Consider the following 55,231-nt stretch of genomic DNA (forward strand, 5'->3'; position numbering starts at 1 on the left):
CCACCCGCTACGACAAGACCCGTGAGTCCTACCAGGCCACCGTCACCATCGCCTCACTCCTGCTCTGGATCTGACCCTTTGAAGACGATCTCTAGGGGTTCCCTGGGAGCACAAGGGCAGAGGATTGACACCTACGACGCGGACCTCGACCACATCAAGAAGCGACGCCTGACGAGGTCGACTCGTGCCTCGTCGCCGACGACGACGGCAGCATCGGTACGCCGTACAAGAAGGGCTCCGCGAAGGAGAACCCGCCGTGCGGCATCAAGTACCTGCGGGCGACGGGCGGCGACCCGTTCCGGATCAAGGCCTCTATCACGTGGGAGATCACCTGGAAGGGCAACGACGGCGCCGGGGGCGACCTGCCCGACGGCACGTTCGAAGGCACCCAGGACGTCGACGTCCAGGAGATCCAGTCCATCAACCGGTAGGCGTGCGCCGGTCCGGGGGGCCGTACGGTCGAAGAATCGGGCCCGCGTGGTGCGCTTCATGCGCGCCTGCGCCGGTGCGACGGCGCCCGTCCTACCCTGACGGAATGTCAGACAACCAGCCGGTCGGACTGCTCGGCTTCGACAACGTCCTGTTCCCCGTCGGCGATCTCGGCGAGGCCGTCGGGTTCTACGAGCGGGCCGGCTTCCCGGTCGCGGCCCGGCTCGACGAACTCGGGCTCGCCATCCTGAAGGTCGGCAAGGAGACGCCGGGCCTGCTCCTGCGCGTGGAGGACGGCATCGTGCCGCGTACGCCGCCGTGGCCATCCCCCCGCGTCTGGCTGGAGGTCCCCGACGCCCGTGCGAAGGGCCAGGCCCTGGTGGCGGCGGGCATCACCCTGCTGAGCGAGCCGTTCTCCGTGGCCACCGGCTGGACCGTGGAGATCACCGACGCATGGGGCAACGTCGTCGGCTTCACGGACTACCTGAAGCGGCCGGAGCTGGCCCGCACGCCCTGAGAGCGTCAGCCCAACTGGCTGCGGATCATCGGATCCGTTATCTCCTTGTCGTTGGCCAGCATCATCGCCTTGCTCAGGACGACCGCCAGCGTCCGGTCACCCTCGAAGGGCAGATAGCCGGTGGAGGCGGCTCCCTCCACCGACGACCCGCCCGACGCCCACGCTGGCCACGCCCACGAACAGGTCGACGTCGCGCAGCACCTCGCTCAGGACCAGCGCCGGTATCTCGTCGAGGGGCAGCGCGTCGACCGGCTCGCGGCCGTCGTAGAGCCGCACGCGGTACTCCCCGCCTGCCGCGTGCGCCGTGTTCTGCGGGGCGTCGATCGGGTAGAAGCGCACCTGGTCGGTGCGGATCCGCAGATAGCTGCCCGCGTCGGTGAGCTCCTCCTCCCAGCGCTCGCCGCCGACGCCCTCGACCCAGTACTCGGCACGCAGCCCCCAGTGCGGCAACTCGCGGACCGCCGGCGGGTACTCGTCGTCCACGCTCAGGCGCAACTGGTTGCTCCAGCCACGCACCGTGGCGAGGGAGTTGAACTGGTGCTGGCGCAGGATGTGCGCGGCGAACCGGTTCGAGTACGTGCCCGTCCCGCGCTCGGCGTCGGTGAGGAGGTACACCTCCCGGTGGGCCTGCTTGAAGGGCTGCGTGACGCCATGTCGCTCCAGCCACTCCTGCCAGGCGACGACCTCGTCCGGTTCCCTGCCGACCGGATGCCAGAGTTCGACCGCGCAGTCGTCCGGGACCTCGCCACCGGCGGACGTCACCGGCTCGTCCGCGAGGGTGCGCAGCGCCCCGTCCGCGTATCCGCAGGGGGTCCCGTCGACGGTCCACAGGAGGCGGCGGGCGAGCGTGCCGACCAGGGGATGGTCGAGACAGCGCGCACGCCAGGCGGCGTACGTCCACGTCCGGCCGGCCAGGAACTGCCGGTCGAGCCGCTCGGCCTGCGCCGAGAGCATCTTGTCGATGTCCTTGGCGGCCGCCTTCAGCTCCTTCAGCTCGTCGGGGTGGTCCCGTCTGACGGCGGCGGGCGGCGTCTTGACGGGCTTGCCCGCGGCATTCCGCCAGTGGACCGCGGCCTTCGTGCCGCTGACCCGCAACTCGGCCTCGCACTCCCCGAAGCGGTGGACGCGGTGCCCGACCTCCGTGAGTCCGTACCCGGGGACGACCAGTTCCTCGACCTCCTCCCGGCTCAGCCCGAGAGCCGCGGCCCGCTCCTCCAGGCCGGTGTTGATCAGTTTGAGGGTGGTCCTGTACGTGACGCGGGAGGCGAGGCGGGCCAGCTCGGCCAGTGCCGCTCCGCCTTCGGACCGGATGAGCGCGGTGACGCCGGCGTTGGCCACCTTCGGGTTGCGCGGGCCGATACCCGGGATCTTGCGCAGGGAGACGTCGACGAGCCTGCCGAGCGCGCGGGCGGCGTCCGGGTGCGCGGGCAGCAGGGCGACCAGCCAGGCCAGGCCGCGCAGGACATCGGTGTTGCACGGGTCGTACTCGGCGTTCGGTGCCCTGGTGTGGGCGGAGGCGTTGAACGGCAGGGTGCGGGGGTGGCCCACCAGGCCGATCCAGGCGAGGAGGGTTTCGCGGGCCTCGTCGGCGTCCAGCCGCCCGAGGACCGCCCGAGCGTTCTTCTCCCACGCGGCGGTGGGCTTGGCCGACGTGGCGGTGGTGGCCCGCCGCAGGAGTTCGAGCCACGTGCCGCCCCGCTCGGCGGCGTCCGCGAGGGCCCGGTCGGCCCAGGCCTCACCCGGGTTGACGACGGGATCGGGCAGCCTCTTGACGAAATCGGTCAGCGCCGTCCCCCGGTAGTACTCGACCACCGCGGTGCGGCGCAGGGCGGCGACGGCCGTGGCGGGGATCGGGTGGCCGACGGCGAGTTCGGCGTCCACGAGCGCCATGGCCTCGCGGTGCCCCCATACGCAGTACGCCGTGCCGAGCTTGTGGAGGCGTCTGACGCGCGCGGCGGAGAGCAGGTCACCGGGCAGGTCGTCGGCGATGACGCCGAGCAGCGTCAGGAGGGGGGCGATGGGCTGGTGGCTGTCGGGCGGGTCGGCCTGTTCGTCGAGGGCGTGGGCGAGCTGGGTGCGCTCCTCCGGGGGCAACGCACGGAGGATCTTGAGCACTTGCTCCCCGTCACCGTCCCAGCGGTTGGCGTTGACGGTCGCCGTCTTGAGGAGCACGTCGGCGAGGCCGGCCATGTCGCCCACGGCGGCCAGGCGCGTGACGGCCTCGACATGCTGGGGGTAATGCCCGCTCATCAGCCACCCACCAGCGGCACGAGCTTGAGGAACGAGACCCGGGCGCCGGACGCCACGTCGACCTCCGCGTCCAACTCCTTCACCTGCCGGTCCCCGACGATCACCAGGAACCCGTTTCGCCCGAACGCCACGACCGCCTGCTCGAACTGCCGCTCGGCGTCGACCTCACGCGGCCCGCGCGACGCGCCCCCGTCCGACGAGCTTTCCGTGTCCACCGGCTGGACGAGACCACGGAAGTCCCCGGTCGCCGCACGAGCGTTGTACTCGGCGACCTCGTGAAAGACCCGGCGCCGGATCAACTCCCGCACGGTCAGCCGCTCTTCCACGACCTCCAGACCCCAGGCAGCACGGCGCTCCCCCGCTGTCGTCTCGTCGACGAACGTCACCATTCCCATGCCTGAACGCTAGCGGCAGCCACTGACAACGGGCCGGGCCACCGGACCGCTCACGCCCGCCGCGCCGCCAGTTCCACGACCGTGATGTCCGAGGGCGCCCCGACCCGCACCGGCGGCCCCCACGCGCCGGCGCCGCGCGTGACGTAGAGCTGGGTGTCGCCGTACCACTCCAGGCCCGCGAGCGTCGGGTTGGCCAGGTCGGCGACGAGGTTGCCCGGCCACAGCTGGCCGCCGTGCGTATGGCCGGACAGTTGCAGGTCGACGCCGTGTTCGACGGCGTCGTGGATGACGACCGGCTGATGCGCGAGGAGAACGGAGGCGCGCGAGCGGTCCCGGTCGCCGAGGGCCTTGGCGAAGTCGGGGCCCTTCCCCTCGCTCTGGCCCGCCACGTCGTCGACGCCCGCGAGGTCGAAGCCGGGGAGTTCGGTGCGGGCGTTCCGCAGCGGGTGCAGGCCGAGTTCGCGTACGTGGTCGACCCACTGCTCGGCCCCGGAGAAGTACTCGTGGTTGCCGGTGACGAAGTACGCGCCGTGCCGTGCCCGCAGCCCGGCGAGCGGCGCGGCGGCCGGGGCGAGGTGCTCGACGCTGCCGTCCACCAGGTCGCCCACCACGGCGATCAGGTCGGGCTGCGTGGCGTTGACGGTGTCGACCACGCGCCGGGTGAAGTCGCGCCCGAGGATTGGCCCGAGGTGGATGTCGCTGACCACCGCGATCCTGAAGCCGTGCGCCGCGCGCGGGAGTTTCGCCAGGGGCACGGTGACCCGCTTCACCTTGGGGCCGCGCAGCACGCCGTACGTCCCGTAGCCGACGGTCCCCGCCGCGACGGCGGCGGCGGTCCCCCCGATGATCCGGGAGACGAAGAGACGGCGCGAAGGGGTGGCGGAAAGGGCAGTCGAGGGGGCGGGGGCGGGGGCCACGGGGGCAGACTCCGTGACCCCCGCGGCGGCGGCAACGGCGGCGCTTCCGGCGTCCGCGGAGGCAGCCGCGACAGTCGGACCCGCCTCTCCGAAGGCGGCCCTTTCGGGATCGCCCTCTTCGGAGAGCACCGTTTGCGACCCCACGGACCTGTGTTCCGCCCACCGCCGCACCACCGGCCGCAGCAACTCCCCCACGAGCAGCGCGAGCAGCAGGTAGAGCGCGATCGCCATCCACATGAACCCTGGCCAGGCAAGGATTCGCTGCAACAGGAAGGGCGCCCCGGTCCGCTCGGCCACGAGCGCCGCGAGCATCGTCAGCGGCGCCGCGACGAAGACCGCCGTCCCCGCGCGCCGGGCCGGTCCGGGCCCGGCCGTGGTGTCCCGCACCAGACGCCGCCAGACGTACCAGTGGAGACCCGCCAAGGCCGCGAGGACGGCCAGGCCCGCGAGGACCATGAGGACGACCACGGTTATGACGTTCTGCGCAGAGCCCGGACGCCACGGAACCCGATGGCCCCTACCACCGTCCCCAAGACAAAGGAGACAACGGCAAGCGTCAGGTGCACCCAGAAGTACCCGGTCGGGTTGTCCGCGTCGTCGAAGGCCAGCCCACTGCCGTCCTTCCACAGGTTCTTGACGAAAGTGATCCAGATGAACCAGCTCCACACCCCGAAGGCGAGCAGGAACCAGGAGACAGGGCGGCTGAGCTTCATACGTTCAGTATCGCGAGCTTCCCTGCCGGGCCGCCGCCGGGGTGGGGACGAGGGGACACAGTGGACCTCGACGGCGACGCCCGCAGTCCCGCCCTGTACGTTCTCGTCCGTGCCTGCCGTAAAAAAGACCGCCATGTTGGTCGCTTCCGCCGCATTGCTGACCTTGTCGACCGCAGCGCCCGCGCTGGCGGACGGGAAGCCCGGAGACGACGACGGCCAACCGAAGCCACCCGCCAAGATGTCCACCGTCGGCGGTGCCCTGCTCGGCACGGCGGGCACCCAGGTGAAGCTCAAGGCAGGTGCGCCGGTCCTGCCGAAGGAGCTGACCGGGCGCTCCTGGATCGTGTCGGACGCCGAGTCCGGCGAGGTCCTCGCCTCGCACAACGCGCACTGGCGGCTGCCTCCGGCCAGCACCCTGAAGATGCTCTTCGCGGACACGGTCCTGCCGAAGTTCCCCAAGACGCAGCAGCACAAGGTCGTGCCCTCCGACCTGGAGGGCGTCGGCGCGGGCAGCAGCATGGTCGGCATCAAGGAGAACGAGTCGTACAGCGTCCACGACCTGTGGCTCGGCGTCTTCCTGAGGTCCGGCAACGACGCGGTGCACGTCCTGTCCGCGATGAACGACGGCGTCCCGCAGACCGTCAAGGACATGCAGAAGCACGCCGAGGACCTGCAGGCCCTCGACACGCATGTGATCTCCCCCGACGGCTACGACGCCAAGGGGCAGGTGTCCTCCGCGTACGATCTCTCGCTGTTCGCGCGCTCCGGGCTGCAGAAGAAGGACTTCCGCGAGTACTGCTCGACGGCCACTGCCCAGTTCCCCGGTGAGACCAAGAAGATCGAGAAGGGCAAGGACAAGGGCAAGACGAAGCGCGAGCCCTTCGAGATCCAGAACACCAACAAGCTGCTCACCGGCGCCGAAGGTGTCACCCCCTACAAGGGGATCGCGGGTGTCAAGAACGGCTACACCTCGCACGCGGGCAACACGTTCACCGGTGTCGCCGAGCGCAACGGCAAGGTCCTCCTCGTCACCGTCATGAACCCCTCGTCCTCCGAGGCCCACGCGGTCTACAAGGAGACCGCGCGCCTCTTCGACTGGGGCTTCGCGGCCGCGGGCAAGGTCGACCCGGTGGGCGAGCTCGTCGCCCCGAAGGGTGCCTCCACGGGCGGGGCGGGCAAGGGCGCCCCGGGCGGTGGCGGCGCGGGCACGGACGCGACGGAGAAGGCGGCGCACGTCTCCGACGACGGCGGCAACGGCATGGGCACCGCGCTCGCGATCGCGGCCGGTGTGCTCGCGGTGCTCGGCGCGGGTGCCTTCGTGATCAGGCGCCGGCTGCCGCTGCCGGGCCAGTCCGGCCGACGCGACCGCCAGAGCTGACGCGAAAGCGGCCTTCAGGACTCACGGCGGACGGCCTCTTCGGAGGACGTGGTCGCGGAGGCGCCCTCTACGGGGTGGCTGTTTGTGGAGGCGGTCTCTTCGGAGACCGCCTCTTCGCCTTCTCGCTCCGCCGTAGGCGACTCCTGCTCCTCCATACGTGAGGCCCTGTTCGTCGCGGTCCAGGCGGCGCAGAACAGCAGCAGCTTCGCGGTGAAGTTGATCCACAGGAGCAGCGCGACGGGCACTCCGAAGGCGCCGTACATGTTCTTCGAGGCGACCCCCTTCATGTAGCCGCCGAGCAGCAGCTTGAGCAGTTCGAACCCGGCCGCCCCGATCAGCGCCGCGGTCATGAGCCGGCGCCGGTGCGGCTGGACGCCGGGCAGCAGCGTCAGGACGTAGAGCAGCAGCAGGAAGTCCGCGAGGACGGCGATGGCGAAGGCGATGACTTGGAGCAGTACGGCGCCCCAGCCCTGCTCGTCGACGCCGAGGAGGTCGGCGGTCCAGCCGACGGCGGTCGAGGCGAGGGCGGACGCGGCGAACGAGGCGAGGCCCGCGCCGCCGAGCCCGATGAGCACTCCGGCGTCCTTGGCCTTGCGCAGGACGGGGTTCTCCTCGTCGTCCTCCAGCTCCCAGACGGCCCGCAGGCACTCCCTCATCGAGCCGACCCAGCCGATGCCGGTGAAGAGCAGCAGAGCGCCCGCGATGAGGCCCACGGTGCCCGCGTTCTCGACCAGCGCGTCCAGGTTCAGCTGGTCGGAGATGCCGGGCACCTGCTCGGAGATCTTGTTCTCCAGGGTGCCCTGCTGCTTCTTCGAGAGCGTCGCGGCGGCGATCGCCGCGGCGACGGTGAGGAGCGGGAAGAGCGCCAGGAAGCTGATGAACGTCATGGCGGCCGCGAGGCGCGTCCAGTGGACGTGGTCCAGCCGTTCATAGGCCTGCCACGCGTGCGTGCGCATGCCCTTCTCGACGAGCGGCCCGATTCCGGGCAGTTTCTTCAGCCAGTCCATGACGCCTCCGTGCCTGGTGTCCTGTCCGATGTCCTGCCCGTTCCGCGGAAGACCAAGGTCCGGGTACCCCAGAACCGCAGGACAGTGGCGAGTGCCATACCGATTCCGGCTCCCGAGACGGTGTCCGCGCGCTGAGAGGTGAGGCCGAGCCCGTAGTGCGACACGGCGATGCACAGCAGCTGGACGAGGGCGCCGGCGACGTTGACGGCGAAGAACACCGCGTACTGGCGCAGCCGCGGGACTCCCGAGGTCCTGCTCCTGTAGGTGCCGAGCGCGTTGCCCGTGTACGCGACCGAGCAGCCCGCCACGAAGGAGAGGGCTTTGGCGGTGAGCGGGTCGAGGCCCACGGGTCCGCGCAGCCAGATGAAGAGGCCGAGGTCGGCGGCGTACGCGCAGATCCCGGTGACGGCGAAGCCGAGCAGTTCGGGGCCGAGCGGGCGCAGCCGTGCGCGCAGGGTGGGCCAACTCACCAGTCCACGACCGCGAGTCCGTACATCGCGAGCCACACCAGGCCGATCACGGCGAGCGCGCGGTCCCGCAGGACGACGTCCTCGGGCTCGCCCGCGGTGCCCCGGTCGGCGAATACGGCGTAGCGCAGGATGGCGAGGATGAAGGCCGTCATGGACAGCTGGCGCCAGGGCAGCAGGCCGTTGGCCGTGCCACCCGCCTCCATGGCCCACAGGCAGTACGCGAGAACGGCGACGCCCGCGGCCAGCTGCCACACGAAGCGCAGGTACCCGGTGGTGTATTCGGTGAGCAACGCGCGCGTGGCGCCCGGTTTCTCCGTGCTTCCGGACATCTGGACGGCCTCCGAGTAGCGCTTGGCGGAGACCATGAAGAGCGCGCCGAAGCCCGTGGTGATCAGGAACCAGCGGGAGAGCGGGATGTCGAGGGCGAGCCCGCCGATCATGGCGCGCATCAGGAAGCCGGTCGTGACGATGGTGAGGTCGACGACCAGGACGTGCTTGAGGCTGATGCAGTAGGCGAGTTGCATGCCGACGTACGCGGCCAGGAGCGCCGCTGTGAGGGGCGTGCACAGGAGCGCGGCGGCCACGGGCGCCAGGACCGCGAGGAGCCCCCCGGCGGCGTACGCGACGGGCACCGGCACCTGCCCGGCGGCGACCGGCCTGCGGCACTTGGTGGGGTGCGCGCGGTCGGCGTCGGCGTCACGGGCGTCGTTGATCAGGTAGACGGCGGACGCGGCGGCCGTGAACAGCGCGAAGACGGTGGCGACTTGGATGAGCGCGTGCCGTGAGAAGAGCTCGCCCGCGGCGGCGGGGGCCGCGATGACCAGGACGTTCTTCACCCACTGGCGGGGGCGTGCGGTCTTCAGCAGGCCGAGCGGCAGGCTGACGGGTCCCGGCCGCGTCTGCTGGGGCGGACGGGGCCGCTCCAGAACTGTGGCGATACGTTCAGGCATCGCGGTGGCCTCCGTTCATCCAGGCGGCGCCCACGCGCGCGGTGAACGCGCCGAGCGCGGCGCCCGCGGCGATGTCCGAGGGGTAGTGGACGCCGACGACCATCCGGGAGACGCACATCGCGGCGGCCAGTGGCGGGACGAGGTGGGCGCAGAGGGGGCGCAGCGCGCCGTACGCGACGGTGGCCGCCGCCGCCGACGTGGCGTGCGAGCTGGGGAAGGAGTGCCTGCCCACGACGCGTACGAGGGGCTCGACGCCGCCCGGGCCGCCGGGGCGCGGACGGCGGACGATCCGCTTGAGGCCCATGCTGGCGAGGTGGGCGGTGGCGGTGAGCGCTGTGCCGCGCAGCCAGGCGCCGCGGCGCTCGCGGTCGACGGCGGCGCCCGCCAGGCCCGCGACGAGCCACAGAGCGCCGTGCTCGCCGGTACGGGAGAGTGCGCGGGCGGCGGACGCCACGCGCGGGTCGGTGCCGCAGTCGCGCAGGGCCGACAGCAACCTGTGGTCCATGTCGTGCATGTCGCCTCTTTTTCGAAGATATTCGAAGACATCCGAAGACATCCGAGAGCTGGGCATCTCGACTCTTCTAGGCAACCTCGTATTACTTACGTCAATCTACGGTGACACTCGCTTAATCACCCATTTCGGTGAGAGCGGGAACGATTTATAGCTAACCGCCCACTTGTGGGCGATACCGTCGTCTTCATGTCTGCCGACTCCCCCGCCGATTCCCTCACCTCCGCCGCTCCCCCGGCCCCGGTCCCGTCCGTCTCCGTCTCCGGCTGGGGCCGCACCGCGCCGACCACCGCCCAACTGGTGAGACCCCGCACCCCGGAGGAGGCCGCGGCAGCGGTACGCGACTGCGGGGAGCGCGGCGGCATCGCCCGCGGCCTGGGCCGGGCCTACGGGGACGCCGCGCAGAACGCGGGCGGCGCCGTCTTCGACATGACGGGCCTCGACCGGGTGCGCGTCATCGACACCACACACACGTCGGACACCGGGGCACCGGCGGCCACCGTCGTCTGCGACGCGGGCGTCTCCCTGCACCACCTGATGGAAGTCCTGCTGCCGCTCGGCTGGTTCGTGCCGGTCACACCGGGGACCCGCTACGTGACGGTCGGCGGGGCCATCGGCGCCGACATCCACGGCAAGAACCACCACGTCTCCGGATCCTTTTCCCGCCACGTCCTCTCGATGGACCTGCTGACCGCCGACGGCACGGTCCGTACCATCGAGCCCGGCAGCGCCCTCTTCGACGCGACGACGGGCGGCATGGGGCTGACCGGGGTGATCCTGTCGGCGACGGTCCAACTGCTGCCGGTCGAGACCTCCTTGATGAGCGTCGACACGGAACGCGCCACGGACCTCGACGACCTGATGGCCCGCCTCGCCACCACCGACCACCGCTACCGCTACTCGGTCGCCTGGGTCGACCTGCTCGCCCGCGGCGCCACCATGGGCCGCTCCGTCCTGACCCGCGGCGACCACGCCCCACTGGAAGCCCTTCCGGAGCGGGCACGCGCGCGTAGAGCCCCTCTCGCGTTCCGCCCGGGACAGTTCCCCGCGGCCCCGTCGTTCCTCCCGGAGGGGCTGCTCGGCAAGGCCTCGGTGGGCCTCTTCAACGAACTCTGGTACCGCAAGGCGCCCCGCTCCCGCACCGGCGAACTCCAGAAGATCTCCACGTTCTTCCACCCCCTGGACGGCGTCCCGCACTGGAACCGCATCTACGGCCGCAGCGGCTTCGTGCAGTACCAATTCGTCGTCGGATACGGCAAGGAGGAGGCCCTGCGCCGCATCGTGCAGCGCATCTCCGAGCGCGGCTGCCCCTCCTTCCTCGCCGTACTGAAGCGCTTCGGAGAGGGTGATCCGGGCTGGCTCTCCTTCCCGATGCCCGGCTGGACGCTCGCGCTCGACATCCCGGCGAACCTCCCCGGGCTCGGCGCCTTCCTCGACGACCTCGACGAGGAAGTGGCCGCCGCCGACGGGCGCGTCTACCTCGCCAAGGACTCGCGCCTGCGGCCGGAGATGCTCGCCGCGATGTATCCGCGGCTCGCCGACTTCCGCGCCCTACGGGCCGACCTGGACCCGCGCGGCGTGTTCCGCTCGGACCTCTCCCGCCGCCTCGACCTCTAGGGTCCTTCTGACGGATCTCCGCGGGGTCGAGCCCCACACAAGGCAAAGCCACCCAAGACCGGCCTGATCCGAAAGACAGGCCCTAGGAGACCGGTACTCATGAAAGACGCCTTCGGCACCCCCCAGTCCCTGCTCGTCCTCGGCGGCACCTCGGAGATCGGCCTCGCCACCGCCCGGCGCCTCATCGCCCGCCGCACCCGCACGGTGTGGCTGGCCGGCCGTCCCTCACCCGGCCTGGAGGAGGCCGCGGCGGACCTGCGCGACATGGGCGCCGAGGTGCACACCGTCGCCTTCGACGCGCTCGACTCCGAGTCCCACGAAGTGTCCCTCGGCAAGATCTTCACCGAGGGCGACATCGACATGGTGCTGCTCGCCTTCGGCATCCTCGGCGACCAGGCACGCGACGAGGACGAGCCCCTCGCGGCGGTGCGCGTCGCCCAGACGAACTACACCGGGGCGGTCTCGGCCGGCCTGGTCTGCGCACGGGCGCTGCAGTCCCAGGGGCACGGCTCCCTGGTGGTGCTCTCGTCCGTCGCGGGTGAACGCGCGCGCCGCTCGAACTTCATCTACGGCTCCAGCAAGGCGGGCCTCGACGCCTTCACCCAGGGACTCGGCGACGCGCTGCACGGCACCGGTGTGCACGTGATGGTCGTCCGCCCCGGCTTCGTGCGCTCGAAGATGACGGCGGGGCTGGAGGAGGTGCCCATGGCGACCACCCCGGAAGCGGTGGCCGAGGCCATCGAGACCGGCCTGCGACGGCGGTCGGAGACGGTGTGGGTACCAGGAGCGCTGCGACTGGTGATGTCGGCGCTGCGGCACCTGCCGAGGCCGGTGTTCCGGCGGCTGCCGCTCTAGGCGGGCTCTCCTGGTGGGGCCTCGGGGTCAGCGCGTGGGCAGCGTGCCCCGGGTCACCGGGGCCGAGGCCTGAGGGGGCACTACGGAGCCGCCGAAAGCGAAGTCCCGCAGCTTGCGCCAGACCCCGTCGGGGCCCTGTTCGTAGAGGGCGAAGCCGGTGCAGGACCACTCGGCCTCGTACTCGGAGAGCTCCTCGTACGCCCGGTCCATGGCCTCTTCGGAGATGCCGTGCGCGACCGTCACATGCGGGTGGTACGGGAACTGCAGTTCGCGCTCCACCGGACCCGACGCGTCCCGCACCCGCTCCTGCAGCCAGGAGCAGGCCGACCCGCCCTCCACCACCCGGACGAAGACCACAGGGGACAGCGGCCGGAAAGTGCCCGTCCCGGAGAGGCGCATCGGGAAGGGGCGCCCGGCCGCCGCGACCGCGCCGAGATGCGCCTCGACCGCAGGCAGCGCCGAGGCGTCCACCTCGGTGGGCGGCAGCAGGGTCACATGGGTGGGGATGCCGTGCGCCGCGGGGTCCCCGAAGCCCGCGCGCCGCTCCTGGAGCAGGCTGCCGTGTGGCTCCGGGACCGCGATCGAGACGCCGATCGTTACGGTCCCCACGTCGTACTCCTGTCGTCGTGTCGCTGGGCAGGGGTCGCTGCCGGTGGGCAGCACAGTGCTGTTGTCGTCGGTCCGGAGACTCAGTGCTTGGCGGGCAGGAAACCCACCTTGTCGTACGCCTGCGCGAGGGTCTCGGCAGCGACGGCACGAGCCTTCTCCGCGCCCTTGGCCAGGATCGAGTCGAGCGTCTCCGGGTCGTCCAGGTACTGCTGGGTGCGGTCCCGGAAGGGAGTCACGAACTCGACCATGACCTCGGCGAGGTCGGTCTTCAGCGCACCGTAGCCCTTGCCGGTGTACTTCTGCTCCAGTTCGGCGATACCGGTGCCGGTGAGGGTGGAGTAGATGCTGAGGAGGTTGCTGACGCCCGGCTTCTCCGCCACGTCGTAGCGGATCACCGTGTCGGTGTCGGTGACGGCGCTCTTGACCTTCTTGGCGGTGGCCTTGGGCTCGTCGAGGAGGTTGATCAGGCCCTTCGGCGTGGACGCCGACTTGCTCATCTTGATCGACGGGTCCTGAAGGTCGTAGATCTTCGCCGTCTCCTTGAGGATGTACGCCGACGGCACGGTGAACGTCTCGCCGAACCGGCCGTTGAAGCGCTCGGCCAGGTCACGGGTGAGCTCGATGTGCTGACGCTGGTCCTCGCCGACCGGGACCTCGTTCGCCTGGTACAGCAGAATGTCGGCGACCTGCAGGACCGGGTACGTGAAGAGGCCGACGGACGCGCGGTCGGCGCCCTGCTTGGCGGACTTGTCCTTGAACTGCGTCATGCGCGACGCCTCGCCGAAACCGGTGAGGCAGTTCATCACCCAGGCGAGCTGGGCGTGCTCGGGGACATGGCTCTGGACGAAGAGCGTGCAGCGCTCCGGGTCGATGCCTGCGGCGAGCAGCTGGGCGGCGGCGAGCCGGGTGTTGGCGCGCAGCGCGGCGGGGTCCTGCGGAAGGGTGATCGCGTGCAGGTCCACCACCATGTAGAAGGCGTCGTGGGACTCCTGCAGCGCCACCCACTGGCGGACCGCGCCGAGGTAGTTACCGAGGTGGAACGAGCCGGCGGTGGGCTGGATTCCGGAGAGCACACGAGGTCGTTCAGAGGCCATGGTCCCCATTCTCTCAGGTGACTCTCATAGCTCGGAAACAGGTGTGTGACGGGTGGGAACCGAATGGGCGCGGCCGGTGTATCAAAAGTGTGAGGGCACAGGGGGAGGTCCTGGAGGGGGGCCGCGTCGTCGACGAGTGGGCGGTGATCGCCCGCGTGCGCGCCGGAGAAGTGGAGGCGTACGCGGAATTGGTGCGCGCGTTCACCGGCATCGCACTCAGGGCGGCAGCGGCACTCGGCGCGGGATCGGACGCGGAGGACGTGGTGCAGCAGGCCTTCTTCAAGGCGTACTGCTCACTCGGACGGTTCAGGGACGGCTCGGCGTTCAAGCCGTGGCTGCTCGCGATCGTCGCCAATGAGACGAGGAACACAGTGCGTTCGGCGGGCCGACAGCGGTCGGTCGTGGGCCGGGAGGCGGCGCACATCGAAGCGGAGCCGCTGATACCGGAGTCGGCGGATCCGGCGGTGGCGGCTCTGGCGGACGAGCGCAGGACGGCGCTGCTCACCGCCCTGGACCAGCTCGGCGATGATCACCGCCTGGTCGTCACCTACCGCTACCTGCTGGAGATGGACGAGGCGGAGACGGCCCAGGCGCTCGGCTGGCCGCGCGGCACGGTGAAGTCCCGGCTGAACCGCGCCCTGCGCAAGCTGGAGCGGCTGCTTCCGGCGGAGGGAGGTGAGGGAGGTGAGTGAGCGGCACGGCGACGGCGACGCGGCGCAGGAGGCGGCGCGGCTCCGCGAGGAGCTGCGGGCGCTCGGCCGGTCGATGGATGCGGGGAGCGCGGGGGGCCCGGATGGAGGCTCCATGGCCGAGCGGGTCATCGCGCGGATACTCGCGGAAGGGGCGCCGGTGCCGGTGGCTGAGCCGCCCGGTCCCGGCGAGCGGTTCCGTCGGCTGGGGCGTGGCCTGCGGCTGCGGTGGCGGGCGGCGACGGCGGCGCTGTGCGGGCTGCTCGCCGTCCTCCTGCTCACGCCTCCGGTGCGGGCGGCGGTCTTCGAGTGGTTCGACTTCGGAGGGGTCGAGGTGCGGTATGACCCGTCGGCGACCCCGTCGGCCGGGCTTGCCGTGCCCGGGTGCGGTGCCCCTGTGCCGGCGGCCGAGGCCCGGGGCCTTGCCGGGTTCCCGCCCAGGGTGCCGAGATCGCTCGGCGCGCCGGACACGCTGTCCGTGACGCGCGAGCCGGGCTCCCGAGTCCTGGTCAGCCTCTGCTGGCACCGGGACGGCCGGACCGTGCGTCTCGACGAGTACGCGGCCCGGCTCGACCCCGCCTTCGCCAAGACGGTGCCGGTGCCACCCGAGCGGGTGGAGATCGGCCCGGACACGGGACTGTGGTTCGCCCGGCCGCACCGGCTCACCTTGTGGCTGGTAAAGGACGACGACGACCGCTGGCGGCGATCCGAGCGCGCGTCGGGGCCGACGCTGCTGTGGACGCGGGGGCAGAAGCTGACCCTGCGGCTGGAGGGCGTGCCGTCGAAGGAGCGGGCACTGGAGATCGCGAGGTCGATTTCCTGAGGGGCAGCCGGTTCGGATGCGGATCGGGTCGACCGGATCGGGAACCCGAACGGCTCGGGCGGTGTACCAGAAGTGAATCGGCGCGGAAGACCGCGGCGGCGGACGGCTGGGGGACGGTATGCGGACGGCAAGGGGACTGTGCGGGGACTGGACGACAAGGGGAGGGTGCGGGGCGACGACCGCACCTCGTCGGCCCACCGCCCCGCCGACGAGGTGGCGGAGCGGCGGACGGGACCGCGGTCAGGCGGTCGGCAGGCCCGGGGCCGGGTGGGCGGCCATCAGGTCGGCGACCTCGGACTTGATCTTCGTCAGCGCGTCCTCGTCCCCGGTGCGCGCCGCGGCGACTCCGCGGTCGATCCAGTCGGCGACGGTCGCCATGTGTTCCGTGCCGAGGCCCCGGGAGGTCAGGGAGGGGGTTCCGATACGGACGCCCGAGGGGTCGAAGGGCTTCCTCGGGTCGAACGGCACGGTGTTGTAGTTGACGACGATCCCGGCCCGGTCGAGGGCCTTCGCGGCGATCTTCCCCGGGACGTCCTTGGGGGTGAGGTCCATCAGGATCAGGTGGTTGTCGGTGCCGCCGGAGACCAGGTCGAAGCCACGGGCGAGGAGGGCGTCGGCGAGGGCCTTGGCGTTGTCGACGACCGCGTGGGCGTAAGCGCGGAAGGAGGGCCTGGACGCCTCGTGGAGGGCGACCGCGATGGCCGCGGTGGTCTGGTTGTGCGGGCCGCCCTGCAGGCCCGGGAAGACCGCCTTGTCGATGGCCTTGGCGTGCTCCTCGCGGGACATGAGCATCGCGCCGCGCGGGCCCCGCAGGGTCTTGTGGGTGGTCGTGGAGATCACGTCGGCGTGTGGCACCGGTGAGGGGTGGGCACCGCCCGCGATCAGGCCGGCGATGTGCGCGATGTCGGCGACGAGGACGGACCCGGCCTCGCGGGCGATCTCCGCGAAGGCGGCGAAGTCGATGGTGCGGGGCAGTGCGGTGCCGCCGCAGAAGATCAGCTTGGGACGTTCCTTGAGGGCGAGGTCGCGCACCTCGTCGAGGTCGATGCGGCCGTTGGTTGCGGGGTCCGTGGTCCGGCGCACGCCGTACTGCACACCGCGGAACCACTTGCCGGTGGCGGAGACGCCCCAGCCGTGGGTGAGGTGGCCGCCCATCGGCAGCGACATGCCCATCACGGTGTCGCCCGGTTCGGCGAAGGCGAGGTAGACGGCGAGGTTGGCCGGGGAGCCGGAGTAGGGCTGGACGTTGGCGTGCTCGACGCCGAAGACGGCCTTGGCGCGGGCGATGGCAAGGCGCTCGACGGGGTCGATGTTCTGCTGGCCCTCGTAGTAGCGGCGGCCGGGGTAGCCCTCGCTGTACTTGTTCTGCAGGACGGTTCCGGAGGCTTCGAGGACCGCGGTGGAGACGTAGTTCTCGCTGGGGATCAGCCGCAGGGTCTCGGCCTGCAGCTGTTCCTCGGCACCGATGAGGGCGGCGAGTTCGGGGTCCTCGGCGGCGAGTCCGGGGTGGTGCTGAGGGGAAGAGGAAGGGAGAGTCATGGCGTCCTCCGGGGCGAGCGGTAAGTGTCCGGTCGTGGTCCCGGGGTGCCCAGGCGGGCGGCACCTCGAAGGTTGGGCCTCGCACGGCTTCATCGGGGTTCGTTCCCCGTGCGCCAGTCACCGTGCTGTCAGAGCCACCCTAACGGGCACGCCGGTTCGGCAGGTTTCTTCGTCCGCGATGCGAGCGACGATGGAGACTGGGCGCCACACCCGCCCCACGCCGCAGGACGAACGGAGACCCCGTGTCGAGTACGTCAGCATCCTCCACGCCATCGTCGTCATCCTCGTCGCCGTCATCACCGTCATCGCCGGCCGGCACCGGCGCGACCAGCGAGCGGCTCATCACCTCGGCCGAGGCGCACAGCGCACACAACTACCATCCGCTGCCCATCGTGGTCGCCTCGGCCGAGGGCGCGTGGATGACCGACGTCGAAGGCCGCCGCTACCTCGACATGCTCGCCGGGTACTCGGCGCTCAACTTCGGGCACGGCAACCGCCGGCTGATCGACGCCGCGAAGGCACAGCTGGACCGGGTGACGCTGACCTCGCGGGCCTTCCACCACGACCGGTTTGCCGAGTTCTGCACGCGCCTGGCCGCCCTCTGCGGCAAGGAGATGGTGCTGCCCATGAACACCGGCGCGGAGGCCGTCGAGACGGCCGTGAAGACCGCGCGGAAGTGGGGCTATCAGGTCAAGGGGGTGCCGGACGGGCAGGCGAAGATCGTCGTCGCGGCCGGCAACTTCCACGGCAGGACCACGACCATCATCAGCTTCTCGACGGACGACGAGGCGCGGGCGGAGTTCGGGCCGTACACACCGGGCTTCGAGATCGTGCCGTACGGAGATCTTCAGGCGCTGCGGGCCGCGGTCACCGAGGACACCGTGGCCGTGCTGATCGAGCCGATCCAGGGCGAGGCCGGAGTCCTGGTGCCGCCGCCCGGATATCTGCCGGGGGTCAGAGAGCTGACGCGGGAGCGCCGAGTCCTCTTCATCGCGGACGAGATCCAGTCGGGGCTCGGCAGAACGGGACGCACGTTCGCGTGTGAGCACGAGGGCGTGGTGCCGGATGTGTATCTGCTGGGCAAGGCGCTCGGCGGAGGCGTCGTCCCGGTGTCGGCGGTGGTCGCCGATGCGGATGTGCTCGGAGTCTTCAAGCCGGGCGAGCACGGGTCGACGTTCGGCGGCAACCCCCTCGCCTGCGCGGTGGCGCTGGAGGTGGTCGACATGCTGTCGACGGGCGAGTTCCAGCAGCGGGCCACGGAGCTGGGTGAGCATCTGCACGCCGAGCTGGGCCTGCTGACCGGTACGGGGAAGGTGACGCAGGTGCGGGGGCGCGGGCTGTGGGCGGGCGTCGACATCGCTCCGTCGTACGGCACGGGTCGGGAGATCTCCGAGAAGTTGATGGAGAAGGGGGTGCTGGTGAAGGACACGCACGGGGCGACGATTCGCATCGCTCCCCCGCTGGTGATCAGTAAGGAGGACCTGGACTGGGGCCTGGATCAGTTGCGGGCGGTGTTGAGCTAGCGGGGCCGCGCAGCTCCGGCCCCGTTCCGGTCCCGGTCCCGGTGGTCGCAGCCGCTGTCGCTGTAGCTGCCGCAGCCGCTGTCGCTTCAAGGGGCGTATCGGCTTCCGCCTCCTCGTCGCGCCCCTGGTCGTATGCGGCCTGGAAGACGGTGGGGCCCAGGGCGGTGCGGGTGCGGTGTACGGCTCGGGTGATGTCGGTGCGTTCCGCGGGCGGCAGGGGTGTGCCCTCTGCCTCGCGGATCCGGGCGGCCGTGCCGAGGAGGGCGGCAGCGTGGCGGTGGTGGCCGGCCAGGGAGCGGGCGCCCGCGAGGCCTTCCAGGGCCAGGGCCACGGCACGCTCGTCCCCCGTGGTGCGGGCGACGGCCAGGCCCTCCCGGTGGAGCTCTTCGGCGCGCTCGGCGTCGCCGCGCTGCTCGGCGACGTAGCCGAGGTGGGCCAGGATCAGGGCCGTTCCGGAGGCGACGCCGAAGCGGCGGTTGAAGTCGAGCCACGGCAGCAGGAGTTGTTCGGCGGTATCCAGGTCGCCGCGGTGGCGGGCGCCGATGGCGAGGCCCGTCTCGGCGAACTGCTGGGCGGGGCGGTGGGACTGCTGGGCAGCGAGTTGGGCGGCGCGTTCGTGGAAGGCCGTGGCGGCGGGGTCGTCCCCGGTCAGGAGGGCTACCCGGCCGAGGCGGGAGAGGCGGAAGGAGAGGTCGGTCCAGAGTTCGAGTTCTTCGGCGCCGCGCATGCCGTCACGCTGGAGCCGCGCCGCCTCGTCGTAGTCGGCGGCGATCTCGGCGAGCACGCCGAGCTGCTCGGAGGACTGCAACTGGCCCCAGCGGTCGCCGAGTTCGGCGAAGAGGTCGGCGCTGCGGGTGGCGTCGCGGCGCAGGGCGGAGAGGTCACCGCGGTAGAGGGCCCGGGTGGCCCGGGTGGAGAGCGTGGCGGCCTCACCCCAGCGGTCGCCGGCCGCCCGGAACTCCGCGAGCAGCGCGTCGACCCGAGCGGCCTCGCGCGGCGTGTCGTCGAACCCGCAGCGGGCGAAGGCGAGCAGCCAGCGGGAACGGGCGTCGGCGGGGGTGGTGGTCCCGCGTTCGCACGTGTTGCCGTGGGCGCAGGCGGGTTCGCCGGTCAGCAGGGCGAAGGCGGCGTATGCCGAGGCGGCGGCGGTGCGGGCCGAGGCGAGGTCGGTGGGGTGCTCGCCGGATGCGGCTGCCGGGGGCAGGCTCAGCGCCTGGTACAGGAAGCGCATGGCTTCGCGGAGGCGGCCGCGGAGGAACCAGTACCAGGTCAGGGCATTGACCAGGCGGAGGGCCTTCGGGGCGTCGGAGGTGGTGATCGACCAGTTCAGGGCGGTACGGAGATTGGCCGTCTCGTGGTCGAGGCGGCGTAGCCAATTCCGTTGGTCGGGGCCGCGCAGGGCGGTGGCGGCACGTTCGGCGAGGGAGGCGAAGTGGAGGGCGTGGCGGTCGCGGGTCATGGTGGTCTCGGCTGCGTCGTCGAGGTGTTCGAGGCTGTACGCGGTGACGGATTCGAGCATGCGGTAGCGCGGCTCGGAGGCGTCGGTCGTGGTCGGAGCGAGGAGGGAGCGGTCCACCAGACGGGTCACCAGGTCGAGGACGTCGTCCTCCGGGGCGGGTTCCATCGCCGGGTGCGTCCGCGCCGACTCGGTTGCTTCTGGTGCGGGGTGCGGGGTGTGCGCCTCCGTTGTGTCCGTCGCCGGGTGCGTCTCGGTCAGGACGGCTTCCGCGCTGGTCAGGGTGAACCCGCCGTCGAACACGGCGAGTCGGCGCAGTGCTCGTTGCTCCGGTGCCGTCAGGAGTTCCCAGCTCCAGTCGATCATCGCGCGGAGCGTGCGCTGTCGGGCCGGGGCGTCGCGGCGTACCTGGTTCAGTAGGCGGAAGCGGTCGTGCAGGCGGTCGGCGAGGGCGTGCACGCCGAGGGCTCGTACGCGGGTGGCGGCGAGTTCGACGGCGAGCGGGATGCCGTCGAGGCGGCGGCAGATGAGGGCGACGGCCTCACGGTTCCCGTCGTCCAGGGTGAAACCGGGCGCGGCGGCAGCGGCGCGGACGGCGAACAGCCTCAGCGCGTCCTCCTCGCCGAGCGGGGCGACGGCCTCCAAGGTCTCGCCGGTCAGGGCGAGGGGTTCCTAGCTGGTGGCGAGGATGTGCAGGCCCGGGGCGCTGCGCAGGAGGTGGGCGGTGAGGTCGGCGACGGGGCCGAGGACGTGTTCGCAGTTGTCGAGGACGAGCAGGAGGCGGCGTCCGGCCAGGGCTCGGCCGAGTCGCTCGGCTGCGGCAGGGAGGTCTGAGGGGGAGGAGGAGAGGGTGAGGGTGAGGGTGAGGGAGGTGTTGGCGTCGTGGATGTTGCTCGTTTCGGGGCTTCCGTGGAGTAGTTGGAGCCCCTGGAGATCCTGGAGACCCTCGGGCCGCTCGGGCGTCTCGGGCCCTTCGGCTTCCCCGACTCCCCCGGCTCCCCCGGCTCTCGTGGCTCCCCCAGCTCTCGTGGCTCTCGTGGGCCCGTCAGTCCCGTCGGCCTCTGCCACCGGTTCCCCCGGTGCGTCGTCACGTATGCCCAGTGCCGCCGCCACCGTGGCCGCCACCTCGACCGATCCCCCGCCCCGGGTTCCGGCGAGTTCGGCCAGGCGGATGCCGTCGGGGAAGTCCGACGTCAGGCCCGACGCCGCCGCCAGGGCCAGGCGCGTCTTGCCCACGCCACCGGGGCCCGTAAGCGTGACCAGGCGTCCGGCGCCGACGAGGTCACGTATGCGGGTGATGGCCCGGTCGCGGCCGATGAGGTCCGTGACCTGCGCGGGGAGGTTGGTCGGCGGGTGCTCCACGGCCGCTGCCGCTTGCACGGTTCCAGCCGCTTGCACGGCTCCAGCCGCACGCACGGTTCCGGCCGTGTACGCGGTTCCGGCCGCGACCGAAGCCGCAGTCGCAGTCGCAGTCACTGCCGCAGACACGCCCGCAGACACCGCTCCATCCGCCGCTCCCCTCACATCCGCCACACCCACCACACCCGCCGCGCCCAAGTCCACCTCCTGTCGCAGCATCGCCTCGTGCAGTGCCACCAGTTCGGGGCTCGGGTCGATGCCCAGTTCCTCGGTGAGGTGCAGTCGCAGGTCGCGGTAGGAGTCCAGGGCCTCGGCCGCGCGGCCGGAGCCGTAGAGGGCGCGGAGATGGGCGGCCCGCAGGCGTTCGCGGAGCGGTTCGCGGGCTGCCAAGGGGGCCAGTTCGTCGGCCAGAAGGGCGTGTTCGCCGCGGGCCAGGCGCAGTTCGGCCAGCGTCTCCTGGGCGGTGAGGCGCTGCTCCTCCAGGTGCGTGATGGCCGCACGTGTGAAGTCGGCGTCGCGGAAGTCGGCGTAGGCGGGCCCACGCCACAGCGCCAGTGCGTCGGTCAGCAGGGACGCCTGGGCCGTCGGGTCCGTGTGTGCCGTGTACGCGCGGGAGGTCAGCGTCTCGAAACGGGTGGCGTCCACGTGCTCGGGCGGTATGCGCAGCTCGTACCCGGCGGGGCCGTACGCCACGAGACCGCGGCCACCCGGCTCCGCCGCCTCCAGCGCGCGGCGCAGCTGGGAGACCTTCGTCTGGAGGGAGTTGAGGGGAGAGGAGGGCGGACGCCCGCCCCACAGGTCGTCGACCAGCGTGTCCGCCGCGACCGGGCCGCCCATGCGTACGAGAAGCGCGGCCAGCAGTGCGCGCACCTTCGGCTCCGGGGCCGGCGCCGCCGCACCGTCCCGCGTGCGCACCGTCAGCGGGCCAAGCACCTCGAATCGCATGCGGCAACGTTAATCGGGGGGCCGCCACGGCCCGCACGGGGTGCCTGCGCCGCTGACGGAACGCCGTGCGTGGACCGTCAGCGTTCCGTGCGCGCCGTCCGGCACCTTGATCCCTGTGAACGCGGATCGGCCCCCGCCGAACGCGACATCGCGGTCACGGAGATGGGAGTACGGGCCCCCGGGCTCGCACCGGTCCCAGATCCGGGGACACATCCAGAACCAAATCCGTGACCAAATCCGTGACCAAATCCAAATCCAGAACCAGAACCAGAACCAGACTCAGGAGTCACCATGAACCTCTCCCGTGAAATCCGTCTCGCCGCCCGCCCCGTGGGTGAGTCCAGCGCCGCGGACTTCGAGCTGGCGACCGTCGAGCTTCCCGAGCGGCTCGACGAGGGGCAGATACTCGTGCGCAACACCTGGATGTCGGTCGACCCGTACATGCGGGGCCGCATGAACGACGCGCCGTCCTACATCGAACCGTTCCAGGTCGGCGCCCCGCTCGAGGGCAGCGCGGTCGGCGAGGTCGTCGCGTCGACGGCCCCCGGGGTTCCTGTCGGCGCGACCGTCTCGCACTTCCTGGGGTGGCGGGAACACTCCGTGCTCGACGCTGCCGCCGCGACGGTCATCGACACGACGCTCGCTCCGGCCGCCGCCTACCTCGGTCCGCTCGGCGCGACGGGCCTGACGGCGTACGCCGCGCTGACCCGTACCGCCCCGGTGCGCGAGGGCGATGTCGTCTTCGTGTCCGCCGCGGCCGGGGCGGTCGGCAGCGTCGCCGGGCAGATCGCCCGTGAGCTCGGCGCCTCCCGGGTGATCGGGTCGGCAGGCGGCCCGGCGAAGACGAAGAAGCTCCTCGACACCTTCGGGTACGACGCCGCCATCGACTACCGCGAGGGCGCCCTGTCCGAGCAGCTCGCGCAGGCGGCGCCCGACGGCGTGGACGTCTACCTCGACTCGGTCGGCGGCGACCATCTGCAGGCCGCGATAGGTGCGATCCGTCCGGGGGGGGCCGCATCGCCATGGTCGGCGCCATCAGCACGTACAACGCCACCACGCCGCCGCCCGGCCCCGACAACCTCTTCCGGGCCGCCCACCAGGAGGCGAGCCTGCGGGGCATGCTCGTCACCAGCCACCTCGACCTGTTCCCGGAGTGGATCGGCCGGGCGGCGCCGCTGCTCGCCGACGGCACCCTGCGTACCGAGCAGACCGTCGTCGACGGCATCGAGCGGGCGCCCGAGGCCTTCCTCGGGGTGCTGCGCGGGGCGAACACCGGCAAGATGCTGGTCCGGCTCGGCGCCGACACTCACGCCGGTACGGACGCCGGCACGGACGCCGGAGCCTGAGTGACGCGGGCGGCCGAACCGGCGCACTCGCAGGATCGCCGACGCGCTCACAGGATCACGTGGGGGACGAACCGCGCGTACTCATCCGTGATCAGCCCGGACGACTCCCTGATGCCGAGTCCTGCCGCCTCGTCCTCGACGACCCACGCGCCGAGGACGACCCGGTTGCCGTCGAAGTCCGGGAGGGGCGCCAGCTCCTGGTAGCAGCAGGGTTCGCCGGGAGGTACGGGCGCGGAGCCCGGCTCGTGCACCGTCACCCCGGCGCCCTCGCGTCCCAGCAGCGGCTTGGCGACGTATCCGCGTTCCGAGGCCAGCTCGCGCGGACCGTCCCGGTAGGCGGGAAGGAGGTTCGGATGGCCCGGGTAGAGCTCCCAGAGGATCGCCAGGAGCGCCTTGTTGGAGAGGAGCATCTTCCAGGCGGGCTCGATCCACAGCGTCGAACCGGTGCCGCCACCGTTGTCGAGGGTCTCCAGGACGTGCGGGGCGAAGCGGTCCGTGGTCAGCCACTCCCACGGGTAGAGCTTGAAGCAACCGCGCATGAAACGGAGCTTCTTGTCGACGAAGCGGCGCGAGAGGCGGTCCCAGCCGATGTCCTCCATGGAGATGGACTCGGCGGTCAGGCCCGCCTGTTCCGCCGTCTCCCGCAGGTACGCGACCGTCATCAGGTCCTCGCCTAGCTCGTCGGCGGCGGAGTGCGCGAAGTACAGCGGGCTGCCGGGCGGCAGCAGCGGAGCCTGCTTCTTCCAGGCGTCCACGAGCCGCTCGTGGAGGGAGTTCCACTGGTCGGCGCCGGGGAAGCGCTCCTCCATCCAGAACCACTGCGGGCTCGCGGCCTCGACCAGGGAGGTGGGGGTGTCGGCGTTGTACTCCAGCATCTTGGCCGGGCCGGTGCCGTCGTAGCGCAGGTCGAAACGGCCGTAGACGGACGGCAGTTCGGCCCTGCGGCGCCAGGCCTCGGTGACGGCGTCGGCCACTCGCGGGTCCGTGATGCCGAGGTCGGCGAGGCGGTCGTGCGCGACGATGTGCTCGGCGGCGGCCAGGCACATCGCGTGCAGCTCCTCCACGACCTCTTCGAGCGCCTCGACCTCGGGGAGCGAGAAGACGTAGTAGGCGCTCTCGTCCCAGTAGGGGCGCAGGGTGCCGTCGGGGTAGCGCGTGAGGGGGTAGATGAGCCCCTGCTCCTCGACAGTCCGCTGCCAGCCGGGGCGCGGTTCGATGGTGCGGCGTTCCATGGCGTACGTGTCCGTTCCGGTCGCGTGCCGTCCGCTCAGCCGCCGCCGCTGCCGCCGCCCGAGCAGCCGAAGCCGTCCCGGTCCACCGCCTCGCTGCGGCTGAAGGTGCCGTCGTCGGCGTAGCGGCCGTCGACGTCGGCGTCGTAGTACCAGGCGGCGTCGGTACGGCCCGACGTCTTGCCGGTGCCGGACGGGCTTTTGCGGGACTTGCCGGAGGAGGCGGAACCCGAGGTGCCGGGCTTGCACTTGCTGTCGCTGACCACGCGGTAGCCCTTGGCGAAGTCGTAGCTGTCGCGGTCCACGCAGCGGCGGTCCGGGTCGGAGCCGCAGGAGGTGAGGGCCGCGGCGAGGACCCCCATGCTGCCGAGCGCCACCGTGCTCGACCTCAGCCGCCGTTGTCGCTTCTCCGCCATGTGGCACGCTTCCCCGTTGTCGTACGCGGTCCTGTTGTCGTACGCGGTCCTGTTGTCGTACGTGATCCCGTTGTCGTACGTGATCCCGTTGCCGCAGGCGACCCCGATGTCGTACGCGATCGGCGTCCAGGGTAGGTAGGGGACGGCGACCCGTACCAGCCGTCTTTCCCGAATGTGCCTTGAATCCCCTCGCGTCTTCGCCTACTCGCCGTCCTTTACAGTCACTCCGTGTCTCTTGGGATGATTTGCGCGCTCGGCTCAGCGGTCTGCTTCGGCACGGCCTCCGTTTTCCAGGCGGTCGCCGCGCGCGCCACCGCGCCAGGCACCGGTTCCGGTGTCGACCCCGCGCTGCTGCTGCGCGCCCTGCGCCAGTGGCGCTACCTCGCGGGGCTCGGCCTCGACGGGGTCGGCTTCCTGCTGCAGATCGTGGCCCTGCGCTCCATTCCGATCTACGCGGTGGGCGCCGCGCTCGCCGCGAGTCTCGCCGTCACGGCGGTGGTCGCGGCCCGGATGCTGCGGGTGCGGCTCAGCGGCGTCGAATGGGGGGCGGTGGGTGTCGTCTGCGCGGGGCTCGCGATGCTCGGTCTCGCCTCCGGTGACGAGGGCGACCGTACGGGCTCGACGACTCTGCGGTACGTGATGCTCGGCGTCGCGGTCGCCGTTCTGCTCCTCGGCACGGTTGCCGGGCGGCTGCCCGGGCGGGGGCGGGCGTTGGCGCTCGGCCTGGGGGCGGGGTTCGGTTTCGGGGTCGTCGAGGTGACCGTACGCCTCATCGACGACCTGTCGCCCGGTGCGCTGCTCGCCAACCCGGCGACGTACGCCCTGCTGGTCGGGGGTGGCGCGGCCTTCCTGCTGCTCACCTCAGCGTTGCAGCGGGGGTCGGTGACGACGGCCACGGCGGGGCTGGTGATCGGCGAGACGATCGGTCCCGCGGTGGTGGGCGTGGTGTGGCTGGGTGACCGTACGCGCGGCGGGCTGGAGTGGCTGGCGGTTCTCGGGTTCGCGGTGGCTGTGGCGGGGGCGTTGGCGTTGGTGCGGTTTGGCGAGGCGCCGGGGGCGGAGGACGGGGCTCGGTAGTCCGTCCTGGGTGGGTTCGGGTCGGCGTCGTCCCTGGGGCACCTTCGGTGGGCGCCTCGGGGCTCCGCCCCGGACCCCGCTCCTCAAACGCCGGAGGGGCTGGAAATTCCCCGGAGAGGCTGAATCTTCCCCACCGGAGGGGCTGGAAATTCCCCCGAGGGGCTGGAATTTCCCCCTCACCCCAACACCCGGCACAACGCCCCCAACGCCCCCGCCCACGCCCGCTCCGTCGGTGTCCCGTACCCCACTACCAGCGCGTCCTGCCGTCGCACCGTTGCGAGAGGGTGGCGGAAGTTGGCCAGGCCCTGGACCGCGAGGTGTTCCCAGTTGGCTGCCTGGGTGATGGACTGTTCGGTGTCCGGCGGGAGTTCCAGGACCGCGTGCAGGCCCGCCGCGATGCCCGTGGCGCGGACCTCGGGGCAACGGGACGCGAGCGCCTCCACCAGCTGGTCGCGGCGGCGGCGGTAGCGCAGGCGGGCGGCGCGCACATGGCGGTCGTACGCCCCGGAGGTGATGAACTCCGCCAGGGTCAGCTGGTCCAGGACACCGCATGAGGCGCCCGCCGCGTTCTTCTCGGCGAGGACCTCGTCCCGCAAGCCGGACGGCACCACCATCCAGCCCAGGCGCAGGCCGGGGGCGAGGGACTTGCTGGCCGTGCCGAGGTACACGACGTGCTCGGGGTCGAGGCCCTGGAGTGCTCCGACGGGCTGGCGGTCGTAGCGGAACTCGCCGTCGTAGTCGTCCTCCAGGATCACCCCGCCCTCGCGGCGCGCCCAGTCGACGACGGCCGCCCGCCGGTCGGGGTGCAGCGGCACGCCCATCGGGAACTGGTGGGCCGGGGTAAGCAGCACCGCCTTCGCTGAGCCGGAACCGGAGCTTGAACTAGAGCTTGAACTGGAGCTGGAACCGGTGCTTGAACTGGAGCTTGAACCGGAACCGGCGCCCAGCCCCACCACATCGGTACCCGCGTCGTCGAAGTCCAGAGGCACCGTCCGCAGGCCCGCGCGATGCAGCAGGTTCCAGTGGATGTCCAGGCCGTACGACTCGACTGCCACCTCCCGAAGGCCGCGGGCCCGCAGCACACGGCCCATGATCGAGAGGCCGTGCACGAACCCGGCGGTGACGACCATCCGGTCGGGGTCCGCGTGGACGCCGCGGGCCCGCGCAAGGTAGCCGGCCAGGGCGGTGCGCAGCTCGATGCGGCCGCGCGGATCCGCGTAACCGAGCACGTCGTCAGGTGCCGCGGCGAGCGCGCGGCGGGCCGCCTTGAGCCACTGCGTGCGCGGGAAGGCCGACAGGTCCGGCGCGCCGGGGCCGAGGTCGAACAGCGGGGCCCCGCCCCTTCTGCGGGGCGGCGCGGGGCGCACGGGTGGCGTGACGACGCGCTCGGCGACGCGTGTGCCCGAGCCCTGGCGCGCGGTGAGCCAGCCCTCGGCGACCAGGTCGGCGTAGGCGTCGGCGACCGTGTTCCTGGCGATGCCGAGGTCGGCGGCGAGCGAACGGGACGACGGCAGGCGGGTGCCGGGGGCGAGACGCCCGCCGCGCACGGCCTCGCGCAGGGCGTCCGTCAGGCCCTTGCGGACACCGTGGCGGGACGCGCCGCCGCCGGTCTCCAGATGGAGGTCGACGCCCAGGACACCGCCCGGGATGCCGCCCGACGTGCTACCCGGAGTGCCGCCCGGTCCGGCCGCCGCGTCCTCCGCGGAAGTGGCCCACGTATCTCCCATGGAAATGGACCATACCCGTGGGCTACCGCGTCCGTAGTGTCGAAGCATGACCACGAACCCGACCACCCCCGACAGCACGGCCACCGCCCCCGAGGGGTACGTCCACGAGCACACCCCCCGCCTCGCCTGGGCCCAGCACGCCCCCGAGGTCTTCAAGGCCATGATCAAGCTGGACGCCGCCGCCCGTAAGGGCCTCGACCCGGTGATCTACGAGCTCGTCAAGATCCGGGCCTCGCAGCTCAACCGCTGCGCGCTCTGCCTCGACATGCACACCAAGGACGCCCTCGCGGCGGGTGAGAGCGTCGAGCGGATCATCCAGCTCAGCGCGTGGGAGGAGTCGCAGCACTTCTACACGGCCAAGGAGGTCGCCGCGATCGAGCTGACCGAGGCGATCACCGTACTGACCGACGGTTTCGTGCCGGACGAGGTGTACGCGAAGGCGGCCGCGCACTTCGACGAGGCCGAGCTGACCCAGCTGATCGCCGCGATCACCGTCATCAACGCGTGGAACCGCTTCGGCGTCAGCACCCGTCAGGTGCCGGGCCACTACAAGGCGGGCGGCACCAAGTGAGCGCACGCACCACGCACTTGGACAAGGGCGTCGCCGGTGCGATGAGCGCGCTGAGTGCCGCGGCCAAGCAGGGGCTCGGTGACCCCGCGCTCGCCGAGCTGGTGATGATGCGCGCCTCGCAGATCAACGCGTGCGCCTTCTGCCTCGACATGCATGTGGACATCGCCCTGAAGAACGGCGAGAGCCCCAAGCGGATCGCCCTCCTCAACGCCTGGGACGAGGCGGGTGGCTTCTTCAGCGAGCGCGAGCGCGCCGCCCTCGCGCTGACCGAGGCGATCACCGTACTCACCGAGGGTTTCGTGCCCGACGACGTCTACGCGCGGGCCGCGGCACACTTCGACGAGGGTGAACTCGCCCATCTCATCGGGGTGATCACCGTCATCAACAGCTGGAACCGGCTGATGGTCAGCCGCCGCATCGAGCCCGGAGGCCCGGCATGGTGAGCCACGTCGACACACTGCGCGCCCTGCACCACGGACGGGCGCCGGGCGACCCGCTGGTCCTGCCGGGGCCGTGGGACGCCGCGAGCGCCCGGGTGTTCGAGGATGCCGGGTACGAGGCGCTGGCCACGCCGAGCGCGGGCGTCGCGCTCTCCCTCGGGTACGAGGACGGGCAGGTGCCGCCGGACGAGATGTTCGCGGCGATCGCGCGGATCGTACGGGCCGTCTCCGTGCCCGTGACCGCCGACATCGAGGGCGGGTACGGGCTCGCGCCGAAGGAGCTGGTGGACCGGCTCCTCGATACGGGTGCGGTCGGCTGCAATCTGGAGGACTCCACCGGCGGCCACCACGGCGGTGCCGACTCCCTCAAGGACCCCGACGAGCAGGCCGCCTTCCTCGCCGAGGTGCGCGGGGCCGCGGGCGACCGGCTCTTCGTCAACGCCCGGGTGGATACGTTCGTCAGGGGCGTGACCGACCCGGCCGCGGCCATCGAGCGGGCCCGCAAGTACGTGGCCGCCGGCGCGGACTGCGTGTACCCGATCCTGGCGCCGGCCGAGGCGATTCCCGCGCTGCGGGCGGGGATCGAGGGGCCGCTCAACGTGGTGGCGAGACCGGGCGGACCTTCGCTCAGGGAGCTGGGCGAACTCGGCGCCACACGCATCACGTTCGGTCCTGGGCTGCTGCACAGGACGATGGCTGCCCTGCGCGACGTCGTCGACGGGCTCGCCTAGACGTGACGGTGCCGGGTGCCCGTTCCGAGGGGACGGGCACCCGGCACCGGATTCACCGACGCGGCCCTACTTGGGCAGCCACGCCTTCCACTTCGACTTGTTCTCGTCGATCCACTTCTTCGCCGCGTCGTCCGGCGACATCTTCTTGTCCGCGATCAGCAGGGAGACCTCGTTCTGGTCCTCCTCCGACCACTTGAAGTGCTTCAGGAACTCCGCGGCGTCGCCACCGTTCTTGGCGAAGTCCACGTTGAAGTACTTCTGCAGCGGCGTGTGCGGGTAGGCGCACTTGATCTTGGCGGGGTCGGCGTCGCAGCCCTCCTTGTACTCGGGCAGCTTCACCTCCGTCATCGGCACCTTCTCGAACAGCCACTGCGGCTTGTACCAGTAGGTGAGGAACGGTTTCCGCTGCTTGGCGAACTGCTCGATCTGGGTGATCTGCGCCGCCTCGGAACCCGCGAAGACGACCTGGTAGTCCAGGTCCAGGTTCTGCACCAGGGCCTTGTCGTTCGTCACGTACGACGGGGAGCCGTCCATGAGCTGGCCCTTGCTGCCGCTCTCGGACGTCTTGAACTGGTCCGCGTACTTGTTGAGGTTCTTCCAGTCCGTGACGTCCGGGTGCTTCTTGGCGAAGTACGTCGGGACGTACCAGCCGATGTGCCCGGTCACGCCGACGTCGCCGCCGGGGACGATCGTCTTCTTGTCCTTGACGTACCGCTGCTCCTGGTCCGGGTGGCCCCAGTCCTCCATGATCGCGTCGACGCGGCCCTGGCTGAGGGCGTCCCAGGCGGGCACCTCGTCGATCTGGACCTTGTCGACGCGGTAGCCCAGCTCGTTCTTGAGCAGGTACTCGGCGACGGCGACGTCCGCCTGCGCGCCGACCCAGGACTGGACCGAGAGGGTCACGGTCTTGGCGCCCTCGGCGTTCGCGTACGGGGACGCCTGCTTGCTCATGTCGGCGGCGCCGCAGCCGGTGAGGGCGAGGAGCGCCCCGCCTGCCGTGACGGCGCTCATGACACGCGTACGAACGCGCACGGTACGCACGCGCATGGGACGTACTCGCATGTCACGCTCCCTTCTTCGCGCGGCGGGCCGTGGGCTGCGTGACGCGGTCGAGCATCAGGCCGAGGCAGACGATCGCGGCACCGGCCACCAGGCCGGTCGCCAGGTCGCCCTGCGCGATGCCGAACACGACGTCGTAGCCGAGCGCGCCACCGCCGACCAGTCCGCCGATGACGACGACGGCGAGGACCAGGACGACGCCCTGGTTGAGGGCGAGCATCAGGGCCGGGCGGGCCAGCGGCAGCTGGACCTTGCGCAGCTGCTGCCAGCTGGAGGCGCCGAGCGAGCGCGAGGACTCCATCGCGGCGGCGTCGACCTGGCCGAGGCCCTGCGTGGTGATGCGGACGACGGCGGGCAGCGCGTAGACGACGGCGGCGGCGACCGCGGGGGCGCGGCCGATGCCGAAGAGGGCGACGACCGGGATCAGGTAGACGAACTGCGGCATCGTCTGGAAGACGTCGAGCACCGGACGGAGCAGCCGTTCGAAGCGCTTGCTGCGGGCCGCCCCGATGCCGATCGCGAAGCCGAGGACCAGCGTCACGGCGACTCCGGCGAGGACCTGCGCGAGCGTGTCGAGGGACTTGTCCCAGACGCCGAGCACGCCGATCGCGGCCATCGCGGCGACGGCGGTGAGCGCCGTCTGCCAGGTGCCGATCAGCCAGGCGAGCGCGGCGACGACGAGCAGCACCGACCACCAGGGCAGGCCCTGCAGGCCGTCCCTGACCGGGTTGAGGATCCAGGTGGTGAAGTGCGCCGCCCAGTCGGCGGTGCCGCCGACGACGGGTACGCCGGTGTAGATGTGGTCGACCATCCACTCCTTGCCGGTGTTGACCGAAGGGGCGATGTTGACGACCCAGTCGGTCGGCCAGTCCACGCGGTCCGCGAAGCGGGCGGCGAGCGCGGCGACGACCGTTCCGGCGGCGGCGACGGACCAGCCGCGCCGGCCGCGCAACGCGGAGTGGTCGTCGGCGTTGGCGCCCGCCTTCTCGCCGGCGGCGCCGGTGACGCGGTCGAGGACCACGGCGAGCAGCACGATGGGGATGCCGGCGGCGAGCGCCTGGCCGACGTCGACGGTGGAGAGCGCCTGGTAGACGCGGTCGCCGAGGCCGCCTGCGCCGATCACCGAGGCGATGACGGCCATGGAGAGCGCCATCATGATCGTCTGGTTGAGGCCGAGCAGGAGCTGCTTGCTCGCGAGCGGCAGGCGCGCGGAGAAGAGCCGCTGGCGCCCGGTCGCGCCGAGCGAGGTCACCGCCTCCATCACACCGCCGTCGGCGCCGCGCAGGCCGAGCGCGGTGAGCCGGGCCATGGGCGGGGCCGCGTACACGACGGTGGCGATGATGGCGGCCGGGACGCCCATGCCGAAGACGAGGGCGAACGGCAGCAGGTACGCGTACGCGGGCAGCACCTGCATGGTGTCGAGGACCGGCCGCAGGATCCGGAAGATCCGGTCGTTCAGGCCGCCCGCGAGGCCGAGGAGCAGGCCGATCACGACGGAGACGAGGACCGCGACGATCATCAGGGCGAGCGTCTGCATGGTCGGCACCCACATGCCGAGCAGACCGCAGACGGCGAACGCGGCGGACGCCATGACGGCGAGCTTGACGCCCGCGACGCGCCAGGCGACGAGCCCGGCGCCGATGGTCACACCGGCCCATCCGGCGGCGAGCAGCACGAGGTAGACGCCGCGCACGGAGAGCACGATGGCGTTGCTGACGTGCCCGAGGAAGTAGATGAACAGCGGGTGGCTGTCGCGGTTGTCGATGATCCAGTCGGTGGTCCTGCCGAGCGGCTCGGTCAGGTCGACGGTGAGGGCGTCGGGCCAGGCGCCGGAGGCCCACTTGGCGCTGGCGATCGGCACGAGGACGGCCGCGGCGACGGCGAGCAGCAGGAGCTTGCCGACGGCACGGTGACGCAGGAGCGCGCCGATTCCCGTGTCCCTGACGGGTCCCGAAGCGGTGGCGGTGGCCATCAGGCGACCACCTCGCCCTGGCCGGGGGCTGGGGCCTGCGCGGGGGCCGAGGTCCCCGCGACCACGGCGAGCAGCCCGGCGTGGTCCACCACGCCGAGGCACCGCTTGCCGTCCATCACGCGCACCGGGAAGCCGGTGCGGGCGACGGCCTCGATGGCCTCGGAGACCTTGGCATCGGGCGCCAGGGCCGCGCCGCGGGCCTCCTCGTCGTCGGCGGCCGGGCGCATGGCGCTGCGTACGCTGATCACGTCGGCGCGCACCACGTCGCGGACGAAGTCGCGGACGTAGTCGTCGGCCGGGGAGCCGACGATCTCCTCGGGGGTGCCGAGCTGGACGACCTGGCCGTCGCGCATCAGCGCGATGCGGTCGCCGAGCTTGAGGGCCTCGCTGAGGTCGTGGGTGATGAAGACCATCGTGCGGCCCTCCTCACGGTGCAGGCGGACCACTTCCTCCTGCATGTCGCGGCGGATCAGCGGGTCGAGGGCGCTGAACGGCTCGTCGAAGAGGAGCACTTCGGGGTCGACGGTGAGGGCTCGGGCCAGGCCCACGCGCTGCTGCTGGCCGCCGGAGAGCTGGCCGGGCTTGCGCTGTTCGAGGCCCTCAAGACCGACCTTCCTGACGACTTCGAGGGCCTTGGCGCGGCGCTCGGCCTTGCCGACGCCCTGGATCTCCAGGCCGTACGCGACGTTGTCGAGGACGGAGCGGTGCGGGAGCAGGCCGAAGTGCTGGAAGACCATGGCGGCGCGGTGGCGGCGCAGTTCGCGCAGGCGGGCCTTGTCCATGGCGAGGACGTCCTCGCCGTCGATGGAGAGGCTGCCCGCGGTGGGCTCGATGAGCCGGGTCAGGCAGCGCACGAGGGTGGACTTGCCGGAGCCCGACAGGCCCATGACGACGAAGACTTCACCCTTGTTGACCTCGAAGGAGACGTCGCGCACGGCGGCGGTGCAGCCGGTCCGCTCGCGCAGTTCGGCGGGGCTGAGGCCGTGCACCTCCTCGTTGCCGGGTATGCGCTCGGCGCCGGGTCCGAAGACCTTCCAGAGGTTCTTGACGGCGAAGACGGGCCCGTCGTCCTTCGTGGTCTTCTCGTGCGAGGGGGGCGTCTTGTCCGCGGTGTTCACGGCGGTCTCGTTCATCGGCCGTCACCACCAAGGATCTCGGCACATTTCTCCCCGACCATGAGCACTCCGATCATCGGGTTCACGGCGGGCATCGTCGGGAAGACGGATGCGTCCGCGATACGGATTCCTGCCAGGCCGCGGATCTTCAGCTCCGGGTCGACCACGGCGAGTTCATCAGTGGAAGCTCCCATTCGGCAGGTGCCGGCCGGGTGGTAGACGGTGTGCGCGGCCTTGCGCACCAGTTCGCTGATCTCGGCGTCGTCGGTGACGTCCGGGCCGGGGAACACCTCGCGCTTGAGCCACTTCTTGAACGGCTCGGCCTGCGCGACCTTGCGCGCCAGCTTGATGCCGTCGACGAGCGTCCGCCCGTCGTAGTCACCCTCGTCCTCGAAGTACTTGAAGTCGAGCGCGGGCTTGACCTCGGGGTCCGCCGACGTCAGGTAGAGACGGCCGCGGGAGCGGGACTTGGGGATGTTCGGGGTCATCGACACACCGTGCTCGGGGCGTTCGTAGCCGAGCCGCTCCGGGTTGTCGGTGAACGGGATCTGGTAGAAGTGGAACATCAGGTCAGGGCCCTTGTGGTCCGGGTCCCGCTGCACGAACAGACCGGCGTCCGAGTCCATCGCGGAGTTGCCGGGGATCGGCCCGTTCGTCTCCCAGACGATGACCGACTCGGGGTGGTCGATGAGGTTCTCGCCGACGCCGGGCAGGTCGTGCACGACGGGGATGCCGAGGGCTTCGAGGTCCTTCTTCGGGCCGATGCCGGAGTGCATGAGCAGCCGCGGCGTGTCGACGGCGCCGGCGCAGACGAGCACCTCACGGCGGGCGGTGAACAGCTTCTCGGCACCGTCCTTGGCGCGGATGTGGACACCGCGCGCGGTCTTGCCGTCCAGCTCCAGCTTGGTGGCCCACGTCTCCAGGAAGAGGTGGAGGTTCGGGCGGTCACCGGCCTCCATGTGGGGGTGCAGGTAGGCGACCGAGGCGGAGGAGCGCTTGTTGTTCTCCGGGTGGTACGAGAGGTCGAAGAAGCCGACGCCCTCGTCGAAGGGCTTGTCGTTGAAGCCGACGACCTCGGGGACGCCGAGCGCGGTCTTCGCCGCCTCGACCCAGTCGGTGGCGATCTGGTTCTGGTCCTTCTTGGCGACGCGCACGATGTTGTTGCGCAGCTTGCCGAAGTAGGGGTCCATCGCCTTGGCGTTCCAGCCGGTGGCCCCGGCCTCCTCCCACTCGTCCCAGTCGGACGGCAGCGGCTTGAAGGAGATCAGGGTGTTGTGCGACGAGCAGCCGCCGAGCACCTTGGCGCGGCTGTGCAGGATGTGCGAGTTGCCGCGCGGCTGCTCGGTCGTCGTGTACTCGTAGTCCAGCTCACCGCCGAGCAGACCGAGCCACTTGCGCAGCGTGAGGACGTCCTCACGGCCGATGTCGCTGGGACCGCCCTCGATGACGGCGACCGTGACGTCCGGGTCCTCGGTGAGACGGGACGCGATCACCGATCCTGCGGTGCCGCCACCGACGATGACGTAGTCGAACTCGGTCTGGTCAGACATGCGTGATGCTCCTCTTCCTGCGAGGTCGTGCCAAGGTGCTTGCGCGTAATGAGCGGAGGGCGCTTGAACGAGTTGCGCGGGGGGGCGCTTGAACGTGTTGCGCTGGAGGCGCTTGAACGAGTTGCGCTGGAGGCGCTTGAACGAGTTGCGCTGGAGGCGCTTGAACGTGTCGCGCGGGGCGGACTTCCCGCCCCGCGCGAACTGCTCTTGCGTGCCGGAGGTCAGCCGGCGAACCAGCGCACCGGCTGCGGTGCCAGGTTCTGGTAGATGTGCTTGGACTCGCGGTACTCGGCGAGGCCCGCGGGACCGAGCTCGCGCCCGACGCCGCTCTTGCCGAAGCCGCCCCACTCCGCCTGCGGCAGGTAGGGGTGGAAGTCGTTGATCCAGATGGTGCCGTGGCGCATCCGGCGGGCCATGCGGGCGGCGCGGCCCTGGTCGCTGGTCCATACGGCGCCCGCGAGGCCGTACTCGGTGTCGTTGGCGAGGGCGACGGCCTCGTCCTCGGTACGGAAGGTCTCGACGGAGAGCACCGGCCCGAAGACCTCCTCGCGGACGACCTTCATCCCGCGGTGGCACTGGTCGAGCACGGTCGGCTCGTAGAAGTAGCCCTCGGCGGGCCGCACGTCGCTCGGCTCGGGCCGCTTGCCCCCGGAGCGGAGCACCGCGCCTTCCTCCAGGGCCGACGCCACGTACATCTCGGTCTTCTCGCGCTGCTGCTGCGACACGAGCGGCCCGCACTCGACACCCTCCTCGGTGCCGCGGCCGAGCTTGATCCTCTGGGCCCTGCGGGCGAGTTCGGCGACGAAGCGCTCGCGCACGGACTCCTCGATGATGAGGCGGCCACCGGCGGAGCAGACCTGCCCACTGTGGATGAAGGCGGCGTTCAGCGCCTGGTCGACGGCGGTGTCGAAGCCTTCCTCGGTGGCGCAGGCGTCGGCGAAGACGACGTTCGGGTTCTTGCCGCCGAGCTCCAGGGCGACCTTCTTCACGCCCGCGGCGGCGGCCTGGGCGACCTTGGTGCCGGAGACGAGGCCGCCGGTGAAGGAGACCAGGTCGACGTCGGGGTGGTCGGCGAACCGGGCGCCGACGGTGTGGCCGGGGCCGGTCACGATGTTCGCGACACCGGCGGGGAGCCCGGCCTCGACGAGCAGCTCGATGAGCGCGACGGTCGTCAGCGGCGTGATCTCGCTCGGCTTGATGACGAAGGTGTTGCCCGCCGCGAGCGCCGGGGCGATCTTCCAGCTGGCCTGGAGGAGCGGGTAGTTCCAGGGCGTGATCATCGAGCAGACGCCGACGGGCTCGTGCACGACGACGCTGTGGATGTCGTCGGATCCCGCGTCGACGACCCGGCCCGCGCCCTCGCCGATCACCAGGTCGGCGAAGTAACGGAAGGCGTCGGCGACGCAGTCGACGTCGACGCGGCCCTCCTCGAGGGTCTTGCCCGCGTCGCGGCTCTCCAGGAGCCCGATCTCCTCGCGGTCACGCACGAGCAGGTCGGCGACGCGGCGCAGCAACGCGGCGCGCTCGGCGACCGGCGTGCTCGGCCAGGGGCCCTCGTCGAAGGCCTTGCGGGCAGCGGCGATGGCGGCGTCCGCGTCGTCCGCTCCGCCCTCGGCGATCACGGCGAACGGCTTGGCGTCCGCCGGGTCGAGGATCTCGCGGGTGGCGCCGGAGGCGGCGGCGCGCCACTCTCCGCCCACATGGATGGTCTGTTGTGCGGACACGTCCCGTTTGCCTTCCATTCCTGTCATTTGCCCCGCCTGTCACTCGCGGTAGCCGGGAGCACCTGCCCTTCGGCGCGGAAAGCATGCACCCTCATGGCTGAAAGTGCGCTGTGTCACTGCGAGTGCGACACCCCCTCGAACTCGTCGAGCCCGTCGTCCGCCGGATCGTCGGCGACCGTGAGCCCGGCCATCCACAGCGGCATCAGCCAGTGCACGACGAACACGCTGAACAGCACGGGGAAGACGAGCCCCTCGATCTCCACGCCACAGAGCCCCGCGACGCCGACGGCCACGGTCGCGCAGAGAAGAAGCCACATCATCACGTACTGTGCGCGGGCCATCACCCGGTTCTTCTCCGCGCGCTGACGCTCGTCGAGGGCGCGGACCCGCAGTTCGAGCAGGCCACGGGTGGCGCCGTTGATGACGCCGGTCGCCACGCACCACGGCAGCAGGACGCCGAGGAGCCCGAACGTGGCCCAGCGCTCGTCGACGAGCACGGAGTACAGCCAGCACGCGATGCCGAGGGCGGTCAGCGCGATGTGGGTGACGACGACCGTGCGGCGGCGGGCCGCGGTGGCATGGAAGGGGGCGGCCTCGCGGCGGTTCATCAGCGCGTACATGCGCCGGTCGTAGCCGGTCACGGCCTGCTGCTCGTCGGTCCTCATCACTGCTTCCTCCCGTAGACCTGATCCGTGAGCGGGCGAAACGGCTCAAGCGAGAACAGGGCCTCGACCGGCAGCGCGAAGAACTTCGCGATCTTCAGCGCGAGGTCGAGGCTCGGGTTGTACTGCCCCCGCTCGATGTAGCCGATGGTCTGGTAGTGGGCGCCCACCGCCTCGGCCAGGCTCTGCCGCGACACCTTCCGCTCGGCGCGCACCACTGCCAGCCTGTTGTGCACTTGCTCGCTCATGTATAAGAAGTACTACACTTGCGAGCAGCCGCACAACACCGGAACGCCGACCGCCCCCGGCGGCCGCTGCGAGGAGCGGCCGCCGGGGGCGGCGGGTGACGGGTGCTGCCGGGACTCAGATGAGGCCGAGACCGCGGACGGCCTCGCGCTCCTCGGTGAGCTCCTGCACGGAGGCGTCGATGCGGGTGCGCGAGAACTCGTTGATGTCCAGGCCCTGGACGATCTCGTACTTGCCGTCCTTGGTGGTGACGGGGAAGGAGGAGATGAGGCCCTCCGGCACGCCGTACGAACCGTCCGAGGGGACGCCCATGGAGGTCCAGTCGCCCGCGGCGGTGCCGTTGACCCAGGTGTGGACGTGGTCGATGGCGGCGTTGGCGGCGGAGGCCGCCGACGAGGCGCCACGGGCCTCGATGATCGCGGCGCCGCGCTTGGCGACGGTCGGGATGAACTCGTCGGCGAGCCAGGCCTGGTCGCTGACGACGTCGGCGGCGTTCTTGCCGGCGATCTCCGCGTGGAAGATGTCGGGGTACTGGGTGGCCGAGTGGTTGCCCCAGATGGTCAGGCGCTTGATGTCGGAGACCGAGCTGCCCGTCTTCTTCGCCAGCTGCGACAGGGCGCGGTTGTGGTCCAGGCGGGTCATCGCGGTGAAGCGCTCGGCCGGTACGTCCGGGGCGGCGGCCTGCGCGATGAGCGCGTTGGTGTTGGCCGGGTTGCCGACGACGAGGACCTTGATGTCGTCCGCGGCGTGGTCGTTGATGGCCTTGCCCTGGGGCTTGAAGATGCCGCCGTTGGCCTCGAGGAGGTCACCGCGCTCCATGCCCTTGGTACGCGGCCGGGCGCCGACGAGCAGCGCGACGTTGGCGCCGTCGAAGGCGACGTTCGGGTCGTCGCTGATCTCGATCGAGTTCAGCAGCGGGAAGGCGCAGTCGTCGAGCTCCATGGCGGTGCCCTCGGCGGCCTTCAGGGCCGGCGTGATCTCAAGAAGGCGCAGGTTGACCGGCACGTCAGCGCCGAGCAGGTGGCCCGAGGCGATGCGGAAGAGCAGCGCGTAGCCGATCTGGCCGGCCGCGCCGGTGACGGTGACATTCACGGGAGTGCGGGTCATGGCGATCTCCGTAAGACAGCTGGCGGTGGGGTCCCGGTCCTTCATACGTGGATCCCCTGGTTCCTGGATCCCCGCCGACACCTCGCCGAGTCCTCGATCGCCTTTCGATGATCGATCTCTTGGCATCAAGAGAGATCCGCCGTCAGGCTATCGCGCCCCGGGTACCCCTGGCCGCCGGGTCGGTGTGGCCCAGCACACAGCGTTCGCGTGTCGCCGTTGGGGGGGGCGGCCGCCACCTCGGGGGAGGGAGCGTGGCGGCCGCCGTGGGGGTGTGACCACTCCCGTGGGGGTACGGTCCGCTTGCCCCGCGAAATCGCCGCCATGCGTGTGGCCCCCACATTTTTGTGGGGGCCCGAACTCCCTTCACCCTCTCCCGCTTCGCGGGATGGGTGGGTGGGGGGCTCCCCCGCCTTCCGTCCGCCGGTACGAACGGGCCCGCCGCTTCGCGGCGGAGTGGGCGGGCGGGTGGGCATCTCCCCCGCCTTCCGTCTGCGGGCACGGACAGGACCGCCGCTTCGCGGCGGATGCATCCCACCCACCCGTTCACCCTGCGACGTACGGCCGGAGTAGGGACACGCCCCCACCGGGCCGCAGCCGCGAAACCGGCCGGAGGGGACGTGGGGGTATGTGCGAACGGAGCACCGAGCACGCTGTAGCCCCATTGTCCGGGCAGCGTGACGCAGGGATAGCGAGTACGCACATACCCCCGCGGCCCCGCCCCACAGACGCACCCGAGGCGCACCAGCCCAAGCGCAGCCGCACACGACCCCGCCCAAGCGCAGCCGCCTACGCCCCCGTACAGCCCCCACGCCCAGACACAAGCGTCGCGCACGCCTTCGCCGCCGTGCCCGACTTGGCCGCCACCATCGGCGTATACGCGTCGAAGTCCGCGTCCACCGTGCCGTTCTGCTTCGCCTCGGCGCCGCCCCCCACCCCGGTGATCGTCAGCTCGTCCCCCGGCGTCGCCTGCGTGATCCGCGCCCACGCGGCCCCGCACACCTTGCTGTACCGCACCTCGACCAGCGTCCTGCCGATCGTGGTCCGCGCCGTCGTCCTGGCCAGGTCGCCGCCGCACCCCATCTTCTCGGGGTCCTTGCCCGCACAGCCCTCGCCGCTGCACTCGACCCCGGCGGGAAGCTTCGTGTCGCTGGCGGTCGGCGTCACGGACGGCTTCGCCTCGTTGCCGCCCTTGCCGTCGTCGCCGAAGCCGACCAGATAGACCGCGGCGGCGATGACGACGAGCGCACCGACCACCCCCGCGAGGAACATCGTCAGCTTCTTGCGGCCCCGCTGCCGATCGGGCGTGCCCCCGCCGTCCACCGGCGCACCCGGCGCCGCCCCCGGTGGCATGGTGGGCGACACCCCGGCCGGCCCGGCCACACCCGTCACCCGCCCCACGGCGCCCGCACCACCGACGCCCCAGCTACCCCCACGGCCCGGCTCGGAAGGCTGCGGGGACGCCGAAGGCTTGGCGACCCCGGACCCTGCACCGGTATCGGGGCCGGTACCGGTACCGGCCCCGTGCCCGGGACCTGCGGAAGGCTCCCCCAACGCCGCCCGAGCCTGCGATATGCGTATCGCCTGCATCGTCATGTCGTGCCGCATCTCGGAACGGCTCCACGCCCGCTCCGCGAGCTCCCACAGGGTGATGAGATGCACGGGCGGCGTACCCGTCACCTCCGCCAGCGCGACGATCGCCCCCTTCGGCGCGAGCAGCCGCCCGTTCAGATAGCGCTCCCAGGACGTCTTGCTGTAGCCGGTGCGGTCCGACACCGCCGCGATGCTCAGACCGCTGCGGTCAACGAGCCTCCGCAGCTGGCCGGCGAACTCCGTGACCTGCGGGTCGAGCTCATCCGGTAGCGCCTTCCAACGAGGCATTGCTCCCCCTGTTCCCCCCGTACGTTCCTGTCCTGCCCCCCGCTACGAACCACCCAGCCGGACTACCCAGAGGGATGCGCGGAGCCCGGATTTCAGTTCCCGGAGTGGGGGCGCACGGGAGCGTTCGGGCCACGGCGAGCACCGCCGCGCTCCCTGCGGTCGTCCGCACAGTGTCCCACCGCCGTCCCACGGCACGATGCGGAACCCCGAGTACCGGCCCCATAGGCCCCAATGCTTCCGAAATGCGGCGCCCAGCCCCACACCACCCCCGCACCCGGCCCCGCATCCACTCCCCCCGCACCCCTCAGTACTCGGATTTTCACGCCCCGGACCAGGCACGTTGCACCTGTTGCACAGCTCGAACACCGTTGCGGAATGGTCACCTCCGTGCCACAGGGACCGACCATCCCTTGAACGCGGTTGGCGGGTCCATGACTCTGGATCACGAGCGGAACGCACCGCTTATATCGGGAGGTTCCAGCGGGAATCACACAGGAACCGTCTCCCTCGAACGGCAGTGCCCGCCCTCTCACGGGGGTGAGGGCGGGCACCGCCTCTTCCCGCGGCAGCGAACGGCCCCGAAAGGGCGACTTCGGCCATGTCTTGCGCCTCCACGATCGGAGGGCTCGGCAGAGTTCGGTGCGGCAACAGCAGGATTCAGGCCAACAGCACGAACCGGACTCCGGACTCCACGGACTCCACGTACTCCCGAAGGGAACCGGGCATGAAGTACGGCAAGCGGCTCGCCGGCGGCGTCATCGCCGCATCCGCCCTCCTCGGCACCGTCCTCGCGACGGCCCCGACGGTCTCGGCGACCTCCACCGCCCCCGCCACGTCCACCACCTCCGCCACCTCCACCACCACTTCCGTCGCCTCCACGGCGACGTTCCGGGGAACGGCCCCGGCCTGCGTCAAGCGGGACGTCATCAAGCACAAGAAGTACGTGAAGGTGACCAACCACTGCGGCCAGGCCATGCACCTGAAGGTCGTCATCGACTGGGGCAACGACTCGCCGTGCCTCACCTACCAGAACAACGAGCAGTGGGAGTGGACCTGGGGCCGCGGCTCCTACGGCAAGGTCGTCACCTGCTAAACCCGCCTATGAGCCCACTTCCGGGCCCACCGCCCACCCGGCCCCGCGGCCCGTCCTCATCCCGGGGGAGAGGACGGGCCGCGGTCTGCGGGACACCGCGTCAGCCCGAACCGCCCGCCGCCCCCGGCGTGACGAGCCCCGTCTCGTACGCGACCACCACCGCCTGCGCCCGGCTGTCCAGGTCGAGTTTGCTCATCGTCCGGTTGAGGTGGGTCTTGACGGTGGCCTCGCTGATGTAGAGCCGCTCCGCGATGTCCGCGTTCGTCAGGCCGCGGGCGATGAGCTTCAGGACCTCGACCTCGCGCAGGGTCAGCGCCCCCAGCTCCGGCGGGGGCTTGCGTTCCGCGCCGTCGGGTTCCACCCCCCGTCGGGCGAACGCCTCGACCAGGCGCCGCGTCACGCTGGGCGCGAAGAGCGCGTCGCCCCCGCCGACCGCCGTCACCGCCGCGAGCAGCCGCTCGGGCCCCGAGTCCTTGAGCAGGAACCCGGAGGCTCCGGCCCGCAGCGCCCCGTACACGTACTCGTCGAGGTCGAACGTGGTCAGCACCAGCACACGCGGCGCCGGTTCGGCGGCCTGCCGCAGGATCTTCGCGGTGGCCGTGATGCCGTTCATGCCCGGCATCCGGATGTCCATCAGGACGACGTCGGGACGGGTCCGCGCGGCGAGCTCCACGGCCTCGTCGCCGTCGCCCGCCTCCCCCACGACCTCCATGCCCGGCGCGGCGCGCAGCAGCCCCACCAATCCCGCTCGGATGAGGAACTGGTCGTCGACGACGAGCACTCTGATGCATGCGGTCATGCGGCTGTCCGGTCACTCCGTGGCGTCGTCCCCCCGTGCCGAGGTCGGCAGGGTGAGGCGCACCGCGAATCCCCCCTCGCTCAGCGGGCCGATGCTGATCGCCCCGCCGTAGAGCTTGGCCCGCTCCCGCATCCCAATCAAGCCGTGTCCACTGCCTGTCCGCACTCTGTCCTGAATCACCCCCTGTCCTTCGTTGATGACGGAGACCTCGATGTGCCGCCGCCGGTAGGCGAGTTCGACGGTCGCCGCGGCGCCGGGGGCGTGCTTCAGTACGTTGGTCAGCGACTCCTGGACGACGCGGTACGCACAGAGTTCGATGCCGGGCGCCAGTGGCCGCGGCGTTCCCGTGACGCGCAGTTCGACGCTGGTGCCCCCGGCCCGTACGCGCTCGACCATGTCGTCAAGACGGGACAGGCCGGGCATGGGCGCCGCGGGACCACCGTCTCCGCACTGCCCGTACTCGCCGCCCTCACCCTCCCCGCCCTCACCCGTGCCGCCCTCGGCGCGCAGCACCCGCAGCATGCGCCGGAGCTCTTCGAGCGCCTCGCCGCTGGTCCCCGAGATGGTGCCGAGCGCCGCGCGTGCCGTGGCCGGGTCGGAGCCGAAGACGAACGTCGCGAGGCCCGCCTGCACGGATATCACCGACATGTGGTGGGCGACGACGTCGTGCAGTTCGCGCGCGATCCGGCCGCGTTCCTCGGCGACCTCGCGCCGGGCGCGTTCGTCCTGCTCCCGCTTCAACTGCCGTGCCAGTTCGGCCGACCGGCGCGCGACGTGCCCGAAGCGCCAGAGGACCAGGGAGAAGCCGACGGCCTGCCCGACGACGGACGGCATGGAGGCGCCCTCGCTGATCGCACCGGCGTAGATCCACAACCCGGCCATCAGTGCGGTGCAGGGGAGCGAGGTGCGGGGCGGGCACAGGGAGGCGACCGTGTAGACGCAGAGCATGGGTCCGAAGGTGCCGACCACGGGCCAGTAACCGGCGGTGACGTACACGAACCACGCCAGATGGACGACGAGCAGCACGGCGAGCGGTGCCCTGCTCCGGACCGCGACCGGGAGGCTGACCAGGGCCACCAACGCGTACCCCACGGCGTCGAGTTCGGTCCAGCCCTGCTTGGCGGACTCCTGGCCGAGCAGCACGGCGACCGTGGTCAGGGCGACCGCGATGACCGCGTCGACGGCGAGGGGGCGGATCCGCATCGCCGCAGCGTAACGCGCACATGGGCGGCGGAACGTCAACCAGGCGCGGTACAGCGGAAGTTGTAGGAACCGGGCGGGTACCGCGCCGGGAGCAGGCGGGGTTCAACCCAGCGCGGGACGACGCGTGCGACGGCCGCCCGTAGCGTGTGGGACCAGTGCCACGCGGCACCGGCCGAACCGCCGGAGCCGCCCGGGACCGCGGCCGCCGGGGGGGACCGAACGGGGGCGCCCGGTCCACATGGCGGTGGCCCGTCTCCTCGGGGGAAGACGGGCCACCGCCAGACATCGAGCGCGGCAGGCACTGCTCGCGCCGACGCGGGCCTGCCTGCCGACGTACCGCGACGTACCGTCGTACGCCCACCCGCGCGCCAGCACGCACGCACGGCCGCACGCCCGCACGGCCGCACGCCCGCACGCCCGCCTAGATCGTGTAGTGCAACGTGTCGTCCAGGAACGGGATCTCCAGCACCGGATCCGGCTGCGCCATCATCGCGAGAAGCACGATGGCGACGCCGAGCACCCCGTACGTGACCATGTCCGTGAACCGCGAGCGCACCGCCAGCATGCCCACGTCAGGCAGCGCCCAGCGCAGCGCGGCGCCCCCGATGAGCGCGACGCCGACCAGTATCGTGCCGACGCGGAACACGTCGAACGCGGTGAGCAGCAAGCCGAGTCCGACCAGCGAGACGACGCTGATCAGCGGCCACTGCCTGGCCGGTGCGGGGGCGTCGCCCGCCGCGGCACGGCCGCCGCCCTCGGGGCGCGCGGTGTCGCGCGTGAACAGCGGGAAGCGGCGCGACACCTTCCGGGGCCGTCCGTCCGGTCCGGGCGCGCTGACCGTGCCCTTGGCGAGCGGAACGTCCTCGGCGCCCTTCTCGACGTCGACACCGAGAGCGTCCTCGGCCCGTGAAGCGCCCGGGGAGCCGCCCGTGCCAGGTTCTGCGCTCATGGCTTGCCTCGTCTCTTTTCCGTTCAGCGCGCGTGGCGTTCCGCGGCCTCGACGACGTTCACCAGGAGCTGGGCGCGGGTCATCGGGCCGACGCCGCCCGGGTTCGGGGAGATCCATCCGGCGACCTCGGCGACGCCCGGGTGGACATCGCCGACGATCTTGCCGTTCTCGTCGCGCGAGACGCCGACGTCCAGGATCGCGGCGCCCGGCTTCACGTCCTCCGGCTTGATCAGGTGCGGCACACCCGCCGCGGCGACGATGATGTCCGCCCGCTTCAGGTGGGCGGCAAGGTCCCGGGTGCCGGTGTGGCACTGGGTGACCGTGGCGTTCTCGGACTTGCGGGTGAGAAGGAGCGGCATGGGCCGCCCGATGGTCACGCCGCGGCCGACGACGACGACCTCGGCGCCCTTGATCTGCACGTCGTGCTGCCGGAGCAGCCGGATGATCCCGTACGGGGTGCAGGGCAGCGGCGCCGGCTCGTTGAGGACGAGGCGGCCGAGGTTCATCGGGTGCAGGCCGTCGGCGTCCTTGTCCGGGTCCATGAGTTCGAGGACGCGGTTCTCGTCGATGCCCTTGGGGAGCGGGAGCTGGACGATGTAGCCGGTGCAGGCGGGGTCGTCGTTGAGTTCGCGGACGACCGCCTCGATCTCCTCCTGGGAGGCGGTGGCGGGCAGTTCGCGCTGGATGGAGGCGATGCCGACCTGCGCGCAGTCGCGGTGCTTGCCCGCGACGTACTTCTGGCTGCCCGGGTCGTCGCCGACCAGGACGGTACCGAGTCCGGGCGTGACGCCCTTCTCCTTCAGGGCCGCCACGCGGGCGGTCAGTTCGGACTTGATCGCGGCTGCGGTGGCCTTGCCATCGAGAATCTGGGCGGTCATGCCTCCATCTTCCCGGATGAGGCCCGCCCGGTACCAATCAGGTCGCCCGCCCGCGCCCCCGGCGTCGCTCCCCGGCGCCACCGGAGCCTCACCGCTGATCAGCGAGGTTGCACTTGCACAACACATATGGAATGCGGCTGGACAAGTAAGCCGGGGTTAAAGAACGATATGCGGCACAGTGCCGCGGGCAGTGTCGGGGGGACGGACCGCATCTGTAGAACATTCCTCCGTGATGTGCCGCGTCGTCCCCGCACCACCCGACGGAGGAAGACCGCCATGAGTTTCGGCGACCCGAACAACCCATACGGGCAGCCGCCCCAGCAGCCCCCGGCCGCTCCCGGATACGGCTATCCCCAGGCCCCGCCCGGCATCCCGCCGCAGCAGCCCTACGGCTACCCGCAGCAGCCCGCGTACCCCGGGTACCCGGGCGGCAACATGATGCAGCAGTCGATGCCGGGGCTCCTGGTCACCGCGCGTGTCTTCCTGTTCCTCATCTCGGCGGTGCAGATCCTGAGCGCCATCGGCTGCCTCTACGGCGCCGCCGTCGCCAACGACGTCTCCGACGGCGCCGACGACCTCGGGTTCAGCGACGCGGGCGACTTCGGTGACGCGGCCGCCGGCATCTTCGTGATCCTCGCGCTCATCGCCGCCGCGCTGGCCGCCCTGTCGATCACGCTCGGTGTGAAGTTCAGCCGGGGCGCCCAGGGCGTGCGGATCACCACCGTGGTGTACGGGGCACTCGGTGGTGTCGTCGGTCTGATCTACCTCTTCGTCGGTCTGGACACGGGCCTCGCGACCGCAATCATCGGCCCGCTGATCTGGGTCGTCTTCGCCGTCATCATCACCGTCGCCCCCGTCGTCCCCAGCGGCACCGCCTGGTTCAACCGCCCCCGCTACTGAGCGAGTCGGGTACGTACGACGGTGGCCGCGCCCCTCACAGGGGGCGCGGCCACCGTCGTTCTCTCTACGTCGGGTCCGCTCAGTGGAAGAAGTGCCGCGTCCCCGTGAAGTACATCGTCACGCCCGCCTTCTTCGCGGCCTCCACGACCAGCTCGTCGCGGACCGAACCACCCGGCTGCACCACGGCCTTGACGCCCGCGGCAGTCAGGATCTCCAGGCCGTCGGGGAAGGGGAAGAACGCGTCGGACGCGGCGTAGGAGCCGCGCGCCCGCTCCTCGCCCGCGCGCTCGACGGCGAGCTTCGCGGAGTCGACGCGGTTGACCTGGCCCATGCCGACGCCGACCGAGGCACCGTCCTTGGCGAGCAGGATCGCGTTGGACTTGACCGCGCGCGACGCCTTCCAGGCGAACGCCAGCTCGGCGAGCTCGCCCGCGTTCAGGGCGTCGCCCGTGGCGAGCGTCCAGTTGGCCGGGTCGTCGCCCTCGGCCTGGAGGCGGTCGGTGACCTGGAGCAGCGCGCCGCCGTCGATCTGCTTGACCTCGACCGGGTTGGCCGGGGCGCGGTGGGCGCGCAGCACGCGGATGTTCTTCTTCTTGGTGAGGACGTCGAGGGCGCCGTCCTCGTACTCCGGCGCGACGATGACCTCGGTGAAGATGTCGGCGACCTGCTCGGCCATCTCCTTGGACACCGGGCGGTTGACCGCGATCACGCCGCCGAACGCGGAGAGCGGGTCGCAGGCGTGCGCCTTGCGGTGCGCCTCGGCGACGTTCGCGCCGATCGCGATGCCGCACGGGTTGGCGTGCTTGATGATCGCGACGCAGGGCTCGTCGTGGTCGTACGCGGCACGGCGCGCGGCGTCCGTGTCGGTGAAGTTGTTGTACGACATCTCCTTGCCGTGCAGCTGCTCGGCCTCGGCGAGACCGCCCTTGCCGTCGACGTAGAGGGCCGCGCCCTGGTGCGGGTTCTCGCCGTAGCGGAGCACGTTCTTGCGCGTGTACGTGGCGCCGAGGAACTCGGGGTGGCCGCTGTCGTCGGCCGCCGCGTAGTCGTCCGCGAACCAGCCGGCCACCGCCACGTCGTACGCGGCCGTGTGCTGGAACGCTTCTCCGGCGAGCCGCTTGCGCGCGGTCAGGTCGAAGCCGCCGTCGCGCACGGCGGCCAGGACGTCCGCGTACCGCTCGGGGTCGGTGACGACCGCGACGGAGGGGTGGTTCTTGGCGGCGGCGCGGACCATCGAGGGGCCGCCGATGTCGATCTGCTCGACGCACTCGTCGGGCGTGGCACCCGAGGCGACGGTCTCCTTGAAGGGGTACAGGTTCACGACGACGAGCTGGAAGGGCTCGACGCCCAGCTCGGCGAGCTGCTTGCGGTGGTCCTCCAGGCGCAGGTCGGCGAGGATGCCGGCGTGGACCTTGGGGTGCAGGGTCTTGACCCGGCCGTCCAGGCACTCGGGGAAGCCGGTGAGCTCCTCGACCTTGGTGACGGGCACCCCGGCGGCGGCGATCCGCGCGGCCGTCGAGCCGGTCGAGACGAGCTCGACGCCCGCCTCGTGCAGCCCGCGCGCGAGGTCCTCCAGGCCGGTCTTGTCGTAGACGCTGACGAGCGCGCGCTTGATGGGGCGCTGCGCCTCGGGGGCGTTCTTAGCTTCGGCGGTCACGGGATAAGAACCTTTCGTCCCTCAATGCGGTAGCCGTGCCGGGCCAGACGCCCCACGACATCGACGAGCAGCGTGCGCTCGACTTCCTTGATGCGCTCGTGCAGAGCGCTCTCCTCGTCCTCGTCCCGGACCTCGACCACGCCCTGGGCGATGATCGGGCCGGTGTCGACGCCGTCGTCGACGAAGTGGACGGTGCAGCCGGTGACCTTCACGCCGTACGCGAGCGCGTCGCGCGCACCGTGGGCCCCCGGAAAACTGGGCAGCAGCGCGGGGTGCGTGTTCACGAACCGCCCGCCGAAGCGGGCGAGGAACTCCTTCCCCACGATCTTCATGAACCCGGCCGAGACGACCAGGTCGGGCTCGTACGCGGCGACCGCGGCGGCCAGCGCCGCGTCCCACTCGTCGCGGGTCGCGTGGTCCTTCACGCGGCAGACGAACGTCGGCAGCCCGGCGTGCTCGGCGCGCTCCAGGCCCGCGATGCCGTCGCGGTCGGCGCCGACCGCGACGATCTGGGCGCCGTAGGCCCGCGCGCCCTCGGCGTGGATGGCGTCGATCAGTGCCTGAAGGTTCGTGCCCGACCCGGAGACCAGCACGACGAGTCGCTTGGGGCGAGCGACCACAGCGCTCTCGGCCACGGCGGGGCCCTTTCTCGGAAGGTGCGTCTTTGTACGGTCGTACGAAGGCTTCGGGCCCCTGGATACGGGGAACCCTACGAAGCGGCCGACCGCCAGCAACGATACCGGCACACGGAACCGCCCCTCACGGGACGGGGGCGCGGGCGGAAGGTAGCGTCTGTGGGAAAGGCGCCTGAATACCGACGAACGCCGCGTTGCCGAGCCGCACACCGGCTCCACCACGAGGCCCTACCAAGGGGAAGACGCACACCTGATGCCGGACCGTAGCCGCCCTTCGTCTCCACCGCAGGACTCCGACTCCCAGGGGCCGGAGTCCCGAGGCACGGGTTCCCAGGAAACGGGCTCCCAGGGGACGGGCAAGGACGACGACAATCCCTTCGCGCCGCCGCCGGAGGGGACACCGGACCGGCCGTGGCAGCCGCGCCGCCCCTCGGGCGACTCCGGCGGTGACGACCCGGACCGCGGTTCCCCCTGGGGCAGCCAGTGGAGCGACCGCCAGCCGGGCCGCTCCCCCGGCGTCTTCGGCGAACGGCCGGGCCGGCAGAACGGTCCCGACCGGGACCGGGAGGGTCCCACGGGACCGGGTGGCCCGGGCGGCCAGGGCGGCGGCATGCGCTGGGACCCGACGGACCCGTCCCAGCGCCGCGCGCGCTACGCCCTGCTCTCCGGCATGTGGGGCTTCTTCTTCGCCCTGTTCGGCTGGCGCTACCTGGCGCTGCTGCTCGGCGCGCTCGCGCTGATGTGGGCCGTCCAGTCACTGCGCGCGAAGCCGCGCACGCCGGACCCGACGGCTCCGGCGGCCCCGCCCGCGACCGGCTCGGCCACTTCGGTCACCGCTCCGGGCGCCACTCCCGGCGCCGCTCCGGGCACCCCCGCCGACCGGCCCCGGACCGACCCGTCGAGCACCCGCCCGCAGACGACGGCCGCGATCAGCGGCCTGGTGACGGGCGCCCTCGCGCTGCTCATGGTGGCGGCGACGTTCACGGCGCAGCTGGTGTACCGCGACTACTACACGTGCGTGGACGACGCGCTCACGAACGTATCGAAGCAGTCCTGCGAAGACCTCCTGCCGAAGCCGCTGCGTCCGCTGCTGGGGGAGCAGGACTAGGGTCTGTCTTTCGGATCAGGCCGGACTTGGGTGGCCTTGCCTTGGGTGGGGCTTGAGCGGGGTCTGGTGCGTGCAGCTGCAAGGCGGAGGAGGGCGGCAACGCGGAGCGTTGGCAACCGACGACAACGCCGCAGATGTGCGTGCCGGACCCCGCGACCCCGGACAGATCCGAAAGACAGGCCCTAGGAGGAGACGGGGCGGGGCGGCGGAGCTGGTGACCGCCGGAAGGTCAGGACGGCTCCCGATCCTCCTGACGCTGCTCCCCCGCCCCCTTCAGCGGTTCACCGCGGGCCGCCTCCCGGGCGACGGTGGCGTCGTCTCCGTCTTCGTGGTGCCGGGTAGGAGTGGGCGGGGCAATCGGGGGCGATGGGGTCGCCGGGGCGGGCGGGGTGCCCGGGGCGGGCGACGCGTCATCGTCAGTCGTTACGCGGGCGGCGTCGGCCGGCGCCGCGGCCGTGCCGTCCTCGGACGAGAGGCTCGCGGGTACGCCGACATCTTCGGCGGTACGCCCGGTACACGCAGGCCGACCGACCGGCGCCGGAGCTGATGCCGGGGTCACGCCGCCCCCCACCGAAGCAGCCCCGGCCACGCCATCACCCCCACCCGCACCCGCCTTACGCCCGAACCACGGAAACCGCCTGCCCGGCTCCGTGGCCGCACCGCTGCCCGGTGGGGCACCCCCGGGAGCGGCGGCATCCTCAGTCGTGCGTCCGCCCCTGAGAAGCCGCCCCCGCGCGGCCCGGGGCGCCCGCGGCCGAGGCACCCGCCGCGAAGGCATCGCGTACCACGGCAACCACCCTCGCCGCGCCCCGCCGGACGGCGTCCGCAGTCGCACCAGCCGCAAGCCCAGCGCGGTGGGTACCCCGATCACCGCCACCCACCCCAGCGCCGCCGCCCCCGTCTGCCACCACACCGGCCCGAACTCGGCGAGGACCGCCACCCCCATCGGCCCGCCGGCCAGCGCCGCGAGCCCCGCCGTCGTCACCCCGCACACCACCGCCGCCAGCGCGGCCCCCGAGGCCGTACGCCCCGGCGACCACGCCCCGGCCCGTTGCCCGGAGGCAGGCACCGCCGCCTGGACCGTGCACCAGGCCACGGTGAGCCCGGCCGCCACGGGGACCACCATGGCCGCCCAGCTCAGCGGCGTGCCGGGACCCGCCGACGGCACCGCCGCCAGCAGCGGAAACGACGGCAGCCGCGCCGGCGCCGCCTCCGCGGCGAGCGGGCCGACGACGGTTCCGGTACCGAGCACGAAGCCGGGGCCGAGGCCGTAGGCCGCGCCCCACACCGCGGCGTTCGGCGCCAGCGCGAGGGCCAGCACGAGCACCGCGAGACGTCCCGACCACACGTCCGCGACCTGCGCGAACGACATATGCATCAACCCGGCGTGCAACACGAGCGACACCGCGACGAGCAGCGCCCCGCCCCCGACGAGCGCCGCCGCGCCCGCCGCCCCGGCCCGTGCGACGGCCACCGCCCGACCGCGTACGACAAAGCCCGCGGCGAACGTGCCGCGCGCCTCGTCGGGAACGTTCCGTACCCGCCCGAGGGACGCCGGCAGCGGCCCGTGCGGGCGGCCACGGGCCGTCCACACCCCGACCCCTGCCGCGCTCACCGCGAGCGCCGGGAGGTGGAAGACGGCACTGAACCAGCCGGGCCGCAGCTCACCGCCCGTCGCGTACAGCGCGGCGGCCGTGCCGACCAGCAGATAACCGGCCGCCACCCCGCTCCACGCCGTCCGTACCGCGTGCCCGAGCTCTTCCGGGGCCGCCGCCTCCCGCGCCGCCCGGTGCAGCAGCCAGCAGGGCAGCGCGGCAAGCAGCAACGGGGTCACGCCGACCGGCGCGGGCGCTCCCGAGAGCGTGTCCGCCCTGATCAGCTCCGTGCCGTGCGCCAGCAGCCACAGCCCCGCCGCGACGTGCAGCGCGCCGGACGGGCCGTTGTCCGGGTACGGCGACGTGATCCAGAGCGTCAGCACCAGAACGGCGGACGCGCCGAGCCCGAGGCACGCGGCGACGGCTCCGCTCAGCATGCAGGTGGCCAGGCCGGGTGAATGATCGTGGGCCCGCTCGCGCAGCGGCTTGACGGGCGGCATTGAGGCGTGGGGATCCGTCGTCTGCGTCACGCGGCCATGGTCCCAACGACACGCGCTTTCTCCGCGTAACAGGCGAATACCGGATGTGTCGCCCAATATACGTTTATGTACTTTTTCGTACGGCGAGTCGGCTGTGCCCAGCTCCCGGTCGCCGTACGTCGGCCCACGGTGCGGAGAGTCCGACATGCCCCAGAGCCCTGCCACGCCTCTGCCGTCCCCCAAGGAACGCCGCAGGCTGCGCGAGGCGAAGTCGCTGAGCCAGACCGACGTCGCGACGCGGATCGGCGTCACCCGCGAAACAGTGCGCTCCTGGGAGACGGGCCGCACGGACCCGCGGGGCCGCAAGCGTGAGACGTACGCGAGGCTCCTGAACGCGGCCGCCACCGCGGAGGAGCAGCAGACCCGCGAGAAGGCATGCGCCGACACCCGGGAGAAGCCACAGGCGGCGACACCGGCGGTACCGGCAGCGGCACCGGTGGCGCCGGCGGCCAAGAGGCCGGCCACGGTTCCGGCCGGGGCACCGGAGAAGGCCCCGGCCACGACCGGCCCCGCCGCACCCGCCCCACCCCGCGACAGACCTTCGCCGCTCTCCCCGTCCTCGCCGCTCTCCCCGTCCTCGCCGTCCTCACCGTCCTCGCCATCCACGTCACGACGGTCGGGACCACCCCACCCTCCCCCGCCCGAACGGGGCCGCGTGCCCGGATGGGCGAGAGCCGCCGACGGCGCGAAGTCGCGGTCGAGACCGCAGCCCGCGGCCAAGCGCGCGGCGAAACCCGAGGCCCCGACACCCGTGGCGCCCGCCGCCCCCGCCGTGGCCGGTCACGCCCTCCCGCATCCGGAACGGCCGACCGTCCCCGAACCCGCCGGCCCCGTCGACCTCACCCCGGCCCAGGCCTTCGACGCCCTCTGCGCCCACTGCGCCCCCGGCCTCGTACGCCAGGCGTACGCGCTCACCGGACGGCGGGACCTCGCGCAGGAGTCGGTGGAGCGCGCCTTCCAACTGGCGTGGCAGCGCTGGCCCGATGTCGCCCTGGACCCTGACCCGGCGGGCTGGGTGCGCGCGGCGGCGTACGAGTACGCGATGGCCCCCTGGCACCGCTACCGCCCCGGCCGTCGCCACCCGGACGCGCCGCCCGCGACGGAGGACGACCGCGCCCTGCTGAAGGTGCTCCTGAGCCTGCCGCCCGTGCAGCGCCGCGCCCTGATGCTGTACGACGGCGTCGGCCTCGACCTGCCCGAGACGGCGGCCGAGACGGAGGCGAGCACGCCCGCCACCGCGAACCGTGTGCTGCACGCGCGCGAGAGGATCAGCGAACGGCTGCCCGACCTGGCCGACCCCGACGTACTGCACCGGCGCCTCGGCGAGATCGGCAGGGGCGAGCGGCTGCGGCTGCCCAAGGCCGAGCGCATCCGCGCCGGCAGCGAGTACCACGTCCAGTTCTGGACGCGCGCGGCCATCGGTTTCACGGCCCTGATCGTCGGCGCGACGGCGCTGGCCCTGCGGAACGCCCCCACCCACTACGAGCCCCCGCTGGCCCCCGGCACCGCCATCAGCGGCGTACCCCCGCGGATGGGCCCGGGCCCGTTCACCCCCGAGGACCACTTCCTGCGCGACAAACTCCGGGCAGAACTGTCCACGGGCCCCGAACGCCTGACTCCCCGGCCGGACTGATTCAGGGGCGCGGGGAACTGCGCGACAAGCCCCTGCTCTCCCGCCGAGCACTCTCCCGCAGAGCACAAAAAGCGGGCCCGCACCTCAACCAAAGGTGCGGGCCCGCTTTCAGATACTGCCGAGGCAACCTCAGCCCGCGAGGATCGCTCGCGCGAGCTTGGCCGTCTCGGTCGGCGTCTTGCCGACCTTGACGCCCGCGGCCTCAAGGGCCTCCTTCTTGGCGGCGGCCGTGCCGGAGGAGCCGGAGACGATGGCGCCGGCGTGGCCCATGGTCTTGCCCTCGGGCGCGGTGAAGCCGGCGACGTAGCCGACGACCGGCTTCGTCACGTTGGCCTTGATGTAGTCCGCCGCGCGCTCCTCCGCGTCGCCGCCGATCTCGCCGATCATGACGATCAGGTCGGTGTCGGGGTCGGCCTCGAACGCCTCCAGGGCGTCGATGTGCGTCGTGCCGATGACCGGGTCGCCACCGATGCCGACGGCCGAGGAGAAGCCGATGTCACGGAGCTCGTACATCATCTGGTACGTCAGCGTGCCGGACTTCGAGACCAGGCCGATGCGGCCCGGCTTCGTGATGTCGCCCGGGATGATGCCGGCGTTCGACTGGCCCGGGGTGATGAGACCGGGGCAGTTCGGGCCGATGATGCGGGTCTTGTTGCCCTTCGACTTCGCGTACGCCCAGAAGGCGGCGGAGTCGTGGACGGCGATGCCCTCGGTGATGACGACGGCGAGGGGGATCTCGGCGTCGATCGCCTCGACGACGGCGGCCTTGGAGAAGGCCGGCGGCACGAAGAGGACGGACACGTTGGCGCCCGTGGCCTCCATGGCCTCCTTGACCGTGCCGAAGACCGGTACCTCGATGGGGGCCCCTCCCTGGCCATTAGGGCCTTGGGGGACGTCGAAGTCGACCTTCGTGCCGGCCTTGCGCGGGTTCACGCCGCCGACGATGTTGGTGCCGTCACCCAGCATGAGCTTGGTGTGCTTCATGCCCGTGGCACCGGTCATGCCCTGGACGATGACCTTGCTGTCCTTGTTGAGGAAGATAGCCATGGCTGTTCTGTCCCTCGTCCCTTACTTCGAAGCCGCGAGCTCGGCGGCCTTGTCGGCCGCGCCGTCCATGGTGTCCACGCGCTGCACGAGCGGGTGGTTGGCGTCGCTCAGGATCTTGCGACCCAGCTCCGCGTTGTTGCCGTCGAGGCGCACGACCAGCGGCTTCTCGACCTTCTCGCCCTTGGAGGCGAGCAGTTCCAGGGCCTGCACGATGCCGTTGGCGACCTCGTCGCACGCGGTGATGCCACCGAAGACGTTGACGAAGACGGACTTGACGTCCGAGTCGCCGAGGATGATCT

The 55,231-nt window shown here is 71.6% G+C and carries 51 protein-coding genes, 2 pseudogenes and 1 riboswitch (1 of these 54 cut by a window edge); of the genes and pseudogenes, 18 read left to right on the forward strand and 35 right to left on the reverse strand.

From position 1 onward, the window contains the following. Window positions 1-197: 197 nt before the first annotated feature. A pseudogene (locus tag AC07DI_RS17250) lies at window positions 198-431 on the forward strand (hypothetical protein); the annotation flags it as partial. 104 nt (window positions 432-535) lie between these two features. Continuing rightward, entirely contained in the window at window positions 536-946 is a 411-nt protein-coding gene (locus tag AC07DI_RS17255) for a VOC family protein (protein ID WP_478905106.1), read from the forward strand. Window positions 947-951: 5 nt separating this feature from the next. Here AC07DI_RS17255 and AC07DI_RS17260 read toward each other — a convergent pair whose 3' ends face one another. Genes AC07DI_RS17260 through AC07DI_RS17280 form a run of 5 tightly spaced genes read right to left on the reverse strand, consistent with a single transcriptional unit; the run spans window position 952 to window position 5,221 of the window. Further along, window positions 952-1,086, reverse strand: coding sequence for a DUF7737 domain-containing protein (locus AC07DI_RS17260; RefSeq protein WP_478905107.1), 135 nt, complete (start codon window positions 1,084-1,086; stop codon window positions 952-954). Further along, on the reverse strand, window positions 1,043-3,196 hold the full coding sequence (locus AC07DI_RS17265) for a DUF4132 domain-containing protein (RefSeq protein ID WP_478905108.1): 2,154 nt from the start codon (window positions 3,194-3,196) through the stop codon (window positions 1,043-1,045). Before AC07DI_RS17265 ends, AC07DI_RS17260 begins: the two co-directional genes overlap by 44 nt. Then, window positions 3,196-3,591, reverse strand: a complete 396-nt coding sequence (locus tag AC07DI_RS17270; protein WP_478905109.1) for a hypothetical protein — start codon at window positions 3,589-3,591, stop codon at window positions 3,196-3,198. Before AC07DI_RS17270 ends, AC07DI_RS17265 begins: the two co-directional genes overlap by 1 nt. A gap of 50 nt (window positions 3,592-3,641) precedes the next feature. Further along, window positions 3,642-4,976, reverse strand: a complete 1,335-nt coding sequence (locus tag AC07DI_RS17275; protein ID WP_478905110.1) for a metallophosphoesterase — start codon at window positions 4,974-4,976, stop codon at window positions 3,642-3,644. A 2-nt stretch (window positions 4,977-4,978) separates the two neighbouring features. After that, window positions 4,979-5,221: an SCO4848 family membrane protein gene (locus AC07DI_RS17280; RefSeq protein WP_362332231.1), complete on the reverse strand. Its 243-nt coding sequence runs from the start codon at window positions 5,219-5,221 to the stop codon at window positions 4,979-4,981. A 133-nt stretch (window positions 5,222-5,354) separates the two neighbouring features. On the opposite strand from AC07DI_RS17280, the gene AC07DI_RS17285 reads away from it, so the two are divergent. Continuing rightward, a complete protein-coding gene (locus tag AC07DI_RS17285) occupies window positions 5,355-6,599 on the forward strand; it encodes a D-alanyl-D-alanine carboxypeptidase family protein (RefSeq protein ID WP_478905111.1) in 1,245 nt (414 codons plus the stop codon). 14 nt (window positions 6,600-6,613) lie between these two features. On the opposite strand, the gene AC07DI_RS17290 is transcribed toward AC07DI_RS17285, so the two are convergent. Genes AC07DI_RS17290 through AC07DI_RS17305 form a run of 4 tightly spaced genes read right to left on the reverse strand, consistent with a single transcriptional unit; the run spans window position 6,614 to window position 9,540 of the window. Further along, window positions 6,614-7,606, reverse strand: a complete 993-nt coding sequence (locus AC07DI_RS17290; protein WP_384260651.1) for a YihY/virulence factor BrkB family protein — start codon at window positions 7,604-7,606, stop codon at window positions 6,614-6,616. Further along, on the reverse strand, window positions 7,594-8,061 hold the full coding sequence (locus tag AC07DI_RS17295) for a GtrA family protein (RefSeq protein ID WP_384260710.1): 468 nt from the start codon (window positions 8,059-8,061) through the stop codon (window positions 7,594-7,596). Before AC07DI_RS17295 ends, AC07DI_RS17290 begins: the two co-directional genes overlap by 13 nt. Window positions 8,062-8,072: 11 nt before the next feature. Then, window positions 8,073-9,026, reverse strand: coding sequence for a decaprenyl-phosphate phosphoribosyltransferase (locus AC07DI_RS17300; protein ID WP_384260648.1), 954 nt, complete (start codon window positions 9,024-9,026; stop codon window positions 8,073-8,075). Continuing rightward, complete coding sequence (locus AC07DI_RS17305) at window positions 9,019-9,540, reverse strand: phosphatase PAP2 family protein (protein WP_384260646.1); 522 nt, start codon at window positions 9,538-9,540, stop codon at window positions 9,019-9,021. Before AC07DI_RS17305 ends, AC07DI_RS17300 begins: the two co-directional genes overlap by 8 nt. Before the next feature lie 186 nt (window positions 9,541-9,726). On the opposite strand from AC07DI_RS17305, the gene AC07DI_RS17310 reads away from it, so the two are divergent. Together AC07DI_RS17310 and AC07DI_RS17315 are read left to right on the forward strand one after the other, a co-directional pair. Beyond that, window positions 9,727-11,154: an FAD-binding oxidoreductase gene (locus tag AC07DI_RS17310; protein ID WP_384260643.1), complete on the forward strand. Its 1,428-nt coding sequence runs from the start codon at window positions 9,727-9,729 to the stop codon at window positions 11,152-11,154. Window positions 11,155-11,253: 99 nt separating this feature from the next. After that, entirely contained in the window at window positions 11,254-12,009 is a 756-nt protein-coding gene (locus AC07DI_RS17315; protein WP_478905112.1) for a decaprenylphospho-beta-D-erythro-pentofuranosid-2-ulose 2-reductase, read from the forward strand. A gap of 27 nt (window positions 12,010-12,036) precedes the next feature. Here AC07DI_RS17315 and AC07DI_RS17320 read toward each other — a convergent pair whose 3' ends face one another. Beyond that, window positions 12,037-12,618 carry a 2'-5' RNA ligase family protein gene (locus tag AC07DI_RS17320; RefSeq protein WP_478905113.1) on the reverse strand — a complete coding sequence of 194 codons (582 nt, stop codon included), beginning with the start codon at window positions 12,616-12,618 and terminating at the stop codon, window positions 12,037-12,039. Between the two features lie 80 nt (window positions 12,619-12,698). Beyond that, window positions 12,699-13,712, reverse strand: coding sequence for a tryptophan--tRNA ligase (trpS, locus tag AC07DI_RS17325; protein ID WP_478905114.1), 1,014 nt, complete (start codon window positions 13,710-13,712; stop codon window positions 12,699-12,701). An 89-nt stretch (window positions 13,713-13,801) separates the two neighbouring features. Between trpS and AC07DI_RS17330 the strand changes: the two genes are divergently transcribed. Further along, entirely contained in the window at window positions 13,802-14,404 is a 603-nt protein-coding gene (locus tag AC07DI_RS17330; protein WP_478905115.1) for an RNA polymerase sigma factor, read from the forward strand. Next, on the forward strand, window positions 14,397-15,224 hold the full coding sequence (locus AC07DI_RS17335) for a hypothetical protein (protein ID WP_478905116.1): 828 nt from the start codon (window positions 14,397-14,399) through the stop codon (window positions 15,222-15,224). Before AC07DI_RS17330 ends, AC07DI_RS17335 begins: the two co-directional genes overlap by 8 nt. Window positions 15,225-15,464: 240 nt before the next feature. Here the strand turns inward: AC07DI_RS17335 and AC07DI_RS17340 are convergent, their stop codons facing one another. Then, window positions 15,465-16,763 carry a serine hydroxymethyltransferase gene (locus AC07DI_RS17340; RefSeq protein ID WP_478905117.1) on the reverse strand — a complete coding sequence of 433 codons (1,299 nt, stop codon included), beginning with the start codon at window positions 16,761-16,763 and terminating at the stop codon, window positions 15,465-15,467. A gap of 40 nt (window positions 16,764-16,803) precedes the next feature. Further along, a riboswitch (ZMP/ZTP riboswitch) is annotated at window positions 16,804-16,894 on the reverse strand. 210 nt (window positions 16,895-17,104) lie between these two features. On the opposite strand from AC07DI_RS17340, the gene rocD reads away from it, so the two are divergent. Next, window positions 17,105-18,286 (forward strand): ornithine--oxo-acid transaminase, encoded by a 1,182-nt coding sequence (gene rocD, locus AC07DI_RS17345; RefSeq protein ID WP_478905295.1) that lies wholly within the window; start codon window positions 17,105-17,107, stop codon window positions 18,284-18,286. On the opposite strand, the gene AC07DI_RS17350 is transcribed toward rocD, so the two are convergent. Both AC07DI_RS17350 and AC07DI_RS17355 read right to left on the reverse strand, forming a co-directional pair. After that, window positions 18,231-20,387 (reverse strand): ATP-binding protein, encoded by a 2,157-nt coding sequence (locus AC07DI_RS17350; RefSeq protein ID WP_478905118.1) that lies wholly within the window; start codon window positions 20,385-20,387, stop codon window positions 18,231-18,233. The two genes, rocD and AC07DI_RS17350, sit on opposite strands and share 56 nt — an antisense overlap. 27 nt (window positions 20,388-20,414) lie before the next feature. Further along, window positions 20,415-22,046, reverse strand: coding sequence for an AfsR/SARP family transcriptional regulator (locus AC07DI_RS17355; protein ID WP_478905119.1), 1,632 nt, complete (start codon window positions 22,044-22,046; stop codon window positions 20,415-20,417). 291 nt (window positions 22,047-22,337) lie between these two features. Here AC07DI_RS17355 and AC07DI_RS17360 point away from each other — a divergent pair. Further along, window positions 22,338-23,392, forward strand: a pseudogene (locus AC07DI_RS17360) (NADP-dependent oxidoreductase). 47 nt (window positions 23,393-23,439) lie between these two features. Here the strand turns inward: AC07DI_RS17360 and AC07DI_RS17365 are convergent. Next, on the reverse strand, window positions 23,440-24,624 hold the full coding sequence (locus AC07DI_RS17365; protein ID WP_478905120.1) for a glutathionylspermidine synthase family protein: 1,185 nt from the start codon (window positions 24,622-24,624) through the stop codon (window positions 23,440-23,442). A gap of 35 nt (window positions 24,625-24,659) precedes the next feature. Next, entirely contained in the window at window positions 24,660-25,037 is a 378-nt protein-coding gene (locus AC07DI_RS17370; protein WP_478905121.1) for a hypothetical protein, read from the reverse strand. Between AC07DI_RS17370 and AC07DI_RS17375 the strand changes: the two genes are divergently transcribed. Next, on the forward strand, window positions 25,036-25,176 hold the full coding sequence (locus tag AC07DI_RS17375) for a hypothetical protein (protein ID WP_478905122.1): 141 nt from the start codon (window positions 25,036-25,038) through the stop codon (window positions 25,174-25,176). The genes AC07DI_RS17370 and AC07DI_RS17375 overlap by 2 nt on opposite strands. A gap of 101 nt (window positions 25,177-25,277) precedes the next feature. After that, on the forward strand, window positions 25,278-26,114 hold the full coding sequence (locus AC07DI_RS17380) for a DMT family protein (protein ID WP_478905296.1): 837 nt from the start codon (window positions 25,278-25,280) through the stop codon (window positions 26,112-26,114). A gap of 176 nt (window positions 26,115-26,290) precedes the next feature. On the opposite strand, the gene pdxR is transcribed toward AC07DI_RS17380, so the two are convergent. Further along, window positions 26,291-27,841, reverse strand: coding sequence for a MocR-like pyridoxine biosynthesis transcription factor PdxR (gene pdxR / locus AC07DI_RS17385; protein WP_478905123.1), 1,551 nt, complete (start codon window positions 27,839-27,841; stop codon window positions 26,291-26,293). Window positions 27,842-27,887: 46 nt separating this feature from the next. Here pdxR and AC07DI_RS17390 point away from each other — a divergent pair, with 46 nt between their 5' ends. Genes AC07DI_RS17390 through AC07DI_RS17400 form a run of 3 tightly spaced genes read left to right on the forward strand, consistent with a single transcriptional unit; the run spans window position 27,888 to window position 29,583 of the window. Continuing rightward, a complete protein-coding gene (locus AC07DI_RS17390) occupies window positions 27,888-28,412 on the forward strand; it encodes a carboxymuconolactone decarboxylase family protein (protein WP_478905124.1) in 525 nt (174 codons plus the stop codon). Next, the gene (locus AC07DI_RS17395) at window positions 28,409-28,855 is read left to right on the forward strand and encodes a carboxymuconolactone decarboxylase family protein (RefSeq protein ID WP_478905125.1); all 447 of its coding nucleotides are present in this window, start codon (window positions 28,409-28,411) and stop codon (window positions 28,853-28,855) included. Before AC07DI_RS17390 ends, AC07DI_RS17395 begins: the two co-directional genes overlap by 4 nt. Next, the gene (locus tag AC07DI_RS17400; RefSeq protein ID WP_478905126.1) at window positions 28,849-29,583 is read left to right on the forward strand and encodes an isocitrate lyase/PEP mutase family protein; all 735 of its coding nucleotides are present in this window, start codon (window positions 28,849-28,851) and stop codon (window positions 29,581-29,583) included. Before AC07DI_RS17395 ends, AC07DI_RS17400 begins: the two co-directional genes overlap by 7 nt. Before the next feature lie 66 nt (window positions 29,584-29,649). On the opposite strand, the gene AC07DI_RS17405 is transcribed toward AC07DI_RS17400, so the two are convergent. The 9 genes from AC07DI_RS17405 to AC07DI_RS17445 form a co-directional block, all read right to left on the reverse strand. Further along, complete coding sequence (locus AC07DI_RS17405) at window positions 29,650-30,630, reverse strand: ABC transporter substrate-binding protein (RefSeq protein ID WP_478905297.1); 981 nt, start codon at window positions 30,628-30,630, stop codon at window positions 29,650-29,652. 16 nt (window positions 30,631-30,646) lie between these two features. After that, window positions 30,647-32,614, reverse strand: a complete 1,968-nt coding sequence (locus tag AC07DI_RS17410) for an ABC transporter permease (protein ID WP_384260603.1) — start codon at window positions 32,612-32,614, stop codon at window positions 30,647-30,649. Next, window positions 32,614-33,747, reverse strand: a complete 1,134-nt coding sequence (locus AC07DI_RS17415; RefSeq protein WP_478905127.1) for a quaternary amine ABC transporter ATP-binding protein — start codon at window positions 33,745-33,747, stop codon at window positions 32,614-32,616. Before AC07DI_RS17415 ends, AC07DI_RS17410 begins: the two co-directional genes overlap by 1 nt. Then, on the reverse strand, window positions 33,744-35,279 hold the full coding sequence (locus AC07DI_RS17420) for a GMC family oxidoreductase (RefSeq protein WP_478905128.1): 1,536 nt from the start codon (window positions 35,277-35,279) through the stop codon (window positions 33,744-33,746). The genes AC07DI_RS17415 and AC07DI_RS17420 overlap by 4 nt, the downstream gene beginning before the upstream one ends. Window positions 35,280-35,500: 221 nt before the next feature. Further along, window positions 35,501-37,021: an aldehyde dehydrogenase family protein gene (locus tag AC07DI_RS17425; protein WP_478905298.1), complete on the reverse strand. Its 1,521-nt coding sequence runs from the start codon at window positions 37,019-37,021 to the stop codon at window positions 35,501-35,503. A gap of 95 nt (window positions 37,022-37,116) precedes the next feature. Beyond that, the gene (locus tag AC07DI_RS17430) at window positions 37,117-37,668 is read right to left on the reverse strand and encodes a hypothetical protein (protein ID WP_478905129.1); all 552 of its coding nucleotides are present in this window, start codon (window positions 37,666-37,668) and stop codon (window positions 37,117-37,119) included. Next, a complete protein-coding gene (locus tag AC07DI_RS17435) occupies window positions 37,668-37,913 on the reverse strand; it encodes a helix-turn-helix transcriptional regulator (protein WP_478905130.1) in 246 nt (81 codons plus the stop codon). The genes AC07DI_RS17430 and AC07DI_RS17435 overlap by 1 nt, the downstream gene beginning before the upstream one ends. Window positions 37,914-38,028: 115 nt before the next feature. Further along, window positions 38,029-39,018 carry a malate dehydrogenase gene (locus AC07DI_RS17440; protein WP_384260591.1) on the reverse strand — a complete coding sequence of 330 codons (990 nt, stop codon included), beginning with the start codon at window positions 39,016-39,018 and terminating at the stop codon, window positions 38,029-38,031. Window positions 39,019-39,804: 786 nt separating this feature from the next. Further along, window positions 39,805-40,896 carry a helix-turn-helix domain-containing protein gene (locus AC07DI_RS17445; protein ID WP_478905131.1) on the reverse strand — a complete coding sequence of 364 codons (1,092 nt, stop codon included), beginning with the start codon at window positions 40,894-40,896 and terminating at the stop codon, window positions 39,805-39,807. Window positions 40,897-41,620: 724 nt separating this feature from the next. Between AC07DI_RS17445 and AC07DI_RS17450 the strand changes: the two genes are divergently transcribed. Further along, on the forward strand, window positions 41,621-41,989 hold the full coding sequence (locus tag AC07DI_RS17450) for a hypothetical protein (RefSeq protein ID WP_478905132.1): 369 nt from the start codon (window positions 41,621-41,623) through the stop codon (window positions 41,987-41,989). A 100-nt stretch (window positions 41,990-42,089) separates the two neighbouring features. Here AC07DI_RS17450 and AC07DI_RS17455 read toward each other — a convergent pair whose 3' ends face one another. From AC07DI_RS17455 to AC07DI_RS17470, 4 genes are all read right to left on the reverse strand, one after another. Beyond that, window positions 42,090-42,788 (reverse strand): response regulator, encoded by a 699-nt coding sequence (locus AC07DI_RS17455; RefSeq protein WP_478905133.1) that lies wholly within the window; start codon window positions 42,786-42,788, stop codon window positions 42,090-42,092. Between the two features lie 12 nt (window positions 42,789-42,800). Beyond that, complete coding sequence (locus AC07DI_RS17460; protein ID WP_478905134.1) at window positions 42,801-43,991, reverse strand: sensor histidine kinase; 1,191 nt, start codon at window positions 43,989-43,991, stop codon at window positions 42,801-42,803. Window positions 43,992-44,412: 421 nt separating this feature from the next. Beyond that, on the reverse strand, window positions 44,413-44,940 hold the full coding sequence (locus AC07DI_RS17465) for a DUF3017 domain-containing protein (RefSeq protein ID WP_384260578.1): 528 nt from the start codon (window positions 44,938-44,940) through the stop codon (window positions 44,413-44,415). Window positions 44,941-44,963: 23 nt separating this feature from the next. Continuing rightward, window positions 44,964-45,818, reverse strand: coding sequence for a bifunctional methylenetetrahydrofolate dehydrogenase/methenyltetrahydrofolate cyclohydrolase (locus AC07DI_RS17470; protein ID WP_384260575.1), 855 nt, complete (start codon window positions 45,816-45,818; stop codon window positions 44,964-44,966). A 276-nt stretch (window positions 45,819-46,094) separates the two neighbouring features. On the opposite strand from AC07DI_RS17470, the gene AC07DI_RS17475 reads away from it, so the two are divergent. After that, entirely contained in the window at window positions 46,095-46,718 is a 624-nt protein-coding gene (locus AC07DI_RS17475) for a hypothetical protein (protein WP_478905135.1), read from the forward strand. A gap of 79 nt (window positions 46,719-46,797) precedes the next feature. Here AC07DI_RS17475 and purH read toward each other — a convergent pair whose 3' ends face one another. Together purH and purN are read right to left on the reverse strand one after the other, a co-directional pair. Next, entirely contained in the window at window positions 46,798-48,375 is a 1,578-nt protein-coding gene (purH, locus tag AC07DI_RS17480) for a bifunctional phosphoribosylaminoimidazolecarboxamide formyltransferase/IMP cyclohydrolase (protein ID WP_384250235.1), read from the reverse strand. Continuing rightward, entirely contained in the window at window positions 48,372-49,010 is a 639-nt protein-coding gene (purN, locus tag AC07DI_RS17485) for a phosphoribosylglycinamide formyltransferase (protein WP_478905136.1), read from the reverse strand. Before purN ends, purH begins: the two co-directional genes overlap by 4 nt. A gap of 253 nt (window positions 49,011-49,263) precedes the next feature. Between purN and AC07DI_RS17490 the strand changes: the two genes are divergently transcribed. Continuing rightward, a complete protein-coding gene (locus AC07DI_RS17490; protein ID WP_478905137.1) occupies window positions 49,264-50,118 on the forward strand; it encodes a hypothetical protein in 855 nt (284 codons plus the stop codon). A 229-nt stretch (window positions 50,119-50,347) separates the two neighbouring features. Here AC07DI_RS17490 and AC07DI_RS17495 read toward each other — a convergent pair whose 3' ends face one another. Beyond that, the gene (locus tag AC07DI_RS17495; RefSeq protein WP_478905138.1) at window positions 50,348-52,243 is read right to left on the reverse strand and encodes a cell division protein PerM; all 1,896 of its coding nucleotides are present in this window, start codon (window positions 52,241-52,243) and stop codon (window positions 50,348-50,350) included. 154 nt (window positions 52,244-52,397) lie between these two features. Between AC07DI_RS17495 and AC07DI_RS17500 the strand changes: the two genes are divergently transcribed. Beyond that, window positions 52,398-53,885, forward strand: a complete 1,488-nt coding sequence (locus AC07DI_RS17500; RefSeq protein ID WP_478905139.1) for a helix-turn-helix domain-containing protein — start codon at window positions 52,398-52,400, stop codon at window positions 53,883-53,885. Between the two features lie 129 nt (window positions 53,886-54,014). Here the strand turns inward: AC07DI_RS17500 and sucD are convergent, their stop codons facing one another. Then, on the reverse strand, window positions 54,015-54,932 hold the full coding sequence (sucD, locus tag AC07DI_RS17505) for a succinate--CoA ligase subunit alpha (RefSeq protein WP_478905140.1): 918 nt from the start codon (window positions 54,930-54,932) through the stop codon (window positions 54,015-54,017). A 21-nt stretch (window positions 54,933-54,953) separates the two neighbouring features. Continuing rightward, on the reverse strand, window positions 54,954-55,231 hold the 3' end of the coding sequence (sucC, locus tag AC07DI_RS17510) for an ADP-forming succinate--CoA ligase subunit beta (protein ID WP_478905141.1). 901 nt of this gene lie beyond the right edge of the window; only the last 278 of its 1,179 coding nucleotides appear in the window; its start codon lies off the right edge, out of view — the gene reads right to left on this strand; it ends in the stop codon at window positions 54,954-54,956.

Source organism: Streptomyces sp. NPDC044106, assembly GCF_056433985.1.

What these genes read in the sequence shown, in the direction of transcription:
- AC07DI_RS17255 (WP_478905106.1), top strand. Translation starts at nt 536, where the DNA reads ATGTCAGACAACCAGCCGGTCGGACTGCTCGGCTTCGACAACGTCCTG.
- AC07DI_RS17265 (WP_478905108.1), bottom strand. Translation starts at nt 3,196, where the DNA reads ATGAGCGGGCATTACCCCCAGCATGTCGAGGCCGTCACGCGCCTGGCC.
- AC07DI_RS17270 (WP_478905109.1), bottom strand. Translation starts at nt 3,591, where the DNA reads ATGGGAATGGTGACGTTCGTCGACGAGACGACAGCGGGGGAGCGCCGT.
- AC07DI_RS17280 (WP_362332231.1), bottom strand. Translation starts at nt 5,221, where the DNA reads ATGAAGCTCAGCCGCCCTGTCTCCTGGTTCCTGCTCGCCTTCGGGGTG.
- AC07DI_RS17285 (WP_478905111.1), top strand. Translation starts at nt 5,355, where the DNA reads ATGTTGGTCGCTTCCGCCGCATTGCTGACCTTGTCGACCGCAGCGCCC.
- AC07DI_RS17290 (WP_384260651.1), bottom strand. Translation starts at nt 7,606, where the DNA reads ATGGACTGGCTGAAGAAACTGCCCGGAATCGGGCCGCTCGTCGAGAAG.
- AC07DI_RS17300 (WP_384260648.1), bottom strand. Translation starts at nt 9,026, where the DNA reads ATGCCTGAACGTATCGCCACAGTTCTGGAGCGGCCCCGTCCGCCCCAG.
- AC07DI_RS17305 (WP_384260646.1), bottom strand. Translation starts at nt 9,540, where the DNA reads ATGCACGACATGGACCACAGGTTGCTGTCGGCCCTGCGCGACTGCGGC.
- AC07DI_RS17310 (WP_384260643.1), top strand. Translation starts at nt 9,727, where the DNA reads ATGTCTGCCGACTCCCCCGCCGATTCCCTCACCTCCGCCGCTCCCCCG.
- AC07DI_RS17315 (WP_478905112.1), top strand. Translation starts at nt 11,254, where the DNA reads ATGAAAGACGCCTTCGGCACCCCCCAGTCCCTGCTCGTCCTCGGCGGC.
- trpS (WP_478905114.1), bottom strand. Translation starts at nt 13,712, where the DNA reads ATGGCCTCTGAACGACCTCGTGTGCTCTCCGGAATCCAGCCCACCGCC.
- AC07DI_RS17340 (WP_478905117.1), bottom strand. Translation starts at nt 16,763, where the DNA reads ATGACTCTCCCTTCCTCTTCCCCTCAGCACCACCCCGGACTCGCCGCC.
- AC07DI_RS17355 (WP_478905119.1), bottom strand. Translation starts at nt 22,046, where the DNA reads ATGCGATTCGAGGTGCTTGGCCCGCTGACGGTGCGCACGCGGGACGGT.
- AC07DI_RS17365 (WP_478905120.1), bottom strand. Translation starts at nt 24,624, where the DNA reads ATGGAACGCCGCACCATCGAACCGCGCCCCGGCTGGCAGCGGACTGTC.
- AC07DI_RS17375 (WP_478905122.1), top strand. Translation starts at nt 25,036, where the DNA reads ATGTGGCACGCTTCCCCGTTGTCGTACGCGGTCCTGTTGTCGTACGCG.
- AC07DI_RS17370 (WP_478905121.1), bottom strand. Translation starts at nt 25,037, where the DNA reads ATGGCGGAGAAGCGACAACGGCGGCTGAGGTCGAGCACGGTGGCGCTC.
- AC07DI_RS17380 (WP_478905296.1), top strand. Translation starts at nt 25,278, where the DNA reads ATGATTTGCGCGCTCGGCTCAGCGGTCTGCTTCGGCACGGCCTCCGTT.
- pdxR (WP_478905123.1), bottom strand. Translation starts at nt 27,841, where the DNA reads ATGGGAGATACGTGGGCCACTTCCGCGGAGGACGCGGCGGCCGGACCG.
- AC07DI_RS17390 (WP_478905124.1), top strand. Translation starts at nt 27,888, where the DNA reads ATGACCACGAACCCGACCACCCCCGACAGCACGGCCACCGCCCCCGAG.
- AC07DI_RS17400 (WP_478905126.1), top strand. Translation starts at nt 28,849, where the DNA reads ATGGTGAGCCACGTCGACACACTGCGCGCCCTGCACCACGGACGGGCG.
- AC07DI_RS17405 (WP_478905297.1), bottom strand. Translation starts at nt 30,630, where the DNA reads ATGCGCGTGCGTACCGTGCGCGTTCGTACGCGTGTCATGAGCGCCGTC.
- AC07DI_RS17410 (WP_384260603.1), bottom strand. Translation starts at nt 32,614, where the DNA reads ATGGCCACCGCCACCGCTTCGGGACCCGTCAGGGACACGGGAATCGGC.
- AC07DI_RS17415 (WP_478905127.1), bottom strand. Translation starts at nt 33,747, where the DNA reads ATGAACGAGACCGCCGTGAACACCGCGGACAAGACGCCCCCCTCGCAC.
- AC07DI_RS17420 (WP_478905128.1), bottom strand. Translation starts at nt 35,279, where the DNA reads ATGTCTGACCAGACCGAGTTCGACTACGTCATCGTCGGTGGCGGCACC.
- AC07DI_RS17425 (WP_478905298.1), bottom strand. Translation starts at nt 37,021, where the DNA reads ATGGAAGGCAAACGGGACGTGTCCGCACAACAGACCATCCATGTGGGC.
- AC07DI_RS17430 (WP_478905129.1), bottom strand. Translation starts at nt 37,668, where the DNA reads ATGAGGACCGACGAGCAGCAGGCCGTGACCGGCTACGACCGGCGCATG.
- AC07DI_RS17435 (WP_478905130.1), bottom strand. Translation starts at nt 37,913, where the DNA reads ATGAGCGAGCAAGTGCACAACAGGCTGGCAGTGGTGCGCGCCGAGCGG.
- AC07DI_RS17440 (WP_384260591.1), bottom strand. Translation starts at nt 39,018, where the DNA reads ATGACCCGCACTCCCGTGAATGTCACCGTCACCGGCGCGGCCGGCCAG.
- AC07DI_RS17445 (WP_478905131.1), bottom strand. Translation starts at nt 40,896, where the DNA reads ATGCCTCGTTGGAAGGCGCTACCGGATGAGCTCGACCCGCAGGTCACG.
- AC07DI_RS17450 (WP_478905132.1), top strand. Translation starts at nt 41,621, where the DNA reads ATGAAGTACGGCAAGCGGCTCGCCGGCGGCGTCATCGCCGCATCCGCC.
- AC07DI_RS17455 (WP_478905133.1), bottom strand. Translation starts at nt 42,788, where the DNA reads ATGACCGCATGCATCAGAGTGCTCGTCGTCGACGACCAGTTCCTCATC.
- AC07DI_RS17460 (WP_478905134.1), bottom strand. Translation starts at nt 43,991, where the DNA reads ATGCGGATCCGCCCCCTCGCCGTCGACGCGGTCATCGCGGTCGCCCTG.
- AC07DI_RS17465 (WP_384260578.1), bottom strand. Translation starts at nt 44,940, where the DNA reads ATGAGCGCAGAACCTGGCACGGGCGGCTCCCCGGGCGCTTCACGGGCC.
- AC07DI_RS17470 (WP_384260575.1), bottom strand. Translation starts at nt 45,818, where the DNA reads ATGACCGCCCAGATTCTCGATGGCAAGGCCACCGCAGCCGCGATCAAG.
- AC07DI_RS17475 (WP_478905135.1), top strand. Translation starts at nt 46,095, where the DNA reads ATGAGTTTCGGCGACCCGAACAACCCATACGGGCAGCCGCCCCAGCAG.
- AC07DI_RS17490 (WP_478905137.1), top strand. Translation starts at nt 49,264, where the DNA reads ATGCCGGACCGTAGCCGCCCTTCGTCTCCACCGCAGGACTCCGACTCC.
- AC07DI_RS17500 (WP_478905139.1), top strand. Translation starts at nt 52,398, where the DNA reads ATGCCCCAGAGCCCTGCCACGCCTCTGCCGTCCCCCAAGGAACGCCGC.
- sucD (WP_478905140.1), bottom strand. Translation starts at nt 54,932, where the DNA reads ATGGCTATCTTCCTCAACAAGGACAGCAAGGTCATCGTCCAGGGCATG.